General features: G+C 59.7%; 33 protein-coding genes and 1 pseudogene. 14 read left to right on the top strand and 20 right to left on the bottom strand.

Annotation, left to right across the window (positions count from 1 at the left end; translation table 11 throughout):
• The 9 genes and pseudogenes from ACRESD_RS24605 to ACRESD_RS24565 form a co-directional block, all read right to left on the bottom strand.
• Positions 1–220: pseudogene (locus tag ACRESD_RS24605) on the bottom strand (ABC transporter permease); the annotation flags it as partial.
• A 3-nt stretch (positions 221–223) separates the two neighbouring features.
• Positions 224–1183 carry an ABC transporter permease gene (locus ACRESD_RS24600; protein ID WP_431753288.1) on the bottom strand — a complete coding sequence of 320 codons (960 nt, stop codon included), beginning with the start codon at positions 1181–1183 and terminating at the stop codon, positions 224–226.
• 150 nt (positions 1184–1333) lie between these two features.
• Positions 1334–2920, bottom strand: a complete 1587-nt coding sequence (locus ACRESD_RS24595) for an ABC transporter substrate-binding protein (RefSeq protein ID WP_431753287.1) — start codon at positions 2918–2920, stop codon at positions 1334–1336.
• Between the two features lie 19 nt (positions 2921–2939).
• Positions 2940–4547, bottom strand: coding sequence for a 5-guanidino-2-oxopentanoate decarboxylase (locus tag ACRESD_RS24590; protein ID WP_431753286.1), 1608 nt, complete (start codon positions 4545–4547; stop codon positions 2940–2942).
• The gene (locus ACRESD_RS24585; RefSeq protein ID WP_431753285.1) at positions 4537–6645 is read right to left on the bottom strand and encodes an acetate--CoA ligase family protein; all 2109 of its coding nucleotides are present in this window, start codon (positions 6643–6645) and stop codon (positions 4537–4539) included. Before ACRESD_RS24585 ends, ACRESD_RS24590 begins: the two co-directional genes overlap by 11 nt.
• An 18-nt stretch (positions 6646–6663) precedes the next feature.
• The gene (locus ACRESD_RS24580; RefSeq protein ID WP_431753284.1) at positions 6664–7824 is read right to left on the bottom strand and encodes an acyl-CoA dehydrogenase family protein; all 1161 of its coding nucleotides are present in this window, start codon (positions 7822–7824) and stop codon (positions 6664–6666) included.
• Positions 7825–7845: 21 nt separating this feature from the next.
• Complete coding sequence (locus ACRESD_RS24575; RefSeq protein ID WP_431753283.1) at positions 7846–8637, bottom strand: enoyl-CoA hydratase/isomerase family protein; 792 nt, start codon at positions 8635–8637, stop codon at positions 7846–7848.
• Positions 8638–8787: 150 nt separating this feature from the next.
• The gene (locus tag ACRESD_RS24570) at positions 8788–9426 is read right to left on the bottom strand and encodes a TetR family transcriptional regulator C-terminal domain-containing protein (protein WP_431753282.1); all 639 of its coding nucleotides are present in this window, start codon (positions 9424–9426) and stop codon (positions 8788–8790) included.
• 42 nt (positions 9427–9468) lie between these two features.
• Positions 9469–10227, bottom strand: a complete 759-nt coding sequence (locus tag ACRESD_RS24565; protein WP_431753281.1) for a class II aldolase/adducin family protein — start codon at positions 10225–10227, stop codon at positions 9469–9471.
• 131 nt (positions 10228–10358) lie between these two features.
• On the opposite strand from ACRESD_RS24565, the gene ACRESD_RS24560 reads away from it, so the two are divergent.
• The 3 genes from ACRESD_RS24560 to dkgB all read left to right on the top strand — a co-directional run bounded on the left by ACRESD_RS24560 (position 10359) and on the right by dkgB (position 13803).
• Entirely contained in the window at positions 10359–12314 is a 1956-nt protein-coding gene (locus ACRESD_RS24560; protein ID WP_431753280.1) for an FAD-dependent oxidoreductase, read from the top strand.
• Positions 12302–12880 (top strand): cupin domain-containing protein, encoded by a 579-nt coding sequence (locus tag ACRESD_RS24555; RefSeq protein WP_431753279.1) that lies wholly within the window; start codon positions 12302–12304, stop codon positions 12878–12880. The genes ACRESD_RS24560 and ACRESD_RS24555 overlap by 13 nt, the downstream gene beginning before the upstream one ends.
• A gap of 104 nt (positions 12881–12984) precedes the next feature.
• A complete protein-coding gene (dkgB, locus tag ACRESD_RS24550; protein WP_431753278.1) occupies positions 12985–13803 on the top strand; it encodes a 2,5-didehydrogluconate reductase DkgB in 819 nt (272 codons plus the stop codon).
• Here dkgB and ACRESD_RS24545 read toward each other — a convergent pair.
• The 6 genes from ACRESD_RS24545 to ACRESD_RS24520 all read right to left on the bottom strand — a co-directional run bounded on the left by ACRESD_RS24545 (position 13800) and on the right by ACRESD_RS24520 (position 21050).
• Positions 13800–14222 (bottom strand): chemotaxis protein CheY, encoded by a 423-nt coding sequence (locus tag ACRESD_RS24545; protein ID WP_431753277.1) that lies wholly within the window; start codon positions 14220–14222, stop codon positions 13800–13802. The two genes, dkgB and ACRESD_RS24545, sit on opposite strands and share 4 nt — an antisense overlap.
• A gap of 134 nt (positions 14223–14356) precedes the next feature.
• Positions 14357–17962, bottom strand: a complete 3606-nt coding sequence (locus tag ACRESD_RS24540) for a transporter substrate-binding domain-containing protein (RefSeq protein ID WP_431753276.1) — start codon at positions 17960–17962, stop codon at positions 14357–14359.
• Position 17963: 1 nt separating this feature from the next.
• The gene (locus tag ACRESD_RS24535) at positions 17964–18590 is read right to left on the bottom strand and encodes a response regulator (RefSeq protein WP_431753275.1); all 627 of its coding nucleotides are present in this window, start codon (positions 18588–18590) and stop codon (positions 17964–17966) included.
• A 302-nt stretch (positions 18591–18892) separates the two neighbouring features.
• On the bottom strand, positions 18893–19609 hold the full coding sequence (locus ACRESD_RS24530; protein WP_431753274.1) for an MgtC/SapB family protein: 717 nt from the start codon (positions 19607–19609) through the stop codon (positions 18893–18895).
• A 485-nt stretch (positions 19610–20094) separates the two neighbouring features.
• On the bottom strand, positions 20095–20694 hold the full coding sequence (locus ACRESD_RS24525) for a GNAT family N-acetyltransferase (RefSeq protein WP_431753273.1): 600 nt from the start codon (positions 20692–20694) through the stop codon (positions 20095–20097).
• Positions 20695–20705: 11 nt separating this feature from the next.
• Entirely contained in the window at positions 20706–21050 is a 345-nt protein-coding gene (locus tag ACRESD_RS24520; protein ID WP_104993266.1) for an FKBP-type peptidyl-prolyl cis-trans isomerase, read from the bottom strand.
• A 260-nt stretch (positions 21051–21310) separates the two neighbouring features.
• Between ACRESD_RS24520 and ACRESD_RS24515 the strand changes: the two genes are divergently transcribed.
• From ACRESD_RS24515 to ACRESD_RS24505, 3 genes are all read left to right on the top strand, one after another.
• Positions 21311–23263 carry a flavin monoamine oxidase family protein gene (locus tag ACRESD_RS24515; RefSeq protein WP_431753272.1) on the top strand — a complete coding sequence of 651 codons (1953 nt, stop codon included), beginning with the start codon at positions 21311–21313 and terminating at the stop codon, positions 23261–23263.
• Positions 23264–23375: 112 nt separating this feature from the next.
• Positions 23376–24263: a nitrilase family protein gene (locus ACRESD_RS24510; protein WP_431753271.1), complete on the top strand. Its 888-nt coding sequence runs from the start codon at positions 23376–23378 to the stop codon at positions 24261–24263.
• 14 nt (positions 24264–24277) lie between these two features.
• Positions 24278–25450 carry a hypothetical protein gene (locus tag ACRESD_RS24505; RefSeq protein ID WP_431753270.1) on the top strand — a complete coding sequence of 391 codons (1173 nt, stop codon included), beginning with the start codon at positions 24278–24280 and terminating at the stop codon, positions 25448–25450.
• Between the two features lie 57 nt (positions 25451–25507).
• Here ACRESD_RS24505 and ACRESD_RS24500 read toward each other — a convergent pair whose 3' ends face one another.
• The gene (locus ACRESD_RS24500; protein ID WP_431753269.1) at positions 25508–26128 is read right to left on the bottom strand and encodes a hypothetical protein; all 621 of its coding nucleotides are present in this window, start codon (positions 26126–26128) and stop codon (positions 25508–25510) included.
• A gap of 78 nt (positions 26129–26206) precedes the next feature.
• A complete protein-coding gene (locus ACRESD_RS24495; RefSeq protein ID WP_431753268.1) occupies positions 26207–27175 on the bottom strand; it encodes a hypothetical protein in 969 nt (322 codons plus the stop codon).
• 176 nt (positions 27176–27351) lie between these two features.
• On the opposite strand from ACRESD_RS24495, the gene ACRESD_RS24490 reads away from it, so the two are divergent.
• Both ACRESD_RS24490 and ACRESD_RS24485 read left to right on the top strand, forming a co-directional pair.
• Positions 27352–28848 carry a PAS domain S-box protein gene (locus ACRESD_RS24490; protein ID WP_431753267.1) on the top strand — a complete coding sequence of 499 codons (1497 nt, stop codon included), beginning with the start codon at positions 27352–27354 and terminating at the stop codon, positions 28846–28848.
• 100 nt (positions 28849–28948) lie between these two features.
• On the top strand, positions 28949–29221 hold the full coding sequence (locus ACRESD_RS24485; RefSeq protein ID WP_431753266.1) for a DUF1652 domain-containing protein: 273 nt from the start codon (positions 28949–28951) through the stop codon (positions 29219–29221).
• Here the strand turns inward: ACRESD_RS24485 and ACRESD_RS24480 are convergent.
• Both ACRESD_RS24480 and ACRESD_RS24475 read right to left on the bottom strand, forming a co-directional pair.
• Positions 29184–30377: an MFS transporter gene (locus ACRESD_RS24480; RefSeq protein ID WP_431753265.1), complete on the bottom strand. Its 1194-nt coding sequence runs from the start codon at positions 30375–30377 to the stop codon at positions 29184–29186. The genes ACRESD_RS24485 and ACRESD_RS24480 overlap by 38 nt on opposite strands.
• A 77-nt stretch (positions 30378–30454) precedes the next feature.
• On the bottom strand, positions 30455–30763 hold the full coding sequence (locus ACRESD_RS24475; RefSeq protein ID WP_431753264.1) for an RcnB family protein: 309 nt from the start codon (positions 30761–30763) through the stop codon (positions 30455–30457).
• A gap of 204 nt (positions 30764–30967) precedes the next feature.
• Between ACRESD_RS24475 and ACRESD_RS24470 the strand changes: the two genes are divergently transcribed.
• The 6 genes from ACRESD_RS24470 to ACRESD_RS24445 all read left to right on the top strand — a co-directional run bounded on the left by ACRESD_RS24470 (position 30968) and on the right by ACRESD_RS24445 (position 40219).
• Complete coding sequence (locus ACRESD_RS24470) at positions 30968–33772, top strand: dermonecrotic toxin domain-containing protein (protein ID WP_431753263.1); 2805 nt, start codon at positions 30968–30970, stop codon at positions 33770–33772.
• Positions 33772–35079, top strand: coding sequence for a hypothetical protein (locus ACRESD_RS24465; protein ID WP_431753262.1), 1308 nt, complete (start codon positions 33772–33774; stop codon positions 35077–35079). Before ACRESD_RS24470 ends, ACRESD_RS24465 begins: the two co-directional genes overlap by 1 nt.
• Positions 35080–35161: 82 nt before the next feature.
• Positions 35162–35719 (top strand): helix-turn-helix domain-containing protein, encoded by a 558-nt coding sequence (locus ACRESD_RS24460; protein WP_431753261.1) that lies wholly within the window; start codon positions 35162–35164, stop codon positions 35717–35719.
• 11 nt (positions 35720–35730) lie between these two features.
• A complete protein-coding gene (locus ACRESD_RS24455) occupies positions 35731–37077 on the top strand; it encodes a glutamine synthetase family protein (RefSeq protein WP_431753260.1) in 1347 nt (448 codons plus the stop codon).
• A gap of 25 nt (positions 37078–37102) precedes the next feature.
• On the top strand, positions 37103–38203 hold the full coding sequence (locus ACRESD_RS24450) for a DNA alkylation repair protein (RefSeq protein WP_431753259.1): 1101 nt from the start codon (positions 37103–37105) through the stop codon (positions 38201–38203).
• A 156-nt stretch (positions 38204–38359) separates the two neighbouring features.
• Positions 38360–40219 (top strand): DUF3857 domain-containing transglutaminase family protein, encoded by a 1860-nt coding sequence (locus tag ACRESD_RS24445; protein ID WP_431753289.1) that lies wholly within the window; start codon positions 38360–38362, stop codon positions 40217–40219.
• A gap of 133 nt (positions 40220–40352) precedes the next feature.
• Here ACRESD_RS24445 and ACRESD_RS24440 read toward each other — a convergent pair.
• A partial coding sequence (locus tag ACRESD_RS24440; protein WP_431753258.1) for a LysR substrate-binding domain-containing protein occupies positions 40353–40758 on the bottom strand: 406 nt, incomplete at its 5' end.

The raw sequence follows: 40758 nt of genomic DNA, 5'->3' as shown, positions 1-40758 counted from the left end.
GGGCGCCATAGACCAGACGGCTGAACATGTCGCGCCCGAGGTTATCGGTACCCAGCAGAAACTCCCCGCCCCAGGGCGCGAAGCCCTCGCCCACCACCTGGGTCTCGCCATAGGGCGCCAGGACCGGGGCGAACAGCGCCACCAGCACATACAGGACAATCACCAGCAGGCCGAACTTGGCGCTCAAGGGCGCGCGCAGCAGTTGTTTGATCAGGCTCATGGCTTACCCCTTCGGATGCATCAGGCGTGGATTGCTGGCAATCGACAGCACATCGGCCGTGGTATTGAGCACGATGTAGGTGGCGGCAAAGATCAGGCTGCAGGCCTGCACCACCGGAATGTCGCGCTTGGACACCGAATCCACCAACAATTGGCCCAGACCTGGATAGACAAACACCACCTCGACCACCACCACCCCCACCACCAGATACGCCAGGTTCAGCGCCACCACGTTGACGATGGGCGCCAGCGCATTGGGCAAGGCGTGCTTCCAGATAATCCGCGACGGGCGGATGCCCTTGAGCCGGGCCATCTCGATATAGGGGCTGGCGAGCAGGTTGATCAGAGAGGCGCGGGTCATGCGCATCATCTGTGCGATCACCACCAGGCTCAGGGTCGCCACCGGCAATACCGAGCGCTCCAGGATCGTGCCCAGGGACGCATCCGGCGCCAGGTTGGACAGGCTCGGGAACCAGCCGAGCTTCACCGAGAACACCAGGATCAGCAGGTAAGCGACAAAGAACTCGGGGAACGACACCGCACTTAATGCCGAGGTGTTGAGCAGGCGGTCGAACCAGCTATTGCGATACAACGCCGCAAGCATCCCCAGCACCAAGGCCGTGGGCACCGAGACCAGTGCCGCCAATGTCGCCAGGCTCAGCGTATTGCCCAAGCGCGCACCGATCAGCTCGGCGATGGGTCGCTGGTTGGCCAATGATGCGCCGAGATCGCCGTGCAACAGGCGCAGCAGCCATTGCACAAAGCGTGTGAGTGGCGGCAGATCCAGCCCCAATTGCGCACGAAAGGCTGCCACCGTTTCAGGTGTGGCGGACTGACCGAGCATGGCCTGGGCGATGTCGCCGGGCAGCATGCCCACGGCGAGGAAGATGATCACCGAGACGGCGAACAGCGACAGCAGGCCGAGAGCCAGGCGTTGGAGGACCAGTTTCAACAAGCTATTCATAAAAACACCTTCGAGCAACCACCACAAATCCACTGTGGGAGCGGGCTTGCTCGCGAATGCAGTGGGTCAGCAACACATGTGCCGGCTGACACTGCGCATTCGCGAGCAAGCCCGCTCCCACATTTTGGATGTTCATTGTCTGGAGAATCTCTATGCCTGCCACCACCGCTCGATCAAGCGCAGCCCATCCAACTCACCATAGGGCGCCGTTTGCGTGCCATGCATTACCCGGTTCGAACGTGCCGCCACGGAGCTGGCAAACAGCGGCACAATCGCCCCGCCATCGTCCCTGCACAACGCCTGCATCTCGTTGTACATCTCCTGGCGCAGTGGCGCGTTCATCTCGCCACGGGCGGCGGTGAGCAGTTGGTTGAAGCGCGTGTTGTCCCAGTGGGTTTCGTTCCAGGCCGCGCCTTTGGCGTAGCCGATGCTGAACATGCGGTCGGCGGTCAGGCTGCTGTACCAGAACGAGGTGGTGAACGGCTGCTTCATCCATACGTTGGAAAAGAACCCGTCGGCTGGCTCGCGTACCACGTCGATATCGATACCGGCCTGACGCGCTTGCTCCTTGAACAGTACCGAGGCATCCACCGCGCCGGTGTAGGCGGCGTCGGAGGCTTGCAGGCGTACCTTGAGGGCGTCCACGCCAGCCTTGCGCAGGTAGAAGCGCGACTTGTCCGGATCGTAGGCACGTTGCTCCAGGGCAGCGTTGATAAAGCGGCTGCCAGGCTGGATCGGGTGGTCGTTACCCACCAGGCCATAGCCGTGCAGCACCGAGGCGAGCAACGTTTCGCGGTTGATCGCATGCTTCATCGCCATGCGGATGTCGTTGTTCTTGAATTCGTTGCTGTCGCATAGCATCGGGAAGGTGTAGTGCTGGGCGCCTTTGGTTTCTTCGATCACCAGGCTTGGGTTGCGCTTGAGCAAGGCCACGGTTTTCAGGTCAACCTTGTTGATCACATCCACTTGCCCGGTAACCAGCGCATTGACCCGCGCGGCGCCGTCGGCGATGGCCAACAGCTCGGCACTGGCGAAATGTGCCCGGCCAGGCTTCCAGTAGTCGGGGTTGCGCTCCAGGTCCATGCGCACGCCAGGTTCGAAGCTTTTCAGGCGGTAGCCGCTGGTGCCCACGCCGGCTTGCCAATCGGCTGCGCCGTCCTTGGCGGGCATGATCACCAGGTGGTAATCGGCGACCACATAAGCGAAGTCGGCATTGCCTGAATGCAGCTCGAACACCACCGTATCACTGCCCTTGGCACTGACACTGGCAACATCGCCGAGCACGGTCTTGGCCGCTGAGGTGGAGTCTTTGCTCAGGTGGTGGTTGATCGAAACCACCACATCCTCGGCGGTGAGGTTTTTACCGTTATGGAAGGTCACGCCCGGGCGTAGATGGAAGGTCCATACCCGCGCATCCGGGGTGGATTCAAAGCGTTCGGCGAGTTCAGGAATAGCGGTGCCGTCAACGGCGATTTCGGTCAGCGTGTTGTACACCGCCGAAAAGCCGACAAAGGTGAACGTGTCGACCCAGGAGCCAGGGTCACGCGAATCGGTGGTGCTGCCCCCGGCCAGGCCCAGGCGCAACACGCCGCCCGGCTTGGGCGCCACCTCTTCAGCGAACGCCTGCAACGGCAGGCCCATGGACAACGCCGCCGCCACCGCACCCGCGACAGCGCTGTGTTTGAGAAAGTCCCGTCGGTGCATCGCTTGAGTCATTTTGTTGTTGTTTTCGCTCATGGTCTTGCTCCTCTAAAGGTCAACAGGCATAGGCGTGCTTCAGCTCGATCAAGGTCACGCCATTGCGTTTGAAACCGTTGCGCAAGTCCGTCTGCAATTCATCCAGGTTCCTGGGTTGGTTTACCGTGCAGCCGAACGCCTGGGCGAACAGCGCAAAATCCGGGTTGCGCGGCAGTACGCCGATGGGTTCGATGTCCAGGTTCAGCATGTCGTCGCGGATCTGGCCAAGCGCATCGTTGTTCCACAGCAGCACCACCAGCGGGCTGTCCAGCTCTTCAACGGCGGTGGCGAGTTCCTGAGCGGTGTAGAGAAAACCGCCATCGCCCACCAACACCAAACCCGGCCGATGCGGCGCGCCGAATTTGGCGCCGATGCCCGCCGGCAAGCCATAGCCCAAGGTGCCGTAGCCGGTGGGATGCAGCCAACTGCGCGGCGCGCGACTGCGATAGGCATAGTTACCGGTGTAGGCCAATTGGGTCATGTCGCTGCTGACAAAGGCGTCGGCGGGAAGCTCGGCTTCGATGCGATCGAGAATGGCCTGGTGGATGGACTGCAAAGGGCCATGGCCCAGCTCGATGGCCTCAAGCAATGCCGCGACCTTTTGCATGGCCGCGTCAGCGTTACGCGGTGGTGTTGGCAGGCGTTCCAGCAACGCCAATAGTGTCTGCTGAGCATCGCCGCGCAACGCCACGGCACAAGGGTAAAAATCATTGAATTTGCGCGGGTCGATATCCACACGCAGCAGCTCGCCCTTGATAGGCAAACGCTCGCGCCAATAGTCGGTGTCGGCCATCTCGGTACCGACGGCCAGCACCACATCGGCCTCGCTGATCAGTTGCCAGCCGGGCTCGACGCACAGCGTGGCGCCGGCATTCAGCGGGTCATTGCTCGGCAGCAGTCCCTTACCGGCGACACTGGTGAAAAACGGCGCGGCCAGTCGCGTACTCAAGCGCTGCAAGGCTTCGCCCGCCGCCAGCGCACCGCCACCGGCGATGATCATCGGGCGCTTGGCTGCCACGAGTTTGGCCACCGCTTGCTCCAGCACCTCGGCCGATGGCAGGCCACGTCCAGGGCGGCGCACCACCTCGTGGCTCCAGTCCCTTTTGATCGGCGCCGCCAACACATCCAATGGCACCGAAATATGCACCGGCCGTGGCCGCTCGCTGTCGAACACCGCATAAGCACGGGCAACCAGTTCGGGCAAATCTTCGGTACTCAGCGCCACCGCTGAAAATGCCGTGATCGGCGCGGTGATCGCCCGCTGGTCCTGGGTCTCGTGCAGGATGCCCCAGCCTTTGCCGAGGCTGGCGGTGTGGTTGACGCTGGAGATCACCAGCATCGGAATCGAGTCGGCGTAGGCCTGGCCGATGGCCGTGGCGGCATTGGTCACACCAGGGCCGGTGATCACAAAACACACGCCCGGTTTGCCGCTGACCCGCGCATAACCATCAGCCATAAAGCCGGCGCCCTGCTCATGGCGTGTGAGCACATGGCGAATGCCACTGCCGGGTAGGCCGCGATACAACTCCAGGGTGTGCACCCCGGGGATGCCGAAAACCGTATCGACGCCATAATTGGCCAGCAAGCGCACAAGAGCCTGGCCGCCTGTCATCGTCTTATCGTGCATGGTCATCTCCTAGACGAATCAATGCATCGACCGCCGTAGCGCCTCGGGCATCGACCAATAATGGGTTCACATCCAGCTCCAGCAACTGCCCGACGTGAGTGCAGGCGTAGTCCGCCACCGCGCGGATAGCCGCCACCAGTGCGTTCATATCCACCACTTCACGCCCGCGAAAGCCTTGCAGCAACGCGGCGCTGCGCAGGCTGAGCAAGGCGTGGCGGATGGCATCGTCGGTGGTGGGCAGCAGCAGGCTGCGGCTGTCCTTGAGCAGTTCCACCAGGATGCCCCCGGCGCCGATGACCAGGGCCAGGCCAAAGTTGTTTTCGCGCTTGATACCCACGATCAACTCGGCCAGCGGTGGCGTGGCCATGGTTTCCAATAGCAAACGGTCAAACACGACATGGGGTGCATACGCACCGAGGTGCTCGCGCATCTGCGCAAGCGCAGCGGTCAGGGCCATGCCGTTTTGCAGGTTCAGCACCACGGCACCGGCTTCGGTCTTGTGGGGTAGCTCGGCGCTGACAGCCTTGAGCACCAACGGGTAACCCAGGCGTTGCGCATCACTGAGCGCGTGTTCCGGCGTACTCAACACAGCCTCGGGAGTGTTCAAGCCAAAAGCGCGCAGCGCCTGCTTCGACGCCCACTCGTCCAGGGCTACGCCTTGGCTTGCCAGGGCCTGCGGACATAGCGGAACGAGGATCGACTCACCCCGCTCCAGCAACACGCGACGATGGCGTTGATAGTCGGCAATCCGCCCCCAGGCCGTAAGCGCATCTTCTACACCTTGCAGCGCGGCAATGCCTTGGGCATGCAGACGCTCACGGGCATGGGGCGGCAGCAACTCGGGAAAGGCCGAGGTGACAAAACCGCTCTTGCCATGGCGCTTGAGCGCGTCGCAGAACAGCGCCAGCAACAGGTCGCACTCCTTGCGCTCGCCGGTAAATTCAGCCGGGTAATCCAACACCAGCATCGCCGCGTCGGCGTCGGTGCGCAGGGCGGTGTCGAGCATAGCGTTGAGCGCTTCACGGTCGCCCCAGATAGCGGTGGTGAAATCCAGCGGGTTGACCAGGTTGGCATAGCTGGGCAGTACCTGGGCCAGCTCAGCACGCTGGTCATCGTCCAGTGCCGGCAGAGCCAAGTGATTGCGTTCGGCGTAGTCGGCGATCAGTCCCGCGTCACCGCCCGAGCAGGCCAACGCGATGAGGCTGTTGCCATCTGGAAGATTGCCGCAGGCGGCGGCCTTCAGGGTTTCGACGAAACTCACCGGCCCGCTGACGCGAATGACGCCCAGCCGCGCAAACAGGCTGTCGTACAACGCATCGGAGCCGCTTAACGAACTGGTATGACTCAGCGCCAACTCGGCACCGATCTGCGACACACCGGTTTTCAGGGCGATGATCGGAATGCCCTTCTCCAGCGCCTTGTGCGCCGCACGGGCAAAATCCGGTACATTCTTCAAGCCTTCCAGGTGCAGGCCGATGGCAGTGACGCGCGGCTCATCGAGCAGCACATCCATCAACTCGGCAACGCCCAATTGCGCTTGGTTGCCCACCGAGACCATATAGGCCACCGGCAGCGAACGATCGCTCATCGACAGGTTGTAGGCGAAGTTGCCGCTTTGGGTCAGCACCGCCACGCCCTTCTCCACCGCTTTGCCGCCGTGGGCCACCGGCCACAATGCCGCGCTGTGCAAGTAGTCCAGCAGGCCGTAGCAGTTGGGGCCGAGCAAGGCCATGTCGCCTGCCGCTGTTAACAGCTGCTGTTGCATCACTGCACCACTGGCGCCGGTTTCGGCAAACCCCGAGGCGTAGCAGATTGCGCCCCCGGCCCCGATGGCCTCCAGCTCGGCAACGCACGCCAGCGTGAGCTCGCGGTTGGTGGCGATAAACACCGCGTCCGGGCCGCACGGCAAATCGGCAATGCGGCGCACACAGGGAATGCCATCGAGGTTGTCATGCTGCGGATTGACCAGCCACATCGGGCCGCTGAAACCACCGTCGGCACAACGTTTGAGCGCACGGGCCATGCTGCGCCCGCCGACGAATGCCAAGTGCCGGGGCGCCAGCAGGCGCTTGAGGTTGTCGCGAATAACCTGGGACATAAGCGTTCTCCGCGCCGATCAGCGCAACAGCGGCCGCAGCAGTTCACGGGCGATGATGTGGCGCTGGATTTCCGAGGTGCCTTCCCAGATCCGCTCGATCCGTGCGTTGCGCCAGATGCGCTCCACCGGCCCTTCATCCATCAAGCCCATGCCGCCGAATATCTGCACGGCTTCATCAGCGACCTTGCCCAGGGTTTCACTGGCAAACAGCTTGGCCATGCCGGCTTCACCGTCGGTCATGCTGCCTTGGTCCATCTTCCAGGCGGTGTGCAGGGTCAACAGTTCGGCGGCGCGAATCTGCGTGGCCATGTCGGCCAGTTTGAAGCTCACGCCTTGATAAGTGCCGATGGGTTGGCCGAACTGCTTGCGGTCCGCCGCCCATTGCAGCGACACGTCCAACGCACGCTGGGCCTGGCCGACGCAGTTGGCGGCGACCATCACGCGGCCGGCGGTGAGCCAGGCGTTGGCGACGTCCCAACCTTTACCCACTTCACCGAGCACCTGGGACGCAGGGACGCGGCAGTCGTCGAAGAACATTTCATAGGTGTGATAACCACGGTTGCTCACACACTTGGGGCCACGGCGAATGGTCATGCCGGGGGTGCCACGGTCCACCAGGAATGACGTCACCGCATTGCGTTGGCGACCGTTGTGTTCGTAGGTGTCGGTCACCGCAAACACAATGGCGAAATCGGCGTGCCCGGCATGGCTGATGAAGTGCTTGCTGCCGTTGATCACGAAATCATCGCCACTGCGCACGGCGCGGGTCTTGATCGCATTGGCGTCGGAGCCGGCACCGGGTTCGGTCAGGGCGAAGCAGTCGATTTTCTTGCCCTGCACGCAAGGCAGCAGGTAGTCGCCGATCTGCGCGCCGGTACAGGCCATCAGGATCTTGGACGGCCGTGCAACGAACACATGCAGCGCCCATGAGACCTTGGACAACTCGCGCTCGATCAGCGCCTGGGACAGGTAATCCAGGCCACCGCCGCCAACCTCTTCTGGCATGTTGAAGGCGTAGAAACCGGCGGCGATGGCTTTGTCGCGGATCTGCGCGGCCAGTTCCGGCGAAACGGCGTCGGCCCGGTCCACCGCCTCTTCATGGGGCAATAATTCCTTGGCGACAAAACTGCGTACCGCGTCCACCAACATGTCTTGTTCTTGGCTGAGTTGGAAATTCATGGCGCTACCTGTGTGTTGTTCTTATTGGCCGGAGAAAATCGGAAGACGTTTTTCCATGGAAGCGCGCAGCGCTTCGGCACCGTCGGCGCTTCGGCCGCACAACAGGCCAGCCGCCAACTCGGCCTGCAGCTGTTCGGGGAGGCTGCGCTCGGCACCATTACGGATCAGTTCTTTGGTCTGGGCGAAGGCGAAAGTCGGGCCGTTGGCCAGGCGCGTAGCCAATTCGAGGGTGTGAGCGTGCAGTTGTTCATCGGCCACCACTTCGCCGACAAGCCCGGCAGCCAGCGCGCGGTCGGCGCTCCACAGTTCATCGAGGAACAGCAACCGCTTGGCCTGTTCGCTGCCGATCAGGCGCGGCAAATGCCAACTGGCGCCGGCGTCCGGCGAGTACGCCATGCTGGTGTAGCCAGCCTTGAAGCGCGCCGATTGGGCGGCGACGCGCAGGTCGCAGCACAGCGTCAGGTCCATCCCGGCACCGACCGCAGTGCCGTTGATTGCGGCAATCGTGGGTTTGTCGAGGCTGTGCAGGCGGGTCATCAGGGCGTGGGCGGTTTCGGTCCAACCGTAGGTTTCCAGGGCGCCACGGGCTTCGGCATCAGCCCACTCCGCCAGGTCGGCACCGGCGCAGAAACTGCGGCCGCTGCCAGTCAACACCACTACCCGCACGCCGGGGTCGGCGTTGAATGTGTCGAGCAAGCGATGCAGGTACTTGAGGGTCGGGATGTCCAATGCGTTGCGTTGCGGACCACGGTTGAGGGTGATCCAGGCAACGCCGGCTTGCACTTGGTTGAGCACGGGCGAATCGGTAGTCATGGCGTCCTCGAATTATTTTATTTGGCGTGAGGGGTGCGACATGGCGAGATACTAAACGAGTGTTCAGCAAGGAGGCAATCGGCAAACTGCAAATATTTTCAGCGGGCAAAGGCCGGCCTGAACCTTGCGTCCAGGCAGTGAAGAAAGGGTTCAGGGTTTGAGCTGATAACGTTGGCGGCCCGCGCCCTGCAAGCCGTCGACCCAGGCTTCACAGATCTGGATACCCTGCTCCGGCGTGAACGTGCCGGGGTTGAGCCCCGACTCCAACCACAGCCCATCGAGCAATGCACTCAGGCCGATAGCCGCGAGGTCGGCATCGAAATGCTGCCAGCCCTCCTCCCTGGCCATGTCGGTCAAGGCCGAGCGCATGATGGTGCGGTACTCGCCATAGGAGTGTTCGTGGGCCAGATTGATCGCCGGCGCCGTCTTGACCGCCCCCCAGAACACCAGCCAGGCATCCAGCAATTGTGGGTCGAGCAATTCAGCGGAAAACGAAGCCTTGAACAACGCCGACAGCCGCTCCCGAGGCTGCGGCAGCGCCTTGGCCATGTTCGCGCGCAACAAGCCCATGACCTGGGCGGTGATCGTGCGATAAGCCTCGGCCACCAATTCATCCTTGCCCGAATAGTGATGACTGATCAGCCCCACCGACACCCCGGCCTCAGCGCTGATCTTGCGGATCGAGGCGCCCTGGAAACCATCCCGTTTGAGGCAGGTGAGTGTCGCCTGGACCAGATTCGCCTTGCGCGTTTCCGGGTCCATTCGGGAGAAACGGGTTTCCTGGGTCATGCGGCGTGTTCCTTCGGTTGAGTCGGCAGCCATGACTCTACCTCAGTCACGATAGCCCGGCGACACTCGGTCCAGCATCCGCAGCAACGCCGCCCAAGCCAGTTGCATGGCGTCCGGGTCGCTCAACTCGCCTTCATCCAGCGGCCGCCCCGGGTTATTGAATTGTTGTTCGGTGTAGGCGCAGACCTCGGCAGACGGCAACACCAACGTACCGCACGCCTGGGCGGCGATCTGGATATCACAGGCTTTTTCCAGGTAGTACATGCGTAGAAATGCCTGGCTGACCGTTTCACCCACCGTCAGCAAACCGTGGTTGCGCAGCATCAGTACCGGCTTGTCGCCCAAGTCCTGAACCAGTCGGCGTTGCTCATCCATATCCAGGGCCACACCTTCGTAGTCGTGGTAAGCCACCTTGCCGTAGAACTCCATGGAGATCTGGTTCACCGGCAACAACCCGCACTCCAACGCGGCCACCGCACACCCGGCACGCGTATGGGTATGCAGCACGCACTGGGCGTCCTCGCGTGCGCCGTGGATCGCGCTGTGGATGACAAAACCGGCCGGGTTCACCGCATAAGGCGAAGGCTCCACGGCATGCCCGTTCAGGTCGATTTTCACCAGGCTTGACGCGGTAATCTCATCGAACATCAGCCCGTAGGGATTGATCAGGAAGTGATGTTCGGGCCCGGGAATCCGCACCGAGATATGGGTAAAAATCAGGTCGCTCATGCGGTAGTGGGCGATCAGTCGGTAGCAGGCAGCCAGTTGTTCGCGCAGTTGCTGCTCGGTGGAGTGAGTCATTTTTATTCTCCAGGCATGGGGATGGTGAGGGTGACGCTAATCCAGGGCCCAGTAAAAAAACAAGTTGATTTTTTACTGACACTCGCCTCCTATAGAAAAATAACAATAACAGCGCCTGGAGTATCCGCACCATGTCGCACGCTGCCTTTCCCCATCTGTTCGAGCCCCTGCAACTGCGGGGCAAGCGCCTGAAAAATCGCATCATGTCCAGCGGACACGACACGTCGATGCCCACCGACAATCGGGTCAACCCACAATTGATCGCCTACCACCGGGCGCGGGCTGAAGGCGGCGTGGGCCTGATTGTGCTGCAGGTTGCCGGGGTGCATGACAGCGCCCGCTACACCTCTCACGTGCTGATGGCCACCGACGATGACTGCATCGTGGGCTACCGTGAACTGGCCAGGACCTGCCACGCTCACGACACAGTGGTGCTGTCGCAGATATTCCATCCGGGGCGAGAAATCATGGAGTCGGCCGACGGCTTGCTGGCCGTGGCTTATTCGGCGTCGGGGGTGCCCAACGAACGGTTTCGGGTGATGCCGCGAGCGCTTGAAGCATCGATGATCGATGAGATCGTGGCCGGTTATGCCGCGGCGGCCCGACGCCTGTATCAGGCCGGAATTGACGGTGTGGAAGTGGTTGCCAGCCACGGCTATCTGCCAGCGCAGTTTCTCAACCCACGGGTCAACCGACGCACCGATGGCTACAACGGTGGTCTTGAGCAACGCTTGCGTTTTTTAAGGGAAATCATCGCGGCGGTGCGGGCCGTCACCGATGAACAATTCATCATTGGCCTGCGCATTTGCGCCGACGAGCGCGACGCCGAGGGCCTCACCGAAAGCGAATCCCTGGAGGCCGTGCAGAGCCTGCAGGCTCAGTTGGACTATGTGCATATCGTCGCCGGTACCTCGGCGTCCCTGGGTGGTGCGATCCATATCGTGCCGCCGATGGCGATTGCCGCCGCCTACCTCGCGGATGAAGCCGCGACGTTCAAGGCCAGCCTGTCGATTCCACTGTTCGTGACCGGTCGGATCAACCAGCCACAGGAAGCCGAGCAGATCCTGGCGCGGGGCCAGGCGGATGTGTGCGGCATGACCCGTGCGCTGATCTGCGACCCGCTGATGCCGACCAAATCCCTGGAGGGGCGTGTCGAGGATGTACGGGCGTGCATTGCCTGCAATCAAGCCTGCATCGGCCACTTCCACAAAGGCTTGCCGATTTCCTGTATCCAGCATCCTGAAACGGGTCGCGAATTGATGTTCAGTCACCTGCAACCCGCGCAGAAGCGAAAGCGCATCATGGTGGTCGGCGGAGGCCCGGCGGGGATGAAGGCAGCGGTCGTGGCGGCGCAACGGGGCCATGAGGTGACGCTGTACGAAGCAGGCAGCCAACTGGGTGGGCAAATCCTGTTGGCGCAATTGCTGCCAAGGCGCAGCGAGTTCGGCGGCGCCAGTACCAACCTGCAACGCGAGATGGAGTTGGCCGGGGTGCGGGTGGTGCGCAACACCCGAGTGGATCGTGCCCTGGTGGAACAGGCGCAACCTCATCACGTGATCATTGCCACCGGCGCCGAGCCTTACTGGCCAAACTTCGAACAAGGCGGCGAACTGCAAGTGGTGGATGCCTGGCAGGTATTGCGCGATCAAGTCAGCCTGGGCCGCTCCGTGGTGGTGGTCGACTGGCGTTGCGACTGGATCGGTCCCGGCATTGCCGAACGCCTGGTACGCGCCGGGCATCACGTGCAACTGGCAGTCAACGGCACCCACTGTGGCGAAAACCTGCCACTGTATGTGCGCGATCAACTCGCCGGCGAATTGCATCGGCTGGGTATCCCGATCATCCCTTACGCCCGCCTCTACGGCTGCGACGACAGTACGGTCTACCTGCAGCACACTGCCAGCGGCGAGCCGATGCTGCTGGAGGATATCGACAGCCTGGTGTTGTGCCAGGGCCACCAGCCGGTGGACACTCTGGGCGCGCAGCTGCAGGGACTGGTGCCGTTTGATCGCATCGGCGACTGTCTGGCGCCGCGCACCGCCGAAGAAGCCATTTACGAAGGACTCAAAGTAGCGTGGAACCTTTGAACGACGAATCCCAGCCCCTGTTTCTCGGCACGCGCATCCGTGGCTTGCGCAAGGCACGCGGCATGACGCTGACGGATTTGGCACAGACAAGTGAACTGACCGCTGGCTATCTCAGCCAACTGGAACGCAACCTGGCGTATCCGTCGATTCCGGCGTTGTTCAATATCGCCCGCAGCCTGGACGTGACTATCCAGTGGTTCTTCGCCAGTGACAACGCTCCGGCCCCGGCGGATGAAGGTTATGTGGTGCGCCAGGACAACCGTCAGAGCATCCGCTATGAAGACGGAATCGTCGACCAGTTGCTGACACCTTTGCCCAACCACCAGTTGGAGATGCTGCACTCGTGTTTTCCTCCCGGCACCTACAGTCAGCAGAGTTACAGCCATGAGGGTGAAGAAGCCGGCTACGTATTGAGTGGATGTTTTGAGTTGTGGGTGGGTGAGCGGCACTTTCTGCTGAGTGAGGGTGACAGCTTCAGCTTCGCCAGCAGTGAGCCCCATCGGTATGGCAACCCAGGCAAGGTGGATACGCGGGTGATCTGGGTCATTACGCCACCGACGTTTTGATTCGTGACTTGCGGTCAAGAGTCCTTTTCGGATTCGACGGTTTTTCCGAAAGAACGACGGGCGGATACTCGACGCCATTGCTTATCGCCCTTCAGGAGTTACCGATGTCTCTTCCCACACAAAACGTTCCGGCCTTTGGCCTTGGCACTTTCCGCCTGCAAGGCCAAGTGGTCATCGACTCCGTCAGCACCGGCCTGGAACTGGGTTACCGCGTCATCGACACGGCGCAGATCTACGAGAACGAAGCGGAAGTCGGCCAGGCCATTGCCGACAGTGGCGTGCCGCGTGATGAGCTGTTCATCACCAGCAAGATCTGGATCGCCAACTTTGCCGAGGGCCAACTGATCCCGAGCCTCAAGGAAAGCCTGCGCAAACTGAAAACCGAGTACCTGGACCTGACCCTGATCCACTGGCCATCGCCGGAGAACCAGGTGCCCGTTGCCGAATTCATGGGGCAGTTGCTCGAAGCCAAGCGCTTGGGCCTGACGCGCCAGATCGGCATCTCCAACTTCACCATCGACTTGATGAAGCAGGCCATTTCCGCCGTAGGCGCCGAGAACATTGCCACCCACCAGATCGAACTGCATCCCTACCTGCAAAACCGCAAGGTGGTGGATTTCGCCACCGCCCATGGCATCCAGATTACGTCGTACATGACCCTGGCCTACGGCGAAGTGCTCAAGGACCCGGTGATCCAGCAGATTGCCGAACGCCATCAGGCCACCCCGGCGCAAGTCACTCTGGCCTGGGCCATGCAGCAGGGCTACGCGGTAATCCCGTCGTCAACTAAACGCGCCAACCTGGCCAGCAACCTCCAGGCCCTGCAACTGACCTTGAGTACGGCCGACATGGCACAGATTGCCAGCCTGGAACGCGGGCACCGCTTGACCAGCCCCAAAGGCATCGCGCCGAAGTGGGACTAACCCCCTGTCACAGGCATTCGGGATAACTCGCGCAGCCACGGCAACACCCGCAGGCCTTGAGTGGTCTCGGGTGGGTCGATGATGTCCATGAAATGTTCCAGGTTGACGTTGTCCGGCACACCCGGAAGGCGTACCAGCACCGCCGGCGTTGTACCGGCGAGCGCGCCCAGGTCTAAATGGTCGTAGACCAGCACATGGTGGGCCTGGGGGTTCGGCCCCTCGGCACCGGCCGCCAGCCCGGCGTTGATGATCAGCACGTCGAAGGGTTCGGCCGGAATGGCCGTGAGAATCTGGACCTCGTCAAAGGTTTGCACCGAAACAATCCGGTAATACCCCAACCGGTTGAGCATTTTTTCGATGTACAGCCGTTGCAAGTGCTGTTCATCGGCAATCAGGATGGTCAGTGCTTTGTTCGGCATGGCAAGTCCCTGGGCTGGCAATACTCGTCAGTGAGTGCCGCCCATTTTCCAGACATACTTCGAAGACAAAATCAGGCATGTTCCTCGTTCGTGTAGGAGTTCTCCCAAATCTACCGAATGAGCATCAACGGTGGTCAAAACTGCTTGCAATACGTACTCAGGCCACGGTGCAAATCATCGATCGCGTCGCCCACCTCCTTGACCGCTGCCCCCAGTGCTTCACAGTCCCGCCTTTCACACACGGCCTCCAATGTTTCACAACCACGGATCACCGCGTGCGCCTTGACCATCCGCGCCCCGCCTTTGGCACGATGGGCCAGGTCGTGCAACCTGGCGAAGTCAGCTTGGCGTTGCAGCGATAACAATAGCGTGCGATCGGCCTGGAGGCTGTCGAGTAATGGCATCAGTAACTCTTCAAGTACATGGGGATCGCCCTCGGCCAACGCGGCCAGCGTACTCAGATCAAATGCCGTGGCCTCAGGCGGGGAAAGGCTCACGGTGCGCGGTGCCAACGCAACGCGTAAATCTTCAAGCCCGGTGGGTTTGAACAGGCACCCGTCCATGCCCGCCTCCCGGCAGCGCTCGGTTTCTTCAGGTTGGGCGTTGGCGGTGAACCCAAGGATCAGGCACGGTATCAAGCCCTGCGCACGTTCCTGTGCACGAATATCCTGCGTCAACTGATAGCCGTTCTTGAACGGCATATTGCAATCAGTGATGACCCCGTCGAAGTGCCCAGTCTGCCACTGCTCAAAACCTTGAATACCGTCTTCAGCCGTGGTGATGTGATGGCCTAGGACACTCAGTTGCCGAGCCAGCAGCAGGCGGTTGGCCGGATAGTCGTCCACTACCAGGATATTCAACGCCTGGGTCGGCGCAGCCGCAGGTAAAGCCTGGGCAGGCACGGCAACAGTGCTCGCCAATGTCAACATCACATCCACCCGAGTGCCTTGCCTCAACACACTGCTCAGGTGCAGATGCCCCCCCATCATTTCACACAGGTTGCGACTGATGACCAACCCCAGGCCAGAACCGCTGCGGGCCGACTGCTCACTGTTGCTGCCCTGGACAAAAGGGTTGAACAGCCGTTGTTGATCCTGGGCACTGATGCCGATACCGGTATCCTGTACCCATAACTGCACGTTTAAATGGTCGCCCTCGACTGTGGCCTGGGCGCCGAGCGTCACCTGCCCCCGGGCAGTGAACTTGATCGCATTACTCAACAAATTGGACATCACCTGTTTGAAGCGCAGTGGGTCAACCATCACGGTGTACCCCTTCATAGCGTCCAGTTCGACGTGCAGCACTAACCCCTTGGCCCGCGCCAGTCCCTCGAACACGCGCACCACCGATGCCAACAATTCATGCAGATTGGCCGGCTGCAATGCCAGCGATAAGTGCCCGGACTCGATCCGTGCGATGTCGAGAATATCGCCGATCAACTCCAACATGCCGCGCGAAGCGACCGATGCTACCTCCAGTGCATCACGGTCGGCCTTGCCCTGCTCGGCATTTCTCAGGGCCAGTTCGATCATGCCGATCACCGCGTTCATCGGTGTGCGGATCTCGTGGCTCATCGTCGCCAGAAAGGTGGTCTTGGCGCGGTTGGCGGCATCGGCATCATCCTTGGCTTCCTGCAACTGGCCCAACAGCCGTTGACGCTCGCTCACATCCACCCAGCCGGCGATCATGCCCACCACCCGCTCGTCACCATCACGGTACGGCAGCATCCACTGGTAAATAGTCAGCACGTCACCATTGGGCACCTTGAGTATCCGGTCATAAATCTGCGGCTCTCCATCGGCCATCAAACGCAGGTAGTCATCATGAAACAACTGGGCCTGCGGTAAGTTGCCGGCATCGGTTTCCACCACCGTCTTGCCGATCACGTCTTCAAGCTTGAAGCCGAATACGTCCAGGTAGGCATTGTTGCAAGCCATCAACCGCCCCTGCCGGTCACGCACATAAATCGGGTGCGGTGTGCCGTCGATCAAGACACTCATGAAACGCATCTGATCGCTCAACGCACGTTCAGCCTGAACGCGCTTGCGAATCAGGCTGCGCAGATAGAACACCCAACCCAGCGAGACCACCAGCAACAGGGCAGCTAACCCGAAACCCTGAATAATCGCGTTACGGTGGAGCAACCAATAGCTGTCCTCGATGATGATGTCGCTGCGCCAGTGGCCAATCAATTCATCCATTTCCTCTGGCGTGATGCTCAGTAATGCCTTGTCGAGGATCGAGTACAACTCCAATTGGCTGCGATTCACCCCGAACGTAATGCGCGCAGGCTCGGAGCCGACCGTGCTGATAACCCGCAAATGGCCGCGGTAGTAACGCCCAATCAGGTAACGCGCGCCGATCAGCGAATTGACCGCACCGTCTGCATCACCGCTGGCCACCAACGCCATGGCTTGCTCCGGGTTCTCAACGTCGACAAATACAATCCCCGGGAAATTCTGGTTGATCGTATCGCGCAGGCCATTGCCTGGGATCAGCGCCAGGCGTTTGCCTACCATATCCTCCAGCGTGATCGGACTGTGCTCATCACTACGGGTCACCAACACAAAGGGGTTGGTGAGGTAGGGTCTGGTGAAACGTATCTTCTCGGCGCGCTCGACACTGGGCGTCACCACCGCCAGCATGTCCGCAGTGCCCATACTGACCTGGTCGATCTGGCGCGGCATTGAGCTGCCCGGGACCATATCGAACTTCAAGCCAGTGCGCAGGCTGATGCGCGATAACACCTCGGCGCTCAACCCTTCGAACTCTCCTTGGTCATCGAAAAACGACAACGGCAGGAATTTGTCGAGCGCCACCACCTTGACCCGTGGATGCTTCTGCAACCAGCGTTGCTCGCTGACGCTCAAGTGCAGTCGGCCTGTTCCAAAAATCCCGACACTGCCACCGCTCCAGCGACGCTGGATTTCCATTTGCTCGCTGGCCGGGATCGCCGCCAATACTGCATTGAGAATGGGTAGCAGCCGTGTATTGTCGCGGGCGACCGCGAAGGCAAAAGGGTTGACTTCCAGGGCTGAAAAATCCGCCATCCGCACATTATTGAGATGGTTGCGATTGATCAGGAAACTGCTACTGATAGCATCCCCCAGGTACACATCGGCACGGCCAAATGCAACGGCGCCGATGGCTTCGAAACTCGAGGGGTACAGGTCCAACTGGGCACGAGGGTAGAAGGCCCTCACCGCAGCCGGCTGCATATAGTGGTAGAGCATCGCTATGCGCTTACCGGCCAGATCGTTACTCAGTGCCTGACTGTCACCGGTGCGGGTCACCAACGCGGGCTGATCATTGGCGTAGGAACGCGACAGCAGCAGTTTAGCGTCGGCTGCTTCATAGCCATTGGCTGAGCCAAGGAAGTCCACGGCACCTTGCTTGAGGGCTTCAATGACCTCATCACGGGTCTCGTAGCGCCGCACCTCGATGGGGATGTTCAGGATCTGCCCGACCAGAGCGGCATAATCGGCGGTGATCCCTTCGAGTTCGTCGTTGTTATTGGTCTGGTCAAAAGGTGCGTAATCAGGGGCAGACATCCCCATCACCAGCGTTCGTCGTTCGCGTAACCAGCGCCAGTCGGTTTCAGGCAGCACCGCGTAGGTATGCTCTAAATGCGAGTGCCCCAAAAGCCGCAGCGTGAGCGGCTCATCCAGTGCGGCCGCGAAAATGGGCGACAGGCTCACCAACAAGATCGTGGCGAACCTCATCAACGCGGTGATGTTCATATCAGATCAGATGATTGCGCTGGGCGAACTTGGACAGATGCACCACCGATGACATGCGCAGCTTCTCTTTGAGCCGAGTCTTGTAGGTGCTGATGGTCTTATGGCTCAGCAGCATGTCTTCAGCGATTTCCTTGTTGCCCAGGCCCAAGGCAAGTTTCTGCAGCACCGTCAACTCACGGTCCGACAATGCAGCCACCATTGCCGCCTCCGTGACCTGCAAATCATCGCGGTTCACCGTGCTGGTTGGAATGCTGGGGAAGCAGCTGTAACCGGCCTTGATTGCCTCGATTGCCTTTTGCAACTCGTCCAGTTCACCGGTCTTGGCGACAAACCCCATGGCACCGGCACGCATGCAGCGGGTGGAAAAAAACACCGCCAGGTACGAGGTGAGCACCAGGATCTTGCACGGCAAGCCCAGCGCCTTGATCCGGCTGATCACTTCCAACCCACCCAGCTTGGGCATCGCCAGATCCAGGATGATCAGGTCGGGGCGTTTCTCCCGCGCCAGTTGCATGGCATCAGCGCCGTTGCCCGCTTCGTAGATCTCATCGTAATTTGATTTCTTCAACAGATGCTTGACTGTCGACCGGATAAACGGATGGTCATCCACAATTAATGCTTTGATCATAAAACCCTCTAAGTGAACACAGCACTCTTCCACGTCACACGGGACCTCGGTACCTGTGAGAAATGACAGTTCCGACGAGCGGCACTGCGCACACTCAGGGCAATTACCAGGCGCTGCCGGGACCCCTTCAATTGAAAACACCACGGGCACGTGAAGCCGGACCCTAAGGCCCGCCAGCCGTAAGTGCGCAACCTTAACAACGCAATGATGCTTAGACTGAAGGGATAATCCTGATCAAGTGTAGGATTTATCCTCGCAAAACCCAGTCAATCTTCGGATCAACCAGGTTTTTCATAGGCAGGTCAGTCGGTGGTACTCGGGCTCCAGAAGGCTTGCACCACCAGCGTCGACATGGAAATACGCGCCACCAGCGCATCCAGTTCGTCACCATCGACCGAGGTTGCGGCCAGGGTAGCCTCGATTTCCACTTCTTCACTGCCGAACGGCCGCACGTCGACGTCACTGGCCGGGTAGTTGCACCGTGCCAGCTCGGCTTCCAGCAACACCATCACCGATTGTTGCTGGCTACGCCGCGCGATGACATAGAGGATATTGGTGACCTCCGCTGACACTACATCCAGTGGCTGGCGGTTGATGTTATTGACGATCGGCCGCAGCAGCGTGTTGGCGGCCAATACAAAAAGCGTGCCCAGCAGGGCTTCGAGGATCAGGTCAGCGCCGGCACAGGCCCCCACCGCCGCCGAAGCCCAGAGCGTCGCGGCGGTGTTGAGCCCGCGCACATTGCCCTCTTCACGCATGATCACGCCAGCGCCCAGAAAGCCGATGCCCGACACCACATACGCCACCACGCGCACCGCACCTTCCGCGCCACCGAGGCGGTTGGCCATATCGACAAAAATCGCCGCCCCCACCGCTACCAGCACGTTGGTACGCAAACCCGCCGTGCGCTGGCGGTACTGGCGCTCAAAACCGATCAGGCCACCCAGGATAAACGCTGCGGTGAGGCTGACCACGGTATCCACAAGGGAGTTGAGGTTGATGTTGTTGATTGCTTGCATAAGGATTCTTCCCTGCTCATTACCCGCCAAACTTACGGATGTGGAAACCCTTTACCACCGGGGCACGGCGTGTTGGCATCAACCCATACCACACGAGTAGAAACGGGATGATGTCAAGGATCGAGCAGCACGCTGCGCCCGCCGCAAAAGACGGGCGCATACGCAACATCCCAGGTTGAACCAGGTGCTGATCAGCGTCGATGAGAGGGATTCGGGCAGGTGCCAGGGCTGGCCGCTGCCGGGATGCCGCTTCTCGCTATCTAGGGCGAGACAACGGCATCGAAAGAATGCGCGTTACCTTGCCAAGTATGTGCCGGTTACAGAAACCGGCCGACAACTGCCACTCGAACAAGTACCCACTGAGGGTCTCCGCTATTGATGAAAACGCGCGAAGCTTACGCCCCGTTTGCGGAGGAGTAAACCGTAGGAAATTATCTGCATGGTGAATGAGACGATTCTTCAGGGTTAGTTCAGGCAGGCGATTTTCAGGGTTCGCCCGGTCGATCCCTCGCCACCATGGCCAGGTAATCATCAACCCGCCCGCCGGCCAACGCCTTGATCTGTATTGACACCCGGTTCACCCGCCGCCCCATCGTGATGCCCTCACGAGTACGCACCTGCACATAACCCAGCTTGGGCCAGAAACGCTCGGCCCTGGTATTGCCGATGACCACCGTCAACCGCAGCCATTGGGCGCCGAGCCTCACAGCCCACGCTTCAAGATCGCCATGCAACCGCTGAGCAAGGCCGGTGCCATGCAAGCGCCTGTCGACCAACAGCAACCCGATATGCCACACCCCAGCCGCCAACAAGTCCGCTGCAATGTTCACCACGGCGACCAGTTGATCGTCAGCATCGCGGTAACCCAGCCAGTACATCCGGCTGCAACTCCAACCTGCGGGCAGATACCCCTGCATCTCGTCGCGCGCCTCAGTCGGCGTCGCCGGTTCGCCATTCACCGCGACGAAATAATCCGGTGCACGCTCAAACAGCCGTTGCAACTCAGCCTCATCGCGACCGAGCAACTCGACCACTCGGATGCCGTCGATGGAACACTCCGGTATCACCTGATCATCAACGTCCATGTCCATCCTCTTCAATCATCCCGTGTCAGCACTTCCAGCAACTCGATCTCAAAGCGCAGGTTGCTGTTGGGCTTGATATGCGCACCCATCGAACGCTCGCCATACGCCAGGTGCGCCGGCACGAACAAGGTGCGCACACCGCCCACCTGCATACCCATCAATCCTTGATCCCAGCCCTTGATCACCCGACCGGTGCCGATCACACACTGGAACGGCTTGCCACGCTCCCAGGACGAATCGAACACTGTGCCATCTTCCAGGGTGCCGGTGTACTGAGTGGTAATCAGCGCCCCCTTGACCACGGCTTTGCCGGTGCCGGGGCGGATGTCGGTGATCTGGAGTTCGTCAGTGCTCATGGGGTTCTCGTTGTAGACGCAAAGGTTAGGGGTTTTCCCAGAAATGGCTGGGGTTGGCAAACGCGGAACGGCAAGGCCTGCAAGCAGGCTATGTAGCTAGGAAGCCCTAAGGAAGTTCTGGAACACTTTATCACTTTGCGTTTTCCCTACGAAAGAACATGACATTCCCTAACTCAAAATCACTCCTTGCTTATTCTCACGCCCCAGTGACGACATACAACCTATGAACAGACAACCATCTCTGATCAGGAGGCATCACAATGACCATAGGTTCCAACTTCAACTATCCTGCCGACGTAGCCCAACAACATCATCGAAAAAAACGCTCTTCCAATGATAAATGGAGAGCTAGATTCCCCAATCCACCAGATTTATGCTTCGACTATCGCGCGTTGGTAGAACAGAAACATGGTATCGCACAAGCTACAGAAGCCCATCATAAAATCTGCATCATTGGAGCAGGCATCACAGGTTTAACAACCGCGCGAGAACTGCATAGATGTGGTTTCACAAACATCACACTAATTGAAAAATCCAAGCGCATTGGCGGCAGGCACCTCACCGCACTTGGATGTAATAACACCAGCACCGCCGGTCGCCCCCCTTTTGAAATGGGTGCAATGCGAATGCCATTTTTCAACGCGTCAGATGAGCCCCCCAAAGAGGGGCGCTCACTCATGGCCTATTATGCTAACGAATTTGAATTGGTTCATTCAGACTTCCCCAACCCAGGCAGCCCTGCTGTTCGGTCAACTGGAATATACCTGCGAGAGGGATACATAGAGAGCAGTGGTGAGCCCACCATGCTTATTTGGAAAAACACCGATGGAAAAACATCGCCACCTGGTGAAATCTTAGGCCGTGTCTTCGCAAAATGGAAAGCATTTGCTGAGCGTATGACCCTGCACGTCTCAGAGCATTACGGTTCAGAATACTGGGAATATATGTGGGCCTCTATTGTCAAGAAATACGAAGGTATTTCATTCCGCGACTTGGTGAAAATGCCAACGATTGATAAATGGCACCGCCGCGACCCAGGCAATTTCGGTGGAATGGGTATGACCGCACACGAGTCAGCTGTTTTTTACTCTATCGGGATTGGTGATGGCAGCTGGGGAGCTTTCTATGAGGTTTGCTCAATTTACCCCATACGCACTGCAATATTTGGATTCAGCAGCCATTTGCAATTGATACACGGACGTGTAAATGCGGATGGGACACCAATAGCCTCACCTTATTTGAACGCAACGGAAACCCTTGACTCTAACGGGCTTAACTTCAACAAACCCAACTATGTCGGACTAGGTGCTTTGGCAGAGTCTCTCTTATTCATAAAATCAGATGATACCCGCGAATCTTTGTATGAGCATCTAATCAAAAATCAGTCTGGCTTGCTTACCAGCAGCTCAGTGACAAAACTGAAAAAGCTTAAAAATGGCCAAATACGTGTCTACTATGAGTGGAGTGCCACGCCTCAAGAAGTGGTAACCAAGGAGTTTATCGACGCTGACTCCGTCGTCATTACGCTTCCTTCATGGTTGATAGAGACGCAAATTCTTCTCGAAAACTTCAATCAGGACATGCTCCCATTCGAAATAATTTCGGCTTACAAAACAGCTCACTGGGAAACCAGCTGCAAAGTATATGCTCCGCTTAAAAAATCATTTCTCTCCCATAATAAAACCGTCCCTCAAGCAATAGTAACCGACAGTTGGATCCACGACATCTACACTTACCGCTATAATAAAAACCATACCTACGACTGCATATTGCTTAGCTACACATGGGAAGACGACGCTACAAAGCTCTCAGCATTCAGCGATGAGGAACTCGTGAGCAAATGCATAGAAGAGCTTGACAGAATCCTCTTGAACTCAACCAATATAAAGCAAAAAATATCCCCCTACATAGGCCACGAACAAGCGGTCGTCCAGCGCTGGATGAATGACAAAAATTCACTCGGTTGTGCGAAACTTTATCGCGCGGGCACCTACTATGACGCTGTGACCCTGATGAAATACAATAGAGACTTCTCTTATACGTCGGGACTTTACCTCTGCGGCGAATCTTTCTCCGTTGACGCTGGCTGGACTGAACCCTGTTTCAGAGGCGCCATTGATACAGTGATCAACATCTGCAACAGAACCCAAGCACTTTTCAATGGAGGATTTAGCCTTCTAAACTATCCAGAGTATCAAACCGAAACCAAGTAAGAGAAAAAGACTACAACCCAACAGGAACTATCCGACTTCCATTTAAACAAACCTACACCTCTTATAAACACCCAACCATTTCCAGGTTGTATAACAATAAGAGGTCTTTCCCATGAGCGAACCAACAAGCCCTGCCCGCGTAGCTGTCATCCAGTTTGACCCTCAGGTCGGTGTCGGCAACCGAGCCAACAATCTGCATCAAAGTCTTGCATTGGCAACCGAAGCCGTGAACGGTGGCGCCAACCTGATCGTACTACCCGAGCTTTCTAATTGTGGTTACTTCTTCAGTAGTCGCCAGGATGCCTTTGATCATGCCGAAACGGTTCCAGACGGCGTCAGTGTTCAAGCATGGGTTGATTTTGCCTGCAGGCATCAGGTGTATTTGGTTGCGGGTTTAAGCGAAATAGACGATACGCGATTGTTCAATACAGCTGTTCTGTTAGGGCCTGAAGGGTTTATCGGAAAATATCGCAAAGCTCATTTGTGGAACCTGGAAAAGCTCTGGTTCTCCCCAGGAGATATGGGTTTTCCGGTATTTGAAACACCCATCGGCCGCATCGGTCTGCTGATCTGCTGGGACATATGGTTTCCGGAAGTACCACGTATTCTCAGCCAGCAAGGCGCCGATATCATTTGCAGTCTGAATAATTGGGTTTGGACGCCACCACCACTATTCGATGACGCTGGCAAGTGCATGGCTTCATACCTGACGATGACTGCAGCCCATGTAAACAATGTATTTATCGCTGCTGCCAGTCGCATTGGCGAAGAGCGCGATGCCCGTTATCTAGGTTGCTCGTTGATTGCTGGAACCAATGGCTGGCCAATTGGTGCTGTAGCTTCGGCCAATCGCCAGGAGATCCTGTTCGCAGACATCGATATCACCAGTGCCAGAAGTGCGCCAATCTGGAACAGCCTCAATGACCTGCAACGCGACCGACGCACTGATCTCTATGGCCAAATGCTCGGGTACTCCCAGCACCCAGCCCTGCCGCGCTGATCGGAGGGCTGCCCATGGGAACGTTATTTAGCAAGGCAACATGCATCCGATCGAGGGCGGATACTACGGTCCTTTTCCTAGGTTCGATAAGTGTATTGCTGGTGATCTGGGTCGCCGTCAGTCATCAAGGCTCTTGGCCAAGCTATGGCGAGATGGCCGCAAGCCTGCCCCACCCGATTGCCTGGCTGCGGTGGATACTCGGGGACATCAGTGAAGTGGCCTTTTACAAACACGAGCTTGCGTCGCTCGGCTTGCTGAGTGGCGCCTACCTTGCTTGGTGGGCGAGCAGGCGCGAGAAGGCCTGGCAAGGTTTTTCCATCTCCTATGGCACCGGGCTGTGGCCTTGGCTGGTCACCAGCTCGTTGCTGGGGTTACTGCTGAGCAACTTGCTGTGGGGATGGAGCGTCAACGCTGAGACATGGCAACCAACATTTGCGGCATTTGTCTCATTACCGGCGGCAATGGTGCTGATGTTCGGTGGCGGTTGGAAAGTCACGCTCAATGGTGCGGTATTAGGGGCGTTGCTGGTTACGCCAATTTGTTTATTGATCGTGAACTTTGTATGCACGCCGTTGGGATTACCTGTGGTGATCGGCAATGTGTTGGGCATGGCGATAGGCAGCGTTATAGCGTTCCTACTTTGTCGTCGTATACCTTCATTGGTGCGGTCGGACTACATCGCGCCCAGAGGCCCCATGGCCACCAAGCCGCCTACCTACGGTGTGGTATGGAGTCTGCGTCGGGTGTTGGCGGACTTTTCCGAAGCCCCCTTTTTCGGAAATGAGCTGGCCAGTCTTGGGTTATTGGCTGGAGTGCTACTGGCATACGCCCTTAACCCGCTTAGTCCGGCTTATGGATCAGGCCTGATCTTGCCCATGATCGGCGCGCAGGCACTGACGTCGGCGCTGGGTGTAGTGATCTGGCGGCACCAGTGGATCAAACGGGGCTGGTATCCAACCTATGTTCCGTTGGTATCGGTGGTGCCTGCTGCGGTGTTGACCTACGGCGGCAGTTGGACAGTGATCGGTTCAAGTGCATTACTGGGCGCACTGATTGCACCGCCATTGGCCTGCGCGATTGCTGGTCGAATGCCCGCCTACTTTCATCCGTATATCGGCAACGTGATATCAATGGCATTAAGCACGCTTTTGGTGGTGCCATTTGTGGGTTGGTTAGTCCAAATGTGAGGATCTCTCCCACGCTGTACTTTGTTGCAACGTGGGACTGGTCAAAATATTCAGCCCTCACAACCAATGCCAGAACCGACTCCAGAACCCCCGCCCCAAATCATCCTTGCACCCGGCATATTGCGCCGCATACATCTGCGAGCGCGCCTGCACCTTGCTGGCTACCGGCGGCAGCCAGGCTTTGGCGGCGTAGGTGCGTTGACGGTAGCCACCCCAGCCTTCGTGGTAGTTCAGGTATTGGCCGTAGGCGTCGTATTTGTATACGCCGTTGATGGTATAGGTCTTGTCCATGTACCAGCCGACGAAGTCGATGGCGTCGTCGAAGTCTTGGCGGCTGGCGCCACTGCGGCCGGTGCTTTTGCGGTAGTCGTTCCACACTTCATCTTTGGCCTGGGCATAGCCGGCGGCTGTGGAGACGCGGCCCCAGGGGATGATCCACAACAGGTATTTACGCGGGGTCAAGGCGTTCTGCCGAAAGCCGGATTCCTGATACATGATGGCGAACGGCACCTGGATCGGCACGCCCCAGCGCTTTTGCGTGACTTTGGCGGCGTCGTACCAGTCGTCCTTTTCGCGGAAGATGCCGCAGATGTCATTGGGCGTGCGTGGCGGCGAAGTGCCGCACGCCGCCAGCATTGAGGTGAGTAATAACAGTCCGACGGCTTTGCCTGCGCTCAAGGGGCACCTTTGCGTGATACGCGTAAAAAGCCGGCATTTTACGCGTTCATTGACGCGGCGTCCTTGCCGCCAACCGCTTTAAGCCAAAGGTACGCGACGGGTTGTCAGCGCCATGCGACCGATAAAGAAGCTCAAGGCTGCGCCCAACAACAGCATCGCCAGGGTGCTCCAGGCCGCGCGGGACAATTGCTTGGCCGCCACTTCACCGGCTTCACGAGCCTTTTGTTCGGCCTGTTGTTTCAATTCAGCGACCTTTTGCATCGCTTGCTGATAGGCCTGGGCGTAGTTGTCGACGATCTGGGTGGCCTCGGCCTTGCTCTTGCCGGTACGAGCCGCCACGATGTTGATCAGGGCGTCCTTATCCGCCGCATTCAGCGTTGGTTCACCGGATGCTTTTACCCGTTCGAACCATTGCTTCAGCGCATCGCCAGCCTGGGCTGGGTTGGTCGCCGCATCGGTGGCCGATTGCTTGCCATCCGCTGCAGCCTGGTCGGCTTTTTGCTCGACGTTGGCCGGGTCCAGTTCAGGCTTGCCGCTTTGTTTGAGCAAGGTGTCGAGTTGGCCCTGCAGGCTGTTCCAATCCAGGTGAATGCCCTGCTCGTCCAACTGCTGCTTGACGCTGTCGCTGATACCCGGCGCCACGGCGGCAATACCACTGCCGGCAGCGGACAGCCCCTTGCCCACCACATTGCCCGCGGTACCGACGACGCTGGAGGCTAATGCCGCCAACAGCCAAGTGGTGAGCAAAGTAGTCAGGGTCCAGGTCAGCACGCCGTGCAGGCCACCGCGATCCGGCGCGGTACGCCCGGCCACGAACGCGCCGACGGAGATAGCCAACAGCGTCGAGACAAACAGCCAGATACCGGCGCCAGTACCGAAGCCACGCAACGGGTTACCCGCTTCCATCGGGTTGACGGCACTCGCGCCAATGGCGGTGCCCAACACGCTGAGCACCAGGTAAGTCACCAGGGCAATTGCACTACCGGCCAGGACGGAGCTCCAGGACACGCGAAACGGTGAACGGTTGGTTTCATAGACAGTGGTCATGTTCGATCCTTTGACACAGTGATTGACCGTTTCAGTCTGGAGGGGCTTGCTGCCCGGCGTCCCCGCTCAAATGCACCAGACCATCTGGTGCATTCGCACCCCGCGCGAGGGAATCGCTCTGCACTATCCTGAAGCCCGGGTGTCGTACTCCCATGCGCCCACACCCCGGAGACCCTATGACCCAGGACGTTCTTGCCAAAGAAACCAACCGCCGCCAGCTACAGCAGATCATTTCCGGGCTGTCCGATGGGGTGATTCTGGCCGAAGTCGACCAGACCATTCTTTGGGCCAACGAAGCGGCGCTGACCATGCACGGGGTCAGCGAGGTCAAGGACCTGGGGGCCAACAACCAGGAATATGCCAAGCGCTTCGCCTTGCGCTATCGCAACAACCATCCGCTGCAACTCGACAGCTACCCCCTCAGCCGTGTGGCCGACGGCGAAGAGTTCAGCGACGTCATCGTGGAAGTCATGCCCACCGTCAACGATGAGCGCAGTTGGGTGCACCGCCTGCGCAGCCTGGTGCTCAACGACGCCTCGGGTAACCCTGAATTGCTGGTGCTGATCCTCAGCGACGCTACCGAATGGGCCAGCGCCGAGCAGCGCTTCGAAAAGACGTTCAATGCCAACCCCGCACCGGCCGTGATTTGCCGCCTGAGCGACCTGCGCTACATCAAGGTCAACCAGGGCTTTTTGGAGATGACCGGCTACAACCGCGACCAAGTGATCGGCAAATCCGTGTATGAACTGGACGTACTGGAACAGGCCGAGCGCAAGGACCTGGCCATTGAGCGCCTGGGGGAAGGCGCAACCATCCCGCAGATGCAGGCCGAACTGAGGCTGCCCAACGGCGGCAGCAAACTGGTGATCGTCGCCGGTCAGCCGTTGGACATGAACGAAGAAGACTGCATGCTCTTCTCGTTCATGGACCTGGAGCCACGGCGCAAGGCCGAAATTGCCTTGCGCCAGAGTGAAGAACGCTTCGCCAAGTCGTTCCGACTGACACCCGTGCCGACCCTGGTGTGCAGCGCCGACAACCGCCAGGTGGTGGATATCAACGAAGCCTTTATGAGCATCACCGGGTACATCAGCGAAGAGCTGATCGGCAAGTCCATCGAAGACATCGACTTTATCGACAGCCCCCAAGCCGGTACGCAGATGTTCGCCAGCCTGGAAAAAGCCGGCAACCTGGAAGGTCATGACCTGAAGGTGCGCAAAAAAGGTAATGAAGTGATCGACTGCGTGGTCTCCGCCGACACCGTGGTCATCCAGGATGTGCCCTGCTACCTGTTGGTACTGATGAACATCACCGAACGCAAACGCTCGGAACTGGAATTGGTGGCGGCCATCGAGGAAGTGATGCAGGACGCGTCCTGGTTCAGCCAGACCCTGATCGAAAAACTGGCCAACGCCAAGAGCGTCAACAGCCCCAACCTGCCCAACGTAGCTTTCACCGACCTCACTGCCCGTGAGCGCGATGTGTTGGGCTTGATCTGCGAAGGGCTGGCCGACAAGGAGATCGCCTCCCGCCTGAAACTGGCACCCAACACCGTGCGTAACCATGTCGCCACGGTGTACTCCAAACTGGGGGTGCATAGCCGCAGTGCGGCGATTGTCTGGGCCCGTGAGCGCGGGTTGTTTGCCGGTGAATTGCGCCTGAAAAACAAGCCCTGAAAGTGCAAATGCACTAGTTCAGCTAGTGCGAATTCGCCTTATAGCGGCGCAGGCTAGTCCATAACCTTCAAGGCATCGTTTATGTCCTGAAGGAACCAGCATGTTTACCGTCTCTCAACTGCGCAACTGCATCGAAGAAGGCTTGTCGCCGCTGACCTGCGAATTCACCCTGTGCCGGGATGCATCCCTGACCCTCAAGGTCTTCGACGCCGACACCGGCCGGGTCGACCTGGTGGTCACCGGGATCAGCACCAACCGGCTGCAGACCCCGCAAGAAGTGGCAAAAATGGTGGAAGAGCTGCGCTACGAACTGGAAAGCAACAACGTGGGCAAACTCACGCTGGATGATTTGCCTTCAACGACGCCCCAATGAAATAGAACACCCCTCCCCCGACGATAAACGCCCCCAGCATGTAGAACATGGTGTGGGCCGGCAGGCTGGCCAGCACCAGCCCGCACAACACCGGCCCCAGCGCCGCGCCCAGGTTGGACAGGTTCTGCGCTCCGTAATACATACCCCGCAGGTGGTCCGGAGCGATCCGGTCGATAAACATGTACTCGGCCGGAAACACGATGATTTCCCCCACGGTGAACACCGCCATCGCCAGCACCCACCACAGCACGCTGGTGGACAGCGCAAAACCGATCAAGCCCAACATGAACATGCCCAGCCCAGCGACCAGCCACTGGCTCAGATACCGGTGGGAAATGCGCCGGCCAATCACATACTGCAAGGCAATGACACCCACGGCGTTGGTGGTGAGCACAGCACTGACCACGGTGTAGGTGTATTCCGCCGTAGTGGTCGTCACCAGGTACTGCGACAGCCACGCGGTGAACTGGCCGAACACCACGGCGCTGAGCACGCCGCCGAGGGTGAAGCAAACCAGGCGATGGTCCCGCAGCAACACGCGGCCCACTGCCATGAACGACACCGGCTTTTGCGTGGCATCGACGGTGGTCAACGTGCGATCACCCCAGCGCCAATACAGCAGGAAAAAACCCGCCCCCAACAGCGCCGACAGGACGAACGGCAGGCCGATATCCACTTTGGCGACCATGGCCCCGAAAGCAGGCCCCACCGCATAACCGATATTGGTCAGGGTGTACTTGATGGAAAACACTTCGCTGCGCGCGTCTTCCAGCAAAAGGCTGGCAAAGCCTGCCTTCACCGCAATGTCGATGACGGCGTAAGCCAGGTTGATCAGGATCAGGCAGGTGTAGAAGGTCCAGATATTCCCCGCGAGCATCGTGCCTATAAAGCCCAGTACAAACAGCACGCTGCAGGCCAGCAACAGCCGATAGCTGTTGATGCGATCAACCAGAAAACCGCCATATACGCTGAGCAACGAGCCTACGATCAACGAACTGCCGATCACCAGGCCGACCTGGGTAATGTCTAGGGCAAAGTGATGGGTGAGGTAAATCACCAGGTATGGAAAGGTGATGGCCTTGGCCAACGTGAGCAACAACGTGGCGGACAACAACAGGTTAACGGTGCGGGGGTAGTTTCTTATTGTGGTAAGCATCCTGCTTTCTTTCCTTGAAGGTAACGCGGCCTTTATAGCCGGTTACCTTAACTCAGGAACAGGGCACAAATGCAATGTCATTTCTTGACGGGGGTGATCTCGAGAATAGTGCCGTTGGTGGTCTTGAGCAGCACGAAGCGGTCGCCCACCCGCGCCCATTGGCTGTCTTCTTCAGGCTGTTTGAGACCGCGTTTTTTCCAGTCGCTGACGGCCGACTCCTTGCGCATCAAGATATCCGGAGCGCGGTCACCCTCCTTCAGATCACGGGTGTTGATGTTGGACGGCTTCACTGTCTCCTGGGGGGTGTCACCGGCTTGCACGATAAAGCTGGCGGTGGACAGGCTCGCGGCGACCAGCAGGGAGGCGAACAGGGATTTTGACGTCATGGGTGTTCCTCAATGAATGATGCGTACCCAGGTTCGGACCGCTGCGGCACGCAAACATTCAGCCGCGATGACGAACTCCCCACGCGCGCCCCTTCGACGTATTAACGGGATAGCACACACGCAGCCCGCGCCAGCAGCACCATGCTCATTCACCTTATTTTGCAGGTAATTGACATGCGATACGGCAACGCTCTATCGACCCCGATGAGCATCACATTGAATGCGCGCGACAGCCGTCGGCAACGCCGCCTGGTCCAGCGGATCCAGACCCTGAACAGCGAAATCAGGCAGCTGTTGCAGGGGCAACCAACGTTTTTCAGCTGTGTGCAGGATGCGTTCAACCAGGCGTTCAACACGCTGCCCACGCCCCTCGACCTGACCAGGACCTACCTCAAGATCGCCCCGGCAGACGCGCCCGATACAGCGTCGGCTCAGGCGTTGAACCCGTTGCTGCCGACCCTCATGGAGGCCGCTGTGGAAAGGATCGTCACGCAACGCGCCGCCCACTACGCTACGCGCGCTACCCGCTTCCACCGTACCTGCGACGGTCGAGACGACGGATCGGCACTGGCACTCACCCCACAGGCGTTCGACCGTTTTCTCGATTCGCTGGCAAGCTCCCTGTCGACGCGCTTCAACACCCATGTCGAACAGTTCTGGGCAGCGCCCATCGACACCAACGATACCCGCACCTGCAAACAGTGGCTGGCCGAGAAGCGCTTGGACGTGATGAGGGCCGAAACCGAACTGCTGAAGATCGACGGCTTGCTCGATGTGTCAAGCGAGCTGCTGCTCCTGCGTGTCATGCGCTACCCGGATGCGGCCTCCCGACGCGCCTTGAACGGCTACCGACCCTGCGCCTTGGGCGTGGCGCTCAAGGACAAACTGTCGCGGGATATCCCGCTGTACGGGGCATTCGTGCTCACTGCCCGGGCCCCGGACGACGCCCAGGTGCGCTTCGAGGGTGAGGAAAAACCGCTGCTGGTGCGTGACATCGCCCCCCAGGCCAACGTCGGCAACGTGGTGTTGTACCTCCCGACCAGCGGCTTCGAAGCCTTCGACTCGTTGGCCGGCCTTGACCGTGAATTGCATCGCCGACTCAACAGCGCCGTCGAGTTCGGCGACATCCTGGCCCTGATGAGCCACAACGATCGTGCCAGTGGCCTGGCGTTTCACCAGCAACAGCCCTCAAGCGACCAGTTTCGCTACCTCGAGAGGCTGGAGTCGGTGTTCAGCAATAGCCTGGACGCGTTGCATGACCGGTCCCAGGCAGACTTCACCTGGATGATTGCGCACTACCAGCGTCAGCCCCAAGGCCAGGACCCACGTCAATTGCCGGCCAGCCTCGACCGGGTCACCGATCTGACCCGTGCCTTTGATGCCAGTGGCGTCCTGGTCGCCCGCCATCAGAAGAAACTGCGGCGCCAGCTCCAGCAGTTTCTCAAGCAAGCAAGCCCCGACGATCAGCAACGCTGGTCGAGCGCCACACAGGCTTACGCCGATGCCTTGCAGCGACTGTCCGTGCCCGAGGGGCTGCCCTCCCTGTCCCAATTCAGCGACCCTGCCGCCGTGCTGTCCTACAGCAATGAGCAATTGCGCAGGCGCCTGGAGGACGAATATGGCCTGGTGACCGACCCCGATACCATCATCGTCCACACCAAAACCTACGCCGCCCGCTCCACAGGCAGCTATGTGGTGGGCGGCAAGCCGCAACCGCCGGCACCGGGTACGCCGGTCTACACCACACGTACGCTGACCCTGACCGCATTGGCGTTGGAAAACATCGAGTGGCTGGATCTCAACTTCACGAACTTCGCCTGGCTGACCGATAAAGACCAGACGCCCTATACCGCGCTGACGGTGGCGCAAGTCAAGGAGCTGGTGCGCAACGTCAATATCGGTGGCAGCTACGAGCAATTCCTGAAGAAGCGCCTGGTCAGCTCCAGCGAGGCGTACGCCGATCAGGATCGCTACGCCCAACTCATGGCCTTGCAACTGCGGGTGGACGCCATCGAGGCCAAAATCGCCGGCGACTTCCTGCCGGACCGGCTCAACCGCGGGTACACCTGGGTGATGAGTGCCCTCGCCGGCCCCACGGATGACGATAAACGCCCCACCGTCGAAGAGCACCGCATCATCGTCAGCAGCCTGAAACTGCGCGGTGAACGCGTGCGCGGGGTGCTGGTGTTTTCAACCGCGTCCCACAGTGTCGCCTCGCTGGTGGTGTATACCCCCGGCGGCGCCAACGGTCGCCTGTTCCACGAATACGCCGATGCCTCGGCCATGCACCGCGACTTCATCAACCACAGCGCCTGGCGCGACTACCTGACCGCCCGTGTGCAACTCAGTGCCCGCCCGCGCATCCAGAACATGCTCAAAGGTGGGGCGAACGAAGTGGTCATCGCCTTGAGCCGCATCGCCGATCACTTCCTGGAAGAGGCTTACCAGGCCGAAGCGTCCGCTGTGATCAACGATGCCAATGCGCAATCGACCAGCACCCAGGAAGCCAACCTCGAAAGCGCCGCCACCCTCGTCACCGCGGCACTGGACTTCGCCACACTGTTCCTGCCGGTCAAGGTCATGCTGCCGATTGGCCTGTCCAGAAGCATCCTATCCATCATCAATGCCGTGGAAGCTGCCCAGCTCGGCGACAGCACCGCCGCCGCCCAGTACATAGTGCGGGCCTTGGGTGAGATGGTGGGCGCAGTGATCGACGGTGCAATCGGCGGCGCGCGTTCGGCGAGCAAAGCGGTTGCAGCCGGCCCCAGGCTCAACCCGAAGCTGGCGTTGCGCAGCAAGCCCACGGGCGTCAAACCGTTGGCAGGGTGGGAAGACCAGCAGATCTACGTACAAGATACGGCGACGCCCGGTGCCTTCGAGGCGCCTCGGCATTTCCTGCAGGAGAACGGCCGCTGGTATTCGATCCGCAGGGATCACGATGCCCAGGTCTGGCGGCTCAAGGACCCAAGGCGCACACCCGGTGCGTACCCGGGCCGGAAACGGCGTTGATGGATCTTTTCCCGCATCTGGACCTGCAACAGGCTCGACGGGTGTTTGAATCCTTCAATTTCCCCGCGTTCAATCACCTTGAACACCAGATGTCCCTGGTGTTCCGCCTGAGCCGGGCGCCAGACCAACTCGATGTAAGCTTTGCGTACCTGCAAACCACCCAGAACCGCTTCTGGGCTCGGTTGCAGGGTGCCGACCTGCCGGGCACCCAAACCGTCACCGCCATCGGCCCCGCCCCTGGGCCAAGCAGGCCAGCCCTGCCGCCTCAGCGCCCACCCCGCAGCGACGCAGAACGCTTTGTGGATTGGGGGCAACCCTTTGCGCCACAGACGATGAACCCTGTGCCGGGGCGCCCGGGCGTGTGGCGCCGAAGCCAGGCAACGCCGAGCCAGGCGCTGCAGGACTACATCAAGATCAACGGGCGTTACTACGCGATCCTGCCAGGCGATAGCGTATTCGCCACGCAGGGCGCGAGGACCGCCATCGTGTCGGCGGACCAGCCTCATTCGACATTCGCGCAATTCGAACACGTGGTCGCGAACGCGCCGTTTGAACAGCCCAGGCTCGTGGAATACAACGCTCACTTGGATACCTGGCTCATCCACCCGCAACCGCCGCTTCCCTCATCAATTGCCACGCACATGAACAGCATGTTCCCCCGCTTCGACCCACGCGCCCGCACCCAACTGGGCGCAAGCCTGTTCAACACAGCCAACCCTCCTGGGTTGACCGCAAAAGGCTTTACGCATGTGCTCAACACCCTGCAGGACTGGACAGAATGGACCCGGGGCGCTGCCGGCACACTGACCCAGCGCCACTCCTTGATCGCGAACGACCCGCTGGCCTTGCTTCCTACATTGCCGAGAGGGCCAGGGCCATTCGAGTGGTCATTGGGAGTTTCAAACGAGTTCAACCTCATACGCTTCGACACGACTGGGTTACGTCCCGCCCTGGTTTCAAACCTGTTGGAGCAGCCCACCCAAATCAACATCAAAACGCTGATGCGCGAACTGCTCACAGACAGTCACTACGAAGTCTTCGACTCGCGGTACAGCACCGAGTTGATCTTCCGGCGCGCAGACCGGCCGACCTGGTATTGGCTGACGTTGCGCAAGACCCACTCCCCGAAGCTGTCCGCCAGGCAGTACAACCCTCAAACGCCCACACCGGCCAACCTGGAGGCACAACGACCCGTCCTGCGCGACGCGCTGATTCAGGCGCGCGACGCCGGGAACCTGTTGCTGTTGGTCGGCGGCGTAGAGCTGACAGGCACCTGGGGCGTGAAACCGTTTATCTTCCGACCTTAAGGCCGATGCTGCGGCGAAGGTGCTGATTGCTTGCATGAAATAAATCCTGTATTTTTTCATGAAATTTATCGAAATAAATTTCATGACCCCCCAAGAAGAACTCGCCACCCTCGCCGCGCTGATCCATGACCTGCGCAAGCACAAGAAGCTCACCCTCGCCCAACTCGCGCAGAAAATCGAGCGTTCGGTGGGCTTCCTGTCCCAGGTCGAGCGCGGTCTGTCGCGCCCGACCGTGGCCGACCTCACCGCCATCAGCCACGCCCTCGACGTGCCCACCACCTACTTCTACAGCCAGCCCAAACCCAAGGCCGTGGACTGGATCACCCGCCCCAACGAACGGCGTACGGTGTATTACGCCAATGGCATCACCGACATCCTCGTCTCTCCGAGCATGAACGGCGCCTTCTCGATGCTCGACAGCCTGCTGGCGCCCGGCGCCAATAGCGGTGAACAAACCATGAGCGACCGCGCCGAGCAGGCCGGTTTTGTGCTGGAAGGCGAGTTGACGCTGTGGGTGGAAGGTGAGGCCGACGCGGTCACCCTCGGCCCGGGTGACAGCTTCCACCTGGCCAGTTTCGCCCACTGTCGCTACGCCAATCTGACCGACCTGCCCGCCCGCGTATTGTGGGTTTACAACTAGGAGCTGCACCCGTGAAAAGCCATTCCTCGACGTTGCTGGCCGAAGTACGGACCTTTCGCCAGAACCACCCCGACGTGCGTTATGTCGACCTGATCGCCCTGGACATCCCCGGGCATTTCTACGGCAAGCGCTACCCGGTCGAGATGCTCGAAAAAGTCGCTGCCGGCAGCCCCTTGAAGCTGCCGCAAAACGCCGTGCTGCTGGGGGTTCAGGGTGGGTTGTTCAAGATCGGCGATTACTGCTTCAACGACGGCGACCCGGACGCCAACCGCCGCCTGGTGCCGGGCACGCTCAAACCCGTCACCTGGGAAAACCAGCCGCTGGGCCAGATGCTGATCACCTCGGACGGCACCGAAGCGCCCATCGAATTCGAACCCCGTGAAGTGCTGGACAAGGTGCTGGAACGCCTGCAACACAAGGGCATACACCCGGTGGTGGCGTTTGAACTGGAGTTCTACCTGTTCGATAAAAAGCTCGACAACGGCCTGCCGCAATTCGCCCGCGACCCGTTGAGCGACGACGCCGATGACCAGCCTAACTTGCATATCGAGCGCCTGTCGCGCTTCAGCGAAGTGCTCGACGACATGGCACAAACCGCCAAGGACCAAGGTATCGACATCACGGTGATCACCGCCGAGATCGGCCCCGGCCAGTTCGAGATCAATTTCGGCCACCTGGACGACGGCCTGCGCGCCGCCGACTGGGCCGCCCTGTTCTGCCGCAGTACCCGTGGCGTGGCACTCAAGCACGGTTACCGCGCCAGCTTCATGGCCAAGCCGTACCTGCAATACCCCGGCAGTGGCATGCATGTGCACGTGAGCCTCTACGATGCGGCGGGCAACAACTTGCTGGCGGCGCACCAGCAACAGCCGCTGCGTCATGCAGTGGCCGGTTGCCTGGAACTGCTGCCGCATTGCATGCCGATCTTCTCGCCCAACCACAACGCCTTCCGCCGCCTGGGTGGTACGGTCAATGCGGCGACCCGTGCCAGTTGGGGCTTTGAGGACCGCGACGCGTGCGTGCGCATTCCCGAATCCGACCCCCGCAACTTGCGGATCGAACACCGCCTGGCCAGTGCCGATGCCAATCCGTATCTGGTGCTGGCAGCGATTCTCGCTGGCCTGGAACATGGCCTTGAAGCCAAGCGCGATCCCATCGCGCCGCTGAATGACGACCGCACCAGCGGCACGGATTTCCCCCTGGAAATGCTCGATGCCGTACGCGCCATGCAGCATCAACCGGTATTGCGCGATAAACTGGGCGGCGAATTTATCGACGTGTATTGCGAGAACAAACGCCAGGATCACTTGGCCTTCCAGCAAGAGATTGCTGCACGGGAATATCGCTGGTTTCTCTGACCCGCTCACCTGCATGGACTCACCGATGACCGACCAAAGCGCACCGGCCCTCAAGGAAATCTTCAACGTCGAACGCCTGCAACACATCGCCACCGAGATGACGGCGGTGTACCCGGAGTTCAACGCCAAGGACTTCCTCAAGCACGCCACGGCCGGGCTGGCCGAGTTGTCGGTGATGCAGCGTATGGCACGGGTCAGCGAGAGCCTGCAGGCGGTCATCCCGCTGGATTACCCGCACACCCTCAAGCTGCTTTATGCCCTGGCCCCGCGCCTGAACAGCGGGTTCGTCAGCCTGTTCCTGCCACACTACGTGGCCAGTTACGGGCGCGACGACTTCAAGCGTTCGATGGCGGCGCTCAAATATTTCACGACCTTTGGCTCCGCCGAATTTGCCATCCGCCATTTCCTGCTGGATGACTTCGAACGCACCTTGGCAGTGATGCAAGCCTGGTCGCTGGACGACAACGAGCATATACGGCGCCTGGCCAGCGAAGGCTCGCGCCCGCGCCTGCCGTGGTCGTTTCGCCTGGCGCACGTGCAAGCCAACCCCGAACTGTGCGCCTCGATCCTCGACAACCTCAAGGCCGATCCCAGCCTGTATGTACGCAAGTCGGTGGCCAACCACCTCAACGACATCACCAAGGACCATCCGGATTGGGTGCTCAGCCTGATCGAAGGTTGGTCGCTGGAGAACCCGCACACGGCTTGGATCGCCCGCCATGCGCTGCGCAGCCTGATCAAGCAAGGCAACACCCGCGCACTGACAATCATGGGCGCGGGCGCCAAGGCCGAAGTGAAGATTCATCAGCTGAAAGTCACCCCAGCGGTGATCAACCTGGGCGAACGCATCAGCCTGTCCTTCAGCCTGGAATCCACCGCCGCCACTGCGCAAAAACTGGTGGTGGACTACGCCATCGACTACATAAAAAGTGCCGGCCACAGCGCCGCCAAGGTCTTCAAGCTCAAGGCATTTACCCTCGGCGCGGGGGAACATCACAGTATTCGCCGCGAGCAACATATCCGCGAGCTGACCACACGCAAGCACTACCCCGGCCGACACACGGTACATGTACTGATCAATGGCGAGAAGCTCGCCAGCGCCGATTTCGAACTGCGAAAACCCTGACACAAATCAAAGAAAAGGCTCTATCTCGGGCATTACAGCCTGAAAGATTGTCGAACAATCCTGGCTTTTGTTGTTGCGATCCATTATCATCTGTCGCCTTCTCACTACCCGTCGGGTAGTTGTTCCACTGTGTCACCCGAGGCGCCAATGTACCGTTTGCACCGTTTTTCGTTTCACCGCCCCTTGCTTGCCCTCAGTCTGGGGTTCGCTGCCCAGTCCACTTACGCTGCACTGCAACCTATGGCCGAAGCCCCGCTGGCCAGCGACACCGAGCTGCACTGCCACTTCAACCGTGACGCCAGCACCGACTGCACCACCACGTACCACTACACCATCCTCAAGCCCAACGGTCGCGAGATGCTGTCGCGCATCGACTTCGACTACTCCGAAGGCGACACCTTTGAAGTGATCAGCGCAGCGTCCACCCAGCCCGGCGCCAAGCCAGTCGCCCTGGGCGCCGCGCAGATCGACACACGCACCGCACCCAACCCGGACCAGGGCTTCAGCCGCGACAAGCAGACATCGCTGGCCTTCCCCAACCTGCGTGTCGGCACGCAGATCCGCCTGACCGTGCGCGAACATAATCCAGCGAAACCGCTGATGACTCAGTTTCACTACGCTCTCAAGTTCGGCCCCAGCGCCGCACGGCGCGACCGCTTCAAGGCGCGCTTTACCGCCGAGCGGCCTATCCAATGGCGCAGCGAACTGTTCGACGGTTTTAAAGTAACGCCCTCGGCCAACGGCAAGACCCTGGACGTGGTGCAGAAAGCGCCGGCCTACCTCAACTACATCAACGAAGCCTCCAGTGCTGCACTGTTGCGCATCCCGCGCCTGGAAGTGGGCAGTGCCCTGGATCGCCAGGCCTATTTCGGCGACTTCGCCCAACGCTACAACCAGATCCTCGGCGCCAACCTGCCCGCGCAAAGTGCTGCCGCCGTCACCGCTGCACGCAGCTTGGCACCGGCTGAGCAGGTCGCCGCACTGATGCAGCACATCAACGACCACTACCGCTACCTGGGCGACTGGCGCGCCACCGAGCGCGGCTACGTGCCGTTCAACCTCGCAGAAATCGAGGAGCATGGCTATGGCGACTGCAAAGACCTGGCGATCCTGCTGACCGCCATGCTCAAGGCCAGCGGTATCAAGGCCGAAACCGCCTGGGTCAGCCGTGGCGAGGTGGTCGAATCGTTACTCATCCCCGGCACCCTCGCCCCGAACCACGCCATCGTACGCGCCGAAGTGGACGGCCAGGTGTGGTGGCTCGACCCGACCAACCCGGTGTTCGCCCCAGGCCAAGTCATGCCGGACATCCAGGACCGCTGGGTGCTGGTCAACGATGCTCAGGGCCAAGTCCGCGAAGAACACATCCCATTGGAACGCCCTGAAACCACCCTGCGCCTGGACAAAAAAGTACAGTTCGACAAACAGGGCAACGGCGCGACCCAAGCCACCATCACCTTCAGCCGCTTGCCGCTGATGCAACTGAGCGTTGCCGACCGCCAACAAGGCGCCACTGCCACCGACCAGAACATCTGCGCCAACTTCGGCAACGAGATCAGCGACTGCCACATCACCCGCGAGCCCACAGCCTTCGTCGTGCACGACGGCTACACCGTCAACGCCACCCTGCACGACCAGCGCGCCCTGGAAAAACTGGCGAACGATTACATCTACACCGACCAATCCTTGAAAGAGCGCTGGGACGGTTTCATCAACTACCGCCGCCAGGGGCAACAAGCCGAGCTGTACCTGGGCAACCCCGAAACCAACGACTACACCATCACCCTCACCGGCGGGCAGATGGAGAAAGCGATTCCCGGCTGCCAAGTGCGCTCGCCCTGGTACGACATGGACCTGGACGGTACGCTCAAAGATGGCGAGCTGCGTTATCACTACCGCCTCAGCCAGAAAAAGCGCTGGCTGACCCACGATGAGATTGCCAGTGAAGCGTTCGGCAAAATGATTAAGGATGTGCGGGCGTGTGCCGAGCAGGTGCATCAGGTGGTGAAGCTCTAAACCTCATCTGACACAACGCACTCCAATTGTGGGAGGGGGCTTGCCCCCGATGGCGGTGGCTCAGTCACAGATGCATTGACTGACCGGCCGCTATCGGGAGCAAGCCCCCTCCCACATTTTTCAGCCGGTTTCTTCAGTGGGATTCGCCGAGCAGCAAACGTTGCTCACGTGCACACAACTCCATCACGTAATCCCACAACACCCGCAACCGCACAGATTTGTGCAACTCCCTTCTTGAGCTGATCCAGTAACTGCGCTGGATACTCTCCCCTGGCAACAACGCCACCAAATCCGGGTCCCCCGTTGCCATGAAGCACGGCAATACCGCGATCCCCAACCCCGAGCGCGCCGCCTGGTGCTGGGCGATCACGCTGGTGCTGTGGAACACCACTTTGGGGTTGCGGCAGAAACTGCTGAGGAATTTCAGTTCCTGGCTGAACAGTAAATCGTCGACGTAATCGATCCAGGCGTGCACCGCCAGGTCCTCGCGTTTTTCAATCGGCGGTGTGCGGTCCAGGTAGCTACGGCTGGCGTAGAGC

The organism is Pseudomonas sp., assembly GCF_050739995.1.
GTDB lineage: Bacteria > Pseudomonadota > Gammaproteobacteria > Pseudomonadales > Pseudomonadaceae > Aquipseudomonas.
The sequence above is the reverse complement of the archived record's forward strand: the minus strand, read 5'-3'. Positions and strand labels throughout refer to the sequence as shown.

What these genes read in the sequence shown, in the direction of transcription:
- ACRESD_RS24600 (WP_431753288.1), bottom strand. Translation starts at nt 1,183, where the DNA reads ATGAATAGCTTGTTGAAACTGGTCCTCCAACGCCTGGCTCTCGGCCTG.
- ACRESD_RS24595 (WP_431753287.1), bottom strand. Translation starts at nt 2,920, where the DNA reads ATGAGCGAAAACAACAACAAAATGACTCAAGCGATGCACCGACGGGAC.
- ACRESD_RS24590 (WP_431753286.1), bottom strand. Translation starts at nt 4,547, where the DNA reads ATGCACGATAAGACGATGACAGGCGGCCAGGCTCTTGTGCGCTTGCTG.
- ACRESD_RS24585 (WP_431753285.1), bottom strand. Translation starts at nt 6,645, where the DNA reads ATGTCCCAGGTTATTCGCGACAACCTCAAGCGCCTGCTGGCGCCCCGG.
- ACRESD_RS24580 (WP_431753284.1), bottom strand. Translation starts at nt 7,824, where the DNA reads ATGAATTTCCAACTCAGCCAAGAACAAGACATGTTGGTGGACGCGGTA.
- ACRESD_RS24575 (WP_431753283.1), bottom strand. Translation starts at nt 8,637, where the DNA reads ATGACTACCGATTCGCCCGTGCTCAACCAAGTGCAAGCCGGCGTTGCC.
- ACRESD_RS24570 (WP_431753282.1), bottom strand. Translation starts at nt 9,426, where the DNA reads ATGACCCAGGAAACCCGTTTCTCCCGAATGGACCCGGAAACGCGCAAG.
- ACRESD_RS24565 (WP_431753281.1), bottom strand. Translation starts at nt 10,227, where the DNA reads ATGACTCACTCCACCGAGCAGCAACTGCGCGAACAACTGGCTGCCTGC.
- ACRESD_RS24560 (WP_431753280.1), top strand. Translation starts at nt 10,359, where the DNA reads ATGTCGCACGCTGCCTTTCCCCATCTGTTCGAGCCCCTGCAACTGCGG.
- dkgB (WP_431753278.1), top strand. Translation starts at nt 12,985, where the DNA reads ATGTCTCTTCCCACACAAAACGTTCCGGCCTTTGGCCTTGGCACTTTC.
- ACRESD_RS24545 (WP_431753277.1), bottom strand. Translation starts at nt 14,222, where the DNA reads ATGCCGAACAAAGCACTGACCATCCTGATTGCCGATGAACAGCACTTG.
- ACRESD_RS24540 (WP_431753276.1), bottom strand. Translation starts at nt 17,962, where the DNA reads ATGAACATCACCGCGTTGATGAGGTTCGCCACGATCTTGTTGGTGAGC.
- ACRESD_RS24535 (WP_431753275.1), bottom strand. Translation starts at nt 18,590, where the DNA reads ATGATCAAAGCATTAATTGTGGATGACCATCCGTTTATCCGGTCGACA.
- ACRESD_RS24530 (WP_431753274.1), bottom strand. Translation starts at nt 19,609, where the DNA reads ATGCAAGCAATCAACAACATCAACCTCAACTCCCTTGTGGATACCGTG.
- ACRESD_RS24525 (WP_431753273.1), bottom strand. Translation starts at nt 20,694, where the DNA reads ATGGACGTTGATGATCAGGTGATACCGGAGTGTTCCATCGACGGCATC.
- ACRESD_RS24520 (WP_104993266.1), bottom strand. Translation starts at nt 21,050, where the DNA reads ATGAGCACTGACGAACTCCAGATCACCGACATCCGCCCCGGCACCGGC.
- ACRESD_RS24515 (WP_431753272.1), top strand. Translation starts at nt 21,311, where the DNA reads ATGACCATAGGTTCCAACTTCAACTATCCTGCCGACGTAGCCCAACAA.
- ACRESD_RS24510 (WP_431753271.1), top strand. Translation starts at nt 23,376, where the DNA reads ATGAGCGAACCAACAAGCCCTGCCCGCGTAGCTGTCATCCAGTTTGAC.
- ACRESD_RS24505 (WP_431753270.1), top strand. Translation starts at nt 24,278, where the DNA reads ATGGGAACGTTATTTAGCAAGGCAACATGCATCCGATCGAGGGCGGAT.
- ACRESD_RS24495 (WP_431753268.1), bottom strand. Translation starts at nt 27,175, where the DNA reads ATGACCACTGTCTATGAAACCAACCGTTCACCGTTTCGCGTGTCCTGG.
- ACRESD_RS24490 (WP_431753267.1), top strand. Translation starts at nt 27,352, where the DNA reads ATGACCCAGGACGTTCTTGCCAAAGAAACCAACCGCCGCCAGCTACAG.
- ACRESD_RS24485 (WP_431753266.1), top strand. Translation starts at nt 28,949, where the DNA reads ATGTTTACCGTCTCTCAACTGCGCAACTGCATCGAAGAAGGCTTGTCG.
- ACRESD_RS24480 (WP_431753265.1), bottom strand. Translation starts at nt 30,377, where the DNA reads ATGCTTACCACAATAAGAAACTACCCCCGCACCGTTAACCTGTTGTTG.
- ACRESD_RS24475 (WP_431753264.1), bottom strand. Translation starts at nt 30,763, where the DNA reads ATGACGTCAAAATCCCTGTTCGCCTCCCTGCTGGTCGCCGCGAGCCTG.
- ACRESD_RS24470 (WP_431753263.1), top strand. Translation starts at nt 30,968, where the DNA reads ATGAGCATCACATTGAATGCGCGCGACAGCCGTCGGCAACGCCGCCTG.
- ACRESD_RS24465 (WP_431753262.1), top strand. Translation starts at nt 33,772, where the DNA reads ATGGATCTTTTCCCGCATCTGGACCTGCAACAGGCTCGACGGGTGTTT.
- ACRESD_RS24460 (WP_431753261.1), top strand. Translation starts at nt 35,162, where the DNA reads ATGACCCCCCAAGAAGAACTCGCCACCCTCGCCGCGCTGATCCATGAC.
- ACRESD_RS24450 (WP_431753259.1), top strand. Translation starts at nt 37,103, where the DNA reads ATGACCGACCAAAGCGCACCGGCCCTCAAGGAAATCTTCAACGTCGAA.